The sequence below is a fragment of the Streptomyces sp. NPDC050085 genome (assembly GCF_044460595.1).
Taxonomy (GTDB): Bacteria; Actinomycetota; Actinomycetes; order Streptomycetales; family Streptomycetaceae; genus Streptomyces.
In genome coordinates this window covers 56036-111708 of sequence record NZ_JBITJZ010000008.1, presented here as the reverse complement: position 1 = coordinate 111708, position 55673 = coordinate 56036, and the positions used below count along the sequence as shown (strand labels likewise).

At 69.2% G+C, this 55673-nt stretch carries 54 protein-coding genes, 1 tRNA gene and 1 pseudogene (2 of these 56 running past the window's edge); 32 read left to right on the top strand and 24 right to left on the bottom strand.

Features of this window, described 5'->3' with window-relative positions; all coding sequences use genetic code 11:
- The 5 genes from ACIBUY_RS28110 to ACIBUY_RS28090 all read left to right on the top strand — a co-directional run.
- Nucleotides 1-317: the 3' portion of a peptidase inhibitor family I36 protein gene (locus ACIBUY_RS28110; protein WP_399154108.1), read on the top strand. 88 nt of this gene lie to the left of the window's left edge; 317 of the gene's 405 nt are visible here — the last part of the coding sequence; the start codon falls outside the window, past its left edge; the stop codon is at nucleotides 315-317.
- A 66-nt stretch (nucleotides 318-383) separates the two neighbouring features.
- Nucleotides 384-1289: a hypothetical protein gene (locus ACIBUY_RS28105; protein WP_399154107.1), complete on the top strand. Its 906-nt coding sequence runs from the start codon at nucleotides 384-386 to the stop codon at nucleotides 1287-1289.
- A gap of 825 nt (nucleotides 1290-2114) precedes the next feature.
- Nucleotides 2115-3314, top strand: coding sequence for a hypothetical protein (locus tag ACIBUY_RS28100; protein ID WP_399154106.1), 1200 nt, complete (start codon nucleotides 2115-2117; stop codon nucleotides 3312-3314).
- A complete protein-coding gene (locus ACIBUY_RS28095) occupies nucleotides 3311-4009 on the top strand; it encodes an ABC transporter ATP-binding protein (protein ID WP_399154105.1) in 699 nt (232 codons plus the stop codon). Before ACIBUY_RS28100 ends, ACIBUY_RS28095 begins: the two co-directional genes overlap by 4 nt.
- On the top strand, nucleotides 4006-5259 hold the full coding sequence (locus tag ACIBUY_RS28090) for an ABC transporter permease (protein ID WP_399154104.1): 1254 nt from the start codon (nucleotides 4006-4008) through the stop codon (nucleotides 5257-5259). Before ACIBUY_RS28095 ends, ACIBUY_RS28090 begins: the two co-directional genes overlap by 4 nt.
- Before the next feature lie 892 nt (nucleotides 5260-6151).
- On the opposite strand, the gene ACIBUY_RS28085 is transcribed toward ACIBUY_RS28090, so the two are convergent.
- Nucleotides 6152-6295 (bottom strand): hypothetical protein, encoded by a 144-nt coding sequence (locus ACIBUY_RS28085; protein ID WP_399154103.1) that lies wholly within the window; start codon nucleotides 6293-6295, stop codon nucleotides 6152-6154.
- 208 nt (nucleotides 6296-6503) lie between these two features.
- The gene (locus ACIBUY_RS28080) at nucleotides 6504-6686 is read right to left on the bottom strand and encodes a hypothetical protein (RefSeq protein ID WP_399154223.1); all 183 of its coding nucleotides are present in this window, start codon (nucleotides 6684-6686) and stop codon (nucleotides 6504-6506) included.
- Nucleotides 6687-6961: 275 nt separating this feature from the next.
- On the opposite strand from ACIBUY_RS28080, the gene ACIBUY_RS28075 reads away from it, so the two are divergent.
- On the top strand, nucleotides 6962-7819 hold the full coding sequence (locus ACIBUY_RS28075; protein ID WP_399154102.1) for a helix-turn-helix domain-containing protein: 858 nt from the start codon (nucleotides 6962-6964) through the stop codon (nucleotides 7817-7819).
- Nucleotides 7816-8025 carry a DUF397 domain-containing protein gene (locus ACIBUY_RS28070; protein ID WP_399154101.1) on the top strand — a complete coding sequence of 70 codons (210 nt, stop codon included), beginning with the start codon at nucleotides 7816-7818 and terminating at the stop codon, nucleotides 8023-8025. The genes ACIBUY_RS28075 and ACIBUY_RS28070 overlap by 4 nt, the downstream gene beginning before the upstream one ends.
- A gap of 96 nt (nucleotides 8026-8121) precedes the next feature.
- Here the strand turns inward: ACIBUY_RS28070 and ACIBUY_RS28065 are convergent, their stop codons facing one another.
- The 5 genes and pseudogenes from ACIBUY_RS28065 to ACIBUY_RS28045 form a co-directional block, all read right to left on the bottom strand.
- Nucleotides 8122-8568 (bottom strand): hypothetical protein, encoded by a 447-nt coding sequence (locus ACIBUY_RS28065; RefSeq protein ID WP_399154100.1) that lies wholly within the window; start codon nucleotides 8566-8568, stop codon nucleotides 8122-8124.
- A gap of 384 nt (nucleotides 8569-8952) precedes the next feature.
- Nucleotides 8953-9879 (bottom strand): annotated as a pseudogene (locus tag ACIBUY_RS28060) (fructose PTS transporter subunit IIA); the annotation flags it as partial.
- Between the two features lie 58 nt (nucleotides 9880-9937).
- Nucleotides 9938-10885, bottom strand: coding sequence for a 1-phosphofructokinase (pfkB, locus tag ACIBUY_RS28055; protein WP_365576774.1), 948 nt, complete (start codon nucleotides 10883-10885; stop codon nucleotides 9938-9940).
- A gap of 116 nt (nucleotides 10886-11001) precedes the next feature.
- Entirely contained in the window at nucleotides 11002-11763 is a 762-nt protein-coding gene (locus ACIBUY_RS28050) for a DeoR/GlpR family DNA-binding transcription regulator (RefSeq protein WP_399154099.1), read from the bottom strand.
- 185 nt (nucleotides 11764-11948) lie between these two features.
- Nucleotides 11949-12713 (bottom strand): glucose 1-dehydrogenase, encoded by a 765-nt coding sequence (locus ACIBUY_RS28045; RefSeq protein WP_399154098.1) that lies wholly within the window; start codon nucleotides 12711-12713, stop codon nucleotides 11949-11951.
- Between the two features lie 181 nt (nucleotides 12714-12894).
- Here ACIBUY_RS28045 and ACIBUY_RS28040 point away from each other — a divergent pair, with 181 nt between their 5' ends.
- On the top strand, nucleotides 12895-14169 hold the full coding sequence (locus ACIBUY_RS28040; RefSeq protein ID WP_399154097.1) for an ABC transporter substrate-binding protein: 1275 nt from the start codon (nucleotides 12895-12897) through the stop codon (nucleotides 14167-14169).
- A 16-nt stretch (nucleotides 14170-14185) separates the two neighbouring features.
- Here the strand turns inward: ACIBUY_RS28040 and ACIBUY_RS28035 are convergent, their stop codons facing one another.
- Nucleotides 14186-15712, bottom strand: a complete 1527-nt coding sequence (locus ACIBUY_RS28035) for an MFS transporter (RefSeq protein WP_365576731.1) — start codon at nucleotides 15710-15712, stop codon at nucleotides 14186-14188.
- 63 nt (nucleotides 15713-15775) lie between these two features.
- Between ACIBUY_RS28035 and ACIBUY_RS28030 the strand changes: the two genes are divergently transcribed.
- On the top strand, nucleotides 15776-16753 hold the full coding sequence (locus ACIBUY_RS28030) for a YafY family protein (RefSeq protein WP_365576733.1): 978 nt from the start codon (nucleotides 15776-15778) through the stop codon (nucleotides 16751-16753).
- 162 nt (nucleotides 16754-16915) lie between these two features.
- On the opposite strand, the gene ACIBUY_RS28025 is transcribed toward ACIBUY_RS28030, so the two are convergent.
- Nucleotides 16916-17938, bottom strand: coding sequence for a sigma-70 family RNA polymerase sigma factor (locus ACIBUY_RS28025; protein ID WP_365576735.1), 1023 nt, complete (start codon nucleotides 17936-17938; stop codon nucleotides 16916-16918).
- A 176-nt stretch (nucleotides 17939-18114) separates the two neighbouring features.
- Between ACIBUY_RS28025 and ACIBUY_RS28020 the strand changes: the two genes are divergently transcribed.
- Nucleotides 18115-18654 (top strand): GNAT family N-acetyltransferase, encoded by a 540-nt coding sequence (locus tag ACIBUY_RS28020; protein WP_399154096.1) that lies wholly within the window; start codon nucleotides 18115-18117, stop codon nucleotides 18652-18654.
- A gap of 48 nt (nucleotides 18655-18702) precedes the next feature.
- Nucleotides 18703-19764, top strand: coding sequence for a questin oxidase family protein (locus tag ACIBUY_RS28015; protein WP_399154095.1), 1062 nt, complete (start codon nucleotides 18703-18705; stop codon nucleotides 19762-19764).
- A 25-nt stretch (nucleotides 19765-19789) separates the two neighbouring features.
- On the opposite strand, the gene ACIBUY_RS28010 is transcribed toward ACIBUY_RS28015, so the two are convergent.
- The gene (locus ACIBUY_RS28010; protein ID WP_365576776.1) at nucleotides 19790-20557 is read right to left on the bottom strand and encodes a class III extradiol ring-cleavage dioxygenase; all 768 of its coding nucleotides are present in this window, start codon (nucleotides 20555-20557) and stop codon (nucleotides 19790-19792) included.
- A gap of 143 nt (nucleotides 20558-20700) precedes the next feature.
- Here ACIBUY_RS28010 and ACIBUY_RS28005 point away from each other — a divergent pair, with 143 nt between their 5' ends.
- Nucleotides 20701-21228 (top strand): MarR family transcriptional regulator, encoded by a 528-nt coding sequence (locus tag ACIBUY_RS28005; RefSeq protein ID WP_365576741.1) that lies wholly within the window; start codon nucleotides 20701-20703, stop codon nucleotides 21226-21228.
- A 21-nt stretch (nucleotides 21229-21249) separates the two neighbouring features.
- On the opposite strand, the gene ACIBUY_RS28000 is transcribed toward ACIBUY_RS28005, so the two are convergent.
- Nucleotides 21250-22776, bottom strand: a complete 1527-nt coding sequence (locus ACIBUY_RS28000; RefSeq protein ID WP_365576743.1) for an MFS transporter — start codon at nucleotides 22774-22776, stop codon at nucleotides 21250-21252.
- 97 nt (nucleotides 22777-22873) lie between these two features.
- The gene (locus tag ACIBUY_RS27995) at nucleotides 22874-23533 is read right to left on the bottom strand and encodes a TetR/AcrR family transcriptional regulator (RefSeq protein WP_399154094.1); all 660 of its coding nucleotides are present in this window, start codon (nucleotides 23531-23533) and stop codon (nucleotides 22874-22876) included.
- Nucleotides 23534-23835: 302 nt separating this feature from the next.
- Between ACIBUY_RS27995 and ACIBUY_RS27990 the strand changes: the two genes are divergently transcribed.
- The gene (locus ACIBUY_RS27990; protein ID WP_399154093.1) at nucleotides 23836-25113 is read left to right on the top strand and encodes a M6 family metalloprotease domain-containing protein; all 1278 of its coding nucleotides are present in this window, start codon (nucleotides 23836-23838) and stop codon (nucleotides 25111-25113) included.
- Between the two features lie 178 nt (nucleotides 25114-25291).
- On the opposite strand, the gene ACIBUY_RS27985 is transcribed toward ACIBUY_RS27990, so the two are convergent.
- Nucleotides 25292-26962 carry a class I adenylate-forming enzyme family protein gene (locus ACIBUY_RS27985; protein ID WP_399154092.1) on the bottom strand — a complete coding sequence of 557 codons (1671 nt, stop codon included), beginning with the start codon at nucleotides 26960-26962 and terminating at the stop codon, nucleotides 25292-25294.
- Between the two features lie 172 nt (nucleotides 26963-27134).
- On the opposite strand from ACIBUY_RS27985, the gene ACIBUY_RS27980 reads away from it, so the two are divergent.
- Both ACIBUY_RS27980 and ACIBUY_RS27975 read left to right on the top strand, forming a co-directional pair.
- Nucleotides 27135-28343 carry an MFS transporter gene (locus tag ACIBUY_RS27980; RefSeq protein WP_399154091.1) on the top strand — a complete coding sequence of 403 codons (1209 nt, stop codon included), beginning with the start codon at nucleotides 27135-27137 and terminating at the stop codon, nucleotides 28341-28343.
- Between the two features lie 152 nt (nucleotides 28344-28495).
- The gene (locus ACIBUY_RS27975; protein ID WP_399154090.1) at nucleotides 28496-28819 is read left to right on the top strand and encodes an ArsR/SmtB family transcription factor; all 324 of its coding nucleotides are present in this window, start codon (nucleotides 28496-28498) and stop codon (nucleotides 28817-28819) included.
- Here the strand turns inward: ACIBUY_RS27975 and ACIBUY_RS27970 are convergent.
- Entirely contained in the window at nucleotides 28783-30021 is a 1239-nt protein-coding gene (locus ACIBUY_RS27970) for an IS701 family transposase (RefSeq protein ID WP_399154089.1), read from the bottom strand. The two genes, ACIBUY_RS27975 and ACIBUY_RS27970, sit on opposite strands and share 37 nt — an antisense overlap.
- Before the next feature lie 119 nt (nucleotides 30022-30140).
- On the opposite strand from ACIBUY_RS27970, the gene ACIBUY_RS27965 reads away from it, so the two are divergent.
- Together ACIBUY_RS27965 and ACIBUY_RS27960 are read left to right on the top strand one after the other, a co-directional pair.
- A complete protein-coding gene (locus ACIBUY_RS27965; RefSeq protein ID WP_399154088.1) occupies nucleotides 30141-30797 on the top strand; it encodes a TetR/AcrR family transcriptional regulator in 657 nt (218 codons plus the stop codon).
- A 45-nt stretch (nucleotides 30798-30842) separates the two neighbouring features.
- A tRNA-Arg gene (locus ACIBUY_RS27960) sits at nucleotides 30843-30918 on the top strand.
- Nucleotides 30919-30981: 63 nt separating this feature from the next.
- On the opposite strand, the gene ACIBUY_RS27955 is transcribed toward ACIBUY_RS27960, so the two are convergent.
- The 4 genes from ACIBUY_RS27955 to ACIBUY_RS27940 all read right to left on the bottom strand — a co-directional run bounded on the left by ACIBUY_RS27955 (nucleotide 30982) and on the right by ACIBUY_RS27940 (nucleotide 33496).
- Nucleotides 30982-31476: a hypothetical protein gene (locus tag ACIBUY_RS27955; RefSeq protein ID WP_365577405.1), complete on the bottom strand. Its 495-nt coding sequence runs from the start codon at nucleotides 31474-31476 to the stop codon at nucleotides 30982-30984.
- Nucleotides 31477-31531: 55 nt separating this feature from the next.
- Nucleotides 31532-32431, bottom strand: coding sequence for an ATP-grasp domain-containing protein (locus ACIBUY_RS27950; RefSeq protein WP_399154087.1), 900 nt, complete (start codon nucleotides 32429-32431; stop codon nucleotides 31532-31534).
- A gap of 54 nt (nucleotides 32432-32485) precedes the next feature.
- Nucleotides 32486-32767, bottom strand: coding sequence for a hypothetical protein (locus ACIBUY_RS27945; RefSeq protein ID WP_399154086.1), 282 nt, complete (start codon nucleotides 32765-32767; stop codon nucleotides 32486-32488).
- An 87-nt stretch (nucleotides 32768-32854) separates the two neighbouring features.
- The gene (locus tag ACIBUY_RS27940) at nucleotides 32855-33496 is read right to left on the bottom strand and encodes an HAD family hydrolase (RefSeq protein ID WP_365577410.1); all 642 of its coding nucleotides are present in this window, start codon (nucleotides 33494-33496) and stop codon (nucleotides 32855-32857) included.
- Between the two features lie 330 nt (nucleotides 33497-33826).
- Here ACIBUY_RS27940 and ACIBUY_RS27935 point away from each other — a divergent pair, with 330 nt between their 5' ends.
- Entirely contained in the window at nucleotides 33827-34630 is an 804-nt protein-coding gene (locus ACIBUY_RS27935) for an SAM-dependent methyltransferase (protein WP_399154085.1), read from the top strand.
- Nucleotides 34631-34949: 319 nt separating this feature from the next.
- Nucleotides 34950-35174: a cold shock domain-containing protein gene (locus tag ACIBUY_RS27930; protein ID WP_365577414.1), complete on the top strand. Its 225-nt coding sequence runs from the start codon at nucleotides 34950-34952 to the stop codon at nucleotides 35172-35174.
- 188 nt (nucleotides 35175-35362) lie between these two features.
- Here ACIBUY_RS27930 and ACIBUY_RS27925 read toward each other — a convergent pair whose 3' ends face one another.
- The gene (locus tag ACIBUY_RS27925) at nucleotides 35363-36487 is read right to left on the bottom strand and encodes a serine hydrolase domain-containing protein (RefSeq protein ID WP_399154084.1); all 1125 of its coding nucleotides are present in this window, start codon (nucleotides 36485-36487) and stop codon (nucleotides 35363-35365) included.
- A 127-nt stretch (nucleotides 36488-36614) separates the two neighbouring features.
- On the opposite strand from ACIBUY_RS27925, the gene ACIBUY_RS27920 reads away from it, so the two are divergent.
- Together ACIBUY_RS27920 and ACIBUY_RS27915 are read left to right on the top strand one after the other, a co-directional pair.
- Nucleotides 36615-37232, top strand: a complete 618-nt coding sequence (locus tag ACIBUY_RS27920) for a TetR/AcrR family transcriptional regulator (RefSeq protein ID WP_365577418.1) — start codon at nucleotides 36615-36617, stop codon at nucleotides 37230-37232.
- Nucleotides 37233-37290: 58 nt separating this feature from the next.
- Nucleotides 37291-37851: a GNAT family protein gene (locus ACIBUY_RS27915; RefSeq protein ID WP_365577420.1), complete on the top strand. Its 561-nt coding sequence runs from the start codon at nucleotides 37291-37293 to the stop codon at nucleotides 37849-37851.
- Here the strand turns inward: ACIBUY_RS27915 and ACIBUY_RS27910 are convergent.
- On the bottom strand, nucleotides 37848-38924 hold the full coding sequence (locus ACIBUY_RS27910) for a GNAT family N-acetyltransferase (protein WP_365577422.1): 1077 nt from the start codon (nucleotides 38922-38924) through the stop codon (nucleotides 37848-37850). The genes ACIBUY_RS27915 and ACIBUY_RS27910 overlap by 4 nt on opposite strands.
- Nucleotides 38925-39132: 208 nt before the next feature.
- Here ACIBUY_RS27910 and ACIBUY_RS27905 point away from each other — a divergent pair, with 208 nt between their 5' ends.
- Nucleotides 39133-39480 carry a DoxX family protein gene (locus ACIBUY_RS27905; RefSeq protein ID WP_365577424.1) on the top strand — a complete coding sequence of 116 codons (348 nt, stop codon included), beginning with the start codon at nucleotides 39133-39135 and terminating at the stop codon, nucleotides 39478-39480.
- A 2-nt stretch (nucleotides 39481-39482) separates the two neighbouring features.
- Here the strand turns inward: ACIBUY_RS27905 and ACIBUY_RS27900 are convergent, their stop codons facing one another.
- On the bottom strand, nucleotides 39483-40082 hold the full coding sequence (locus ACIBUY_RS27900) for a GNAT family N-acetyltransferase (RefSeq protein ID WP_365577426.1): 600 nt from the start codon (nucleotides 40080-40082) through the stop codon (nucleotides 39483-39485).
- A 135-nt stretch (nucleotides 40083-40217) separates the two neighbouring features.
- Between ACIBUY_RS27900 and ACIBUY_RS27895 the strand changes: the two genes are divergently transcribed.
- From ACIBUY_RS27895 to ACIBUY_RS27865, 7 genes are all read left to right on the top strand, one after another.
- On the top strand, nucleotides 40218-41153 hold the full coding sequence (locus ACIBUY_RS27895) for a sugar kinase (protein ID WP_399154083.1): 936 nt from the start codon (nucleotides 40218-40220) through the stop codon (nucleotides 41151-41153).
- A 4-nt stretch (nucleotides 41154-41157) separates the two neighbouring features.
- On the top strand, nucleotides 41158-41904 hold the full coding sequence (locus ACIBUY_RS27890; RefSeq protein ID WP_365577430.1) for an IclR family transcriptional regulator: 747 nt from the start codon (nucleotides 41158-41160) through the stop codon (nucleotides 41902-41904).
- Nucleotides 41892-42542 (top strand): bifunctional 4-hydroxy-2-oxoglutarate aldolase/2-dehydro-3-deoxy-phosphogluconate aldolase, encoded by a 651-nt coding sequence (locus ACIBUY_RS27885; RefSeq protein ID WP_399154082.1) that lies wholly within the window; start codon nucleotides 41892-41894, stop codon nucleotides 42540-42542. The genes ACIBUY_RS27890 and ACIBUY_RS27885 overlap by 13 nt, the downstream gene beginning before the upstream one ends.
- Nucleotides 42543-42641: 99 nt before the next feature.
- Nucleotides 42642-42917: a hypothetical protein gene (locus tag ACIBUY_RS27880; protein WP_365577434.1), complete on the top strand. Its 276-nt coding sequence runs from the start codon at nucleotides 42642-42644 to the stop codon at nucleotides 42915-42917.
- A gap of 117 nt (nucleotides 42918-43034) precedes the next feature.
- On the top strand, nucleotides 43035-45305 hold the full coding sequence (locus tag ACIBUY_RS27875; protein WP_399154081.1) for a tetratricopeptide repeat protein: 2271 nt from the start codon (nucleotides 43035-43037) through the stop codon (nucleotides 45303-45305).
- 10 nt (nucleotides 45306-45315) lie between these two features.
- Complete coding sequence (locus ACIBUY_RS27870) at nucleotides 45316-46482, top strand: hypothetical protein (protein ID WP_399154080.1); 1167 nt, start codon at nucleotides 45316-45318, stop codon at nucleotides 46480-46482.
- 41 nt (nucleotides 46483-46523) lie between these two features.
- Entirely contained in the window at nucleotides 46524-47792 is a 1269-nt protein-coding gene (locus tag ACIBUY_RS27865) for an extracellular solute-binding protein (protein ID WP_399154079.1), read from the top strand.
- Nucleotides 47793-47811: 19 nt separating this feature from the next.
- Here the strand turns inward: ACIBUY_RS27865 and ACIBUY_RS27860 are convergent, their stop codons facing one another.
- Both ACIBUY_RS27860 and ACIBUY_RS27855 read right to left on the bottom strand, forming a co-directional pair.
- Nucleotides 47812-49677 (bottom strand): MFS transporter, encoded by a 1866-nt coding sequence (locus tag ACIBUY_RS27860; protein ID WP_399154078.1) that lies wholly within the window; start codon nucleotides 49675-49677, stop codon nucleotides 47812-47814.
- A gap of 146 nt (nucleotides 49678-49823) precedes the next feature.
- The gene (locus ACIBUY_RS27855; RefSeq protein WP_399154077.1) at nucleotides 49824-52487 is read right to left on the bottom strand and encodes a D-alanyl-D-alanine carboxypeptidase; all 2664 of its coding nucleotides are present in this window, start codon (nucleotides 52485-52487) and stop codon (nucleotides 49824-49826) included.
- Between the two features lie 194 nt (nucleotides 52488-52681).
- Here ACIBUY_RS27855 and ACIBUY_RS27850 point away from each other — a divergent pair, with 194 nt between their 5' ends.
- The 3 genes from ACIBUY_RS27850 (at nucleotide 52682) to ACIBUY_RS27840 (ending at nucleotide 55053) form a co-directional block, all read left to right on the top strand.
- Nucleotides 52682-53437 carry a GPP34 family phosphoprotein gene (locus ACIBUY_RS27850; RefSeq protein ID WP_365577448.1) on the top strand — a complete coding sequence of 252 codons (756 nt, stop codon included), beginning with the start codon at nucleotides 52682-52684 and terminating at the stop codon, nucleotides 53435-53437.
- A 274-nt stretch (nucleotides 53438-53711) separates the two neighbouring features.
- Nucleotides 53712-54569 carry a helix-turn-helix transcriptional regulator gene (locus ACIBUY_RS27845; protein ID WP_365577451.1) on the top strand — a complete coding sequence of 286 codons (858 nt, stop codon included), beginning with the start codon at nucleotides 53712-53714 and terminating at the stop codon, nucleotides 54567-54569.
- A gap of 283 nt (nucleotides 54570-54852) precedes the next feature.
- Nucleotides 54853-55053, top strand: a complete 201-nt coding sequence (locus ACIBUY_RS27840; RefSeq protein ID WP_365577454.1) for a DUF397 domain-containing protein — start codon at nucleotides 54853-54855, stop codon at nucleotides 55051-55053.
- Between the two features lie 135 nt (nucleotides 55054-55188).
- On the opposite strand, the gene ACIBUY_RS27835 is transcribed toward ACIBUY_RS27840, so the two are convergent.
- On the bottom strand, nucleotides 55189-55673 hold the 3' portion of the coding sequence (locus ACIBUY_RS27835) for a hypothetical protein (RefSeq protein ID WP_399154076.1). It continues 352 nt past the right edge of the window; the window shows 485 of its 837 coding nt (coding positions 353-837); its start codon lies beyond the right edge, outside the window — the gene reads right to left on this strand; its stop codon occupies nucleotides 55189-55191.

Below are 55673 nucleotides of genomic sequence, written 5' to 3'. Positions count from 1 at the left end.
ACAACGGAGTGTGCGAGAGCGGCGAGATGTGCCTCTGGTACAACTCCTACTACAAGGGGGGCGTCTGGGACAGTTACTGGTCGGATGCGGAATACACAAGCGCCGACGTATTCCATGGCACCGGGGGCCAGATCAACAACAATAGTGCCAGCGTCAGAAATAGGGATGCAACGCACAACACGATCCATTATCAGTACTACAACTGGACAGGTTGGGCCTTCCTGGTACTGATCGCCGGGGATCCGCAAGATCGCTTGACCCTGCCATCTGAGTATAAGAACCAGTTCAGCTCATTCCAGTTTTCAGCGATAGGCTAGTTGAAATGATGGCCGCCCGAAAATACAGGGCGGCCATCTCGCTAATCAATCCCAAAAGGTTACCGCATGCGACAAACCACGAAAATAGCTTCCATCGGAATGATTATCGCAATATTCTCCGCCGCTGGCTGCTCCACAGCCAGCGGCGGGAAGTCCCTCGAATCCAAAAAAGAGCCCTCCGTCTCATCATTTCCTGCAGTCGAGAACCCTAAAGATCTCTCGTTTCCGCTCGACAAGTACCGTCTACTAGCAGACAATACAGGGCGCAGGACAGTTGCATCTGCTACGAAGATCCTGCGAACTGACTGCATGAAACGCTTTGGGTTCGACTTCCACGACGCCGAGACGACAGCGCCACTGGATTTTAGCCACGCCCGGCTTTACGGTGTCGCTGATAAGCGTACGGCAAGCCTCTATGGATATCACAATCCGAACGCCATATCCACGCCGAAGAAGCAAGCATCGGGCCTGACACCTTCGGCTGAGGCCGTGCTGGTTGGAGATGTAAATCAATACAAAGGAATTGACGTTCCCAAAGGCGGCTGCGCGGGCGATACGGCACGCAAACTGCACCGAGGATCTCCCGGCATGAGCAGAGAGAGCTCTCAGCTGCCAGACAGGCTCATTATAGATGCGAGTCAGCGATCACAGACCGATAGCAGGGTAAAGAAGGTATTTGAGCGTTGGAGCACTTGCATGAAGGAGTCCGGATATCAGTACGCTGATCCGGCAACAGTTCTGAGGGATCCCCGATTTGCACAATCGGGGCAACCAAACCAAGAGGAGATCGCGACCGCCCAAGCAGACGTTTCCTGCAAGAAGAAGTACAACGTAATTGGAATATGGTCTGCTGTCGAATCTGCATACCAGCGGCGACTCGTGGAGGAGAACCAGTTGATCCTCAGCAAAATCGAGAGCGACATTTCCGCGCAGATCAAAAATGCGTCGAAGGTGATCGGGGCCGAAGGGTGAAGCATCCACGTGGGCAGCTACTCAAGCACTTTGGTGCGCGATCCCTGGCTATCGCAGGTGTGCTTTGCCTTCTCTGTTTGGTTCCTGCGTGTAGTTCACCCGATGTAGATGGAGATCGCCAAAGTTCGGTGGCTACACAACCACCGGAAAAGGTGGCCGACGTATGGGCGAGACTGCAATCTGCCATGTACGACGGCTGTGGAAATTCTGACTGCTCAGAATATCTAGGTCGAGTACTCACCGACCTTCGAGATCTGCGCAAATCCATGGAGGTGCGTTCTGATTCCTTCGAGACACCCATCAAAATTGTGAAAGAGGTGGATTCTGAAGTCGATTCACGCGGGGAGGCAAACCTGAATAGGTCAAGAGAGGTAATTCTCAAGGCGCTCAAAGACCTTCAGGCATGGATGGCGAATCATCGCAATTCACTCCGCCAGTGATCCCTCATCATCTGGGAAATTCCAAGCCGATAGTTCACACACATAGAAATATCTCGTATGGAAGTATCGTGGATAGTTTCAGAGAGGGGGCTCTATGCCCAAGAACAGGGAAGGCGCTCCGCTCGACGGAACCGCCCGAAATCGTAGGCGAATGATCTGGGGGATGATAGGGGCAATCTTTCTGTCGGCAACAGGTGCAGCTGCGGGACATTTTGTAAAGTCCCCAGCGCAGGCCATAGCGGACTCCTCAGCCCCGCCACCTAGCACAATGACTGCCCCAGTCGAATACCGAGTCCTTAGAGACTCCGTGATACAGCGCGGCAAGGTAGAGGCGGCACAGTCTGTGGATGTTGCCCCAACAGGTGGTGGAGAGGCAGCGATTCCTGTGGTGACGAAGCTGCCAGTCACGGTTGGCCAACAGCTCAAGCCTGGTCAGCTTCTACTGGAAATCTCTGGGCGCCCTGTTTTCATCCTACGAGGCAAGCTTCCGGTATATCGCGATTTGAAGCCCGGGGCTGAAGGTGATGACGTTGCACAACTCCAGTCAGCCCTCAGGGAATTGCACTTCGACGTCGCTGGCGACCGAAGAGGCACCTTTGGTGCTGGTACTAAGTCTGCACTATCTGGGTTCTACAGGAGCATTGGATACGATCCGTTGCCGGCTCAAGCAGATGAAAGCTCAGCGGTTCGAGACGCGGAGGAGGCAGTGACCGCTGCTGAGCGAAATGCTGAGGACGCGCAGAGCGCGTTGGAGGAGAGCAACGCACCAAAATCCCCTTCTCCTACCTCTTCCCCCACTGAACGAGAAACCGCTTCCGCAGACACAAAGGAAAAATCTCCAGCTTCTTCAGGAGGAACTGCAGGGGCGGATCTTCGCAAGCAAGTGTCGCGTGCGCGAGAGGACTTGAAAAAAGCCCAGGAGCAACTGGACCGTGCGCGTACGGAGGCGGGGCCGATGTTGCCTGCCAACGAGGTTGTCTTCGTCAGCAGCTTTCCAGCGCGTGTGGAGAAAGTGAATACACGGGTTGGTTCGAAGATATCTGGCAGTGTGCTGACAGTGTCCGCCGGCCAACTAATGATCACTAGCTATCTACAGGAACCAGAAAAGGGGCTAGTAAGACCCGGGCAGCATGTTGAAATCCTCTCTGAGCTGACAGGTACAGCAGCATCCGGAAAGGTTCTGTCGGTCGCCAACAGCATTACGCAGGACGCCCCATCGAGTGATGGTAGCGAAACGAGCGACCAGCAAGAAGAAGCTAACGGCTATCTAATGTTGATTAAGCCAGAGGAGAATCTTCCTACGCAGTTGGCGGGACAAGATGTGAGGCTCACTATCCGCGCCGCATCAACCCGGGGGAAGTCGCTCATTGTTCCGGTATCAGCGATCTCAGCTGGTGCCGATGGCAGAACCTCGGTGACCCTTCTCGAGGAGGACGGCAAGCGACGGCGCGTTCCAGTCGTTACCGGGACGAATGGCGATGGTTACGTAGAAATCCATCCCTCTGTAGGAGCTCGCCTAGTCAACGGGGATCGAGTTGTAACAGGGGTGCAAGCCGGAACTGCAATGGCGGGCCGTTCGAAATGAGTGCAGGTGACGCACCTACGCCCGTGGTCGAATTGCGGCAAGCGGCGCTCACGTACCCAGGGACACCTCCGGTTCAGGCCCTTCTTCCCTGTGATCTGTCTATCCATCGCGGTGACTTGCTCACAGTCGTGGGACCGTCCGGCGCGGGAAAGTCCACGTTCCTGAATGTACTGGGGCTACTCGATATCCCCACTGCAGGTACCTACCTTCTGGATGGTATAGACGTCGGTGAGCTTCGAGACGGAGAGAGAACGACAATCCGCGGCCGAAAAATCGGTTTCGTATTTCAGTTCTTCCATTTGTTGCCTCATCGGCCGGCTTGGGAGAATGTGGCGCTGGCACTGGCATATCAAGGTATCCCTAGCCGGCAACGTCAATCACTCGCTCACGAGGCTCTGGAAAAGGTTGGCTTAGCTCATCGCCTTCACTCGATGCCTACAAAGTTGTCCGGCGGTGAGCGCCAAAGAGTCGCTATCGCTAGGGCGCTAGTAGGTCGACCATCACTATTGCTCTGCGACGAGCCCACTGGGAACTTGGACACCATGAATGCTGAGGCGATTCTCTGTCTTCTCGATGAGCTGAACCGCTCGGGAGTGACGATTGTGGTAATCACTCACGATTCTTCGGTTGCCAGGCACGGAAGAAGAAGCGTCGGTATCAAAGATGGCGTAATGACTGAGCTGGTTCAGATATGATAGGTCCCTACTCTCGGCTTTCCCTTAGTCAGCCGAAAAAAATCGGACTTTCACGGATATCATGGCGTGATCTACTGGCGGAATCCGTGGCTGGAATTCTGCAGCGCCCCGGACGTTCCGCGCTCACAGCAGTCGGCACTGTGCTTGGAGTTGGCACATTTGTGGCCATCCTCGGATTGACCGCAACAGCATCATCGCAGATCGACGGACGGTTCAATGCTTTGTCAGCAACCGAAGTCAGCGTTGAGGATATATCCCAGGAACAGAACCCGTTTGCGAAGCTGGGATTCCCTGAGGATGCCGATAAACGTGTGGAGCGTCTACATGGCGTAGAGCATGCAGGCGTATTCTGGCCGGTAGATCTCAAAATTGGCCAAAATGCCCGGCCGGCTCCCATCGGAGGTAATAGAGGCCAAAGCGAATTCGATGTTGTTGCTGCATCCTCCGGTGTTCTGAAAGCTGCAGAACCGACAATGCGCCAAGGGCGGATCTTCGATTCATGGCACGACCAGACTAAGCAACGTGTCGCCATCATTGGAGCGAGCGTCGCATCTCGTCTGGGTATTTATACACTGGAAACACAGCCGGCAGTCTTCATCGGCAACACCGCATTCACGGTTATCGGGGTTATCGGCGATGTTCGGCGGGATCCAGATGTCCTGCTGTCTATTGTCGTCCCGAACTCAACAGCTAAAGAAATATGGGGGCCACCTACCAGCAACGCCCAGATGCTTATTTCTACCCGGTTGGGGGCTGCCCAGCAGGTGGCATCGGAGGCGCCCGTCGCCCTGGACCCAGCGCACGCTGAATACTTCAAGGTAACCCCGCCACAAAACCCTAGAAAATTACGCAATGAAGTTAACTCAGACATGAATCAACTCTTCATCTTGCTCGCAATAGTCTGCCTCCTCATCGGCACGCTCGGAATTGCCAATACCACGCTCGTCTCGGTTCTGGAGCGCACCAGCGAAATTGGACTGCGTCGTGCGCTCGGCGCCCGGGGCCGACATATAACGACCCAATTTCTCATGGAGTCCGGTGCACTAGGCGGATTGGGTGGACTACTTGGCACTGCTGTGGGAACGGTCACCGTCGTTCTGGTGGCGGTGGGACGCGACTGGACCCCTATAGTCCACCCTGTGGTCGTTGCGAGCGCCCCCATCATCGGGGCTGCCACCGGCGTTTTCGCCGGTATCTATCCTGCTTGGCGCGCTTCCCGGATTCAGCCCGTGGAGGCATTGCGGAGATGAGCTTTCTTACCGCTGTTCGAATTTCACGACCTTCTTGACGAACGCGAAAGCTTCGCCCGCGGGCACGTCCACTGCATGCTACTCGACGAACTGCGGTCGATATCTGTTCCGAGCCGACGCGTGTACTCATCGCGCCGTAACCTAGTAACGGGAGAACACTGATGCTGTCTAGCATTTCCCTTGCTCGTAGCGTTGTGGCTGGAGTAGCTGCATTTATTGGCCTCGGGATTTTGAGCCCGACGTCAGCGCAAGCCGACAGCCCGACCCTAACTCCTACGTGCGCCAACGCATGCGTTCTAGCGGCGCGAGCAGGCGCTCATACAGACTTCGACAGGATTGTTTTCGATTTGTCAGGCGGGCAGCCCGCAACTCAGGCTACCGAGTCGGAGAGCCCATCTTATGGGCTCCCCAACGGGGAGTCTAAGAACTTGCAGATATCGGGGAAGTCATATCTGTTTCTCGACCTGCGAGGAGCGGATGTATTGGACACTAGCGGCAATCGAATATACGCGAACCCGGACGTTCAGAGCCTCGATCTACCATCGGTCAAGGGTGTACAGCGGATTCCCGACGCGGAAGGGCAGGTCCATTTTGGCCTCTCTCTCGGCGACCATGCGCGATACAGCGTTTTCACCTTGGCTGCGCCCGATCGAATCGTGGTTGATATATACCACTGAGTGCTTCTCATAAGACGATCCCTAAAGGTGCGTTGTCTTCCGTGCTTCTGAATGAGAGGCGCGATCGCCAAGCGGGAAGCCGATACCCCCTACAGCGTCAGGCCCTCTCTGGCTGGTGCCATCAACCAGAGAGGGAGTCTGGCCCCGCCCGTTCGCCGAGCCTTCTCCGTCGGGGGGAGCCGGAGGGTCACGGTCGTCGGCGAACGGACGGGAGTTCAGGGAATCGGCGGGGCAGAGGAAATGGTGACGCCGAGCACGAAACCGACCGCACCGGAAATCGCGGCGATCAGCAGCAGTCCGGCCAGGCGCCCTAACCAGCCCACCGCACGGGAGATCACGCCCGCCACCAGGCCCGCCACGGCCGCGTGATGACCTCCCGGTAGGAGTGGTGCGAGGGGTTTGCGGCACCGTGTGCCAGCACCCACTGTTGCGGATCACCAAAGTCGACGCTCGTGTCCGAGGCCGCTCCACACACCGCACACTGCATCGCATACGTGCTCGCTTCGGCGTCCGGCTCGCGGTCCGGTTCCAGCGTCCACGTCACCGTCGACAGCACCGATCGCACGCTCACCTGCCCCACCTGCCGTTGGCCACAGCCACCTTGGCGCTCATACCTTCGGCAGCAGTGGCCACTCGCAGCGTGCTCGGCGGGGCATCCCACTCCTTGCCGCCCTTCACCGGTCGGAGCTGGGTATAGGGACCCTCGTTGCCCATCACTTCGCCGACTCTGTTCGTCCGCGTGTCCACCATCAGGACCCCGACCTCTGGGCGAGTTGCTTCGGTCACGTCCGCCGCCTCCACGCTGTGCTTGCAGTGCGCCCCGGAACAGGGCAGCGCGAACACCAAGATCACGCGATAGTGACCGTGCGATCACTCCACGCAACCTGCCCATCCAGAATGCTCTCCACACTCAGGCGCGCGCAAGCGGTTCGCTTCAAGTGCACGTGCACTTATGGGAGTTGATGTGTCGCAGGAAGACCGCACGACATACTGTGACCAGCGACGAGTCAGGGGAGGTGGACCGGATGGCCGCAATTCCGACCATGCGCCGGCGGATGCTCGGTGCCGAGCTGCGCAAGCTCCGTGAGCGCCAGGGCCTGACGGGGGACGAGGTCGCCGAGCAACTGAAGTGGCACCCCTCGAAGATCAGCCGAATCGAGGGCGGACGCAGCGGACTTCGACCCCATGAGGTGAAAGACCTCCTCGATCTGTACGAGGTCGAGGACGCGGAGACGCGCACCGGCCTTGAGACCTTGGCCAGGGAAGGTAAGCGCCGGGTCTGGTGGCAGCCCTACAACGACGTACTCACCCCGCGCTATCTCGACTACATCAGCTTCGAGGCCGAAGCGTCATCGGCCCGCAGCTTCGAAACCACGCTGGTACCAGGGCTGTTGCAGACGCCCGACTACGCCCGCGCCGTGATCCGAGCACTGAAGCCCGAGCGCGCCCCGGACGAGGTCAACGCTCTGGTTGACGTGCGGCTTGGCCGCCAGAACTCCGCGCTCAACCGCGAAGATCCCCTTCAGCTCTGGGCCATCATGGACGAGTCCGTTCTACGACGTGAAGTCGGCGGCAGGGACACCATGAACCGGCAACTCAAGCGCATCCTGGACGCGTCGGAACAACCCAACGTGACCTTGCAGATACTGCCGTTCGGCGCCGGTGCCCACGCCGGGATGCTCGGCCCGTTCGTGATCCTCGGCTTCCCCGTGCAAGCCGACCTCGACGTGGTGTATTCAGAGGGACTGGCGAGTAGCGTCTACCTCGAACGAGATGACGACCGGATCGCCTACGGCCGCACCTTCGATCGGCTGATGGCGGCCTCGCTGGACGTAGATCCGTCGCGTGACATGATCGCGAGCCTAGTAAGGGAACAGACGTGAAGCACATCAACGGGCCCCACGTGGACCTCAGCCGCGCGACCTGGCGCAAGAGCAGCTACAGCGGCGACCAGGGCAACTGCGTGGAGATCGCCGACGGCTTCCACGACATCGTCCCGGTGCGCGACAGCAAGACTCCCACGGGTCCCTCACTGCTCTTCTCGCGCACCACATGGGCCGCGTTCACCACCGCGGTGAAGCCCGAGTAGCCACCCACCAGCACGAGGAAATGCCCCCGGGGTCGACCCACCGGGGGCATTCGCGTTCTCTCCGTAACTCAGCACACTGCGAAGCGTGCTAGCCGATCACGTGCAGCCCCACGCGGCCACCGCAACGCCCCCGACGAACATCGCAGTCCCAGCCGTGCTGGCCGACGAGAACACCGTCCAACCAAGACCGACTGCGCACTTCGCCACCTGCTGCCTCTGCTTACTCGTCAGCGCCGGTCCGCCCACGTACACGTAGTTCTTGCCCTTGTACGAGACGCAGCCCATGGAGGAAGAGCAGTAACCCGAGTGCTGGCGATACAGCTTCTTACCGCAGCCACTTCCCGGGTTGCAGTACTTCTTCTTGTTGTTGGTATCGACCTTCACGCACTTCTTGGGAGCACAGACCTTCTTGGTAGCAGCCTCGGCGGGGGTCGAGAGCGCCAGCGTCATCGCGAACAGGGCGAAGATCGAACCGAGCGCCAGCAGCCACTTCCGCCTCCCCTTGGCGGACGGTGCGCCAACAGCATGCACATTGGAACCCACGAGTACCTCCCGACGAGCGTCACCAGGCCCTCAAGGCAACTTGGGGCCGAATGCGTCAGATATTCGCATATGAGGCATGGGTAAATAAAGAGATCTTCAAGTCAAAGAGGACTAACTAGACTTAAGTTGACGCAAGGCATCAACTTCCGCCCCCTGAGCGGTAGTCCCATCCCAGTCGAGACGCGAAGCGGCCCCCATCGAAGGAACTCGACAGGGGCCGGACGCGAGAGTGTCACTCGGGGAGTTCGATACCCAAACTCTCCGCCAGGTCGCGGAGCGCTTCATCGGAGAGAGTCGGAGCCTTGGCCGCCTGTGCGGCCACCCAGCGTTCCAGGATTTCGTCCATCGGGCGTCTGACCTCCACTTTCTCGAAGTGTCTTGACACATATAACTGACGCCCGACATCAGCCACTTGCGCAGCTTCGTCCCGTAACCGTCCTCGGCGTCGCCCGCATTGTCCACAGGTGTGGATGACGCGGCGGGTGCGGAGACGTCGCCGCGGGCCGCCTTTTCGCGGACCTCGGTGATGAGTTCCGCGGGGCGGTTGATGCCCGCCTTCACGCCCACGTCGACCGTGGGCTTTCCGGCGAAGCGGGACTTTTCGCGGACCGGGACGTCGTGCGCGAAGATCACGCCGTCCGCCGCCTCGATGACGGCCGGGTCGAGGCGGGTGAAGCCCGCCGATCCCTGTGTCTCGACCACGAGTTCTACGCCGTCGGTGGCGCGGGCCGTGTTCTCCAGGGACTCGGCCGCCATGTAGGTGTGGGCGATGCCGGTGGGGCAGGAGGTGACGGCGACGATCTTGAACGTGTCCTCGGGCGCCGGGACCTCCTGCGGCGCCTCCGGCTCGGGGGCCGGCTGGGCCGGGTCGTCGCCGCGTATCAGCGCCGCCGCCTGCTCCGCGTCCCGCGCCGCGCGCAGGGCCGCCTTGAAGTCCTCGTCCATCAGCTGGCGGGCCAGCGAGGACAGGATCGTGAGGTGGGCGTCGTCCGCGCCCGCCGGGGCCGCGATCAGGAAGACCAGGTCGGCGGGGCCGTCGGGGGCGCCGAAGTCGATGCCGTGTGCCGCGCGGCCGAACGCCAGGGTGGGCTCGGTGACGTGGGCGCTGCGGCAGTGCGGGATGCCGATGCCGCCGTCGAGGCCGGTCGGCATCTGGGCCTCCCGCGCGGCGACGTCGGCCAGGAAGCCGTCCAGGTCGGTGACCCGGCCGAGGGTGACCATGCGTGCGGCCAGGGAGCGGGCCGCCGCTTCCTTGGTTTCGGCGGACAGGTCGAGGTCGACCAGGTCCGCGGTGATCATCTGGGTGGTCATCGCGGGCTCCTTTGCCTAAGCGACTGGTGGGGGGCTTGCCGGACGGTGAGTGCGCGGGTCATGCCACCGGCTCCTTCAGCGGGCGGTCCAGCGGGATCTGCGTCGTCAGCGTCACCGCGTCCGGGCGCAGGTCCGCCGGGGTCGGCATGGCGCTGCCCGGGAGTTGGACCGCTGCCGCGCCGTGCGCGACCGCCGAGGCCAGTGCCTCGGGGCCGGTGCCGCCCGCGATCAGGAACCCGGCCAGGGACGAGTCACCGGCGCCGACGTTGCTGCGTACCGCGTCGACCGGGGCCGAGGCGAAGTACGTACCCGTCGCGTCGACCAGGAGCTGGCCGTCCGCGCCGAGCGAGGCGAGGACGGCGGCCGCGCCCAACTCCCGCAGTTCTTCGGCCGCCTTGACCGCGTCGCCGATCGTGGCCAGCGGGCGGCCCACGGCCTCGGCGAGTTCCTCGGCGTTGGGCTTGACGACGTCGGGGCGCATCCGCAGGGCCGCGAGCAGTGCCGGGCCCGAGGTGTCGAGGGCGATCCGGGCCCCGGCCGCGTGCGCCCGGGACACCAACTCGGCGTACCAGGAAGGGGCGAGGCCGCGCGGGAGGCTGCCGCAGCAGGCGATCCAGTCGGCGCCCGCCGACCTCTCCCCCACGGTCGACAGGAGCAACTCGGCTTCTGTGTCCGACAGTTCGGGGCCGGGCGCGTTGATCTTCGTCAGCGTGCCGTCCGGTTCGGCGAGCGCGATGTTCGAGCGGGTCTGGCCCGCGACCGGGACGGGGGCGACGGCGATGCCCTGGCCGTCGAGGAGTTCGGCGACGAGGGCGCCGGGGGCGCCGCCCAGCGGGAGGACCGCGAGGGTGGGGGCGCCGGCGGCGGCGACGGCGCGCGAGACGTTGACGCCCTTGCCGCCCGGGTCCATGCGCTCGCCGTCGGCGCGCACGACCTCACCGCGGTCGAGGGCGGGGACCTCGTAGGTGCGGTCGAGGGAGGGGTTGGGGGTGACGGTGAGGATCATGCCGCTGTCCAGTGCTGTGGGGGGAGTACCGGTGTTCAAGCTGGTCGTGCTGGTCGTGCTGGTCGTGCTGGTCGTGCTGGTCGTGCTGGTCGTGCTGCTCATGCCGTTCGTGCTGCTCACGCGCGGACGACCTCCGTGCCGGCCGCCTCGATCGCGGCCGCGTCCTCGGGGTCGAGGCCGGTGTCCGTGATCAGCAGGTCCACGTCGGTGAGGTCGCCGAAGCGGGCGAAGTGCTCCTGGCCGTGCTTGCCGGAGTCGGCGAGCAGGACGACCCGGCGGGCCGCGGCGACGGCGGCGCGCTTGACCGCGGCCTCGGCGAGGTCGGGGGTGGTCAGTCCGGACTCGGCGCCGAATCCGTTGGCCGCGAGGAAGACGACGTCGGCGCGGATCTCGGCGTAGGCGCGCAGGGCCCAGGCGTCGACGGCGGCGCGGGTGCGGTGGCGGACGCGGCCGCCGACGAGGTGGAGCTGTATGCCGGGGTGGTCGGCGAGGCGGGCCGCGGTGGGCAACGAGTGCGTGACGACGGTGAGTTCGGACTCCAGCGGCAGGGACGCGGCGAGGCGGGCCACCGTCGAGCCCGCATCGAGGACGACGCTGCCCTCGGCCGGCAGCTCGGCGAGCGCGGCGTGCGCGATGCGGTCCTTCTCGTCGGCCGCGGTCGATTCGCGCTCGGCGAGATCGGGCTCGAAGTCGAGCCGTCCGGCGGGGATGGCGCCGCCGTGCACCCGCCGCAGGAGTCCGGCCCGGTCCAGGGCCTTGAGGTCGCGGCGGATGGTCTCGGCGGTGACCTGGAAGACCTCGGCGAGGGACAGCACGTCGACCCGGCCGCCGTCGCGGGCGAGGCGGAGGATCTCCTGCTGACGCTCGGGTCCGTACATGCCCGTTTACCTCTGCTCTCATGCCCGAATCTGTTGCTCTGCCGTCGACAGTACGGCCGCATTTCAGGAAAGTAAACAGAGTCGGGCACCCAGCGGACACAAATGGGCATTGGTCCCGGCGTCGGGCATGACGAAGGGCCCGGCCTCCGGGGAGGAGGACCGGGCCCCGCGTCGAACGCCGAGGACTACTGGCCCATCACGTACTTCACCGTCGGACCCGTGGTCCAGCCGCCGTCCACCGCCAGTTCGGCGCCGGTCACGTACGAGGAGTCGTCGGACAGCAGGAACACCACGGCCTTCGCGATCTCGTCGGCCTCGCCGACCCGGCCCATCGGGGTGTTCGGGTAGCCGCCCTCACCCTGCTGGATACCGAGTTGGGACGTCATCGGGGTGTACGTCATGCCCGGGTGCACGGAGTTCACGCGGATCCGCGCCGTGCCCTGCTCCACCGCGGCGATCTTGGTCAGGCCGCGTACGGCCCACTTCGAGGCGCCGTACGACGAGGTGAGCGCGAGGCCCATCAGGCCCGCGGCCGAGGAGATGTTGACGATGGAGCCGCCGCCGACCTCCTTCATCGCCGGGACGACGCTCTTCATGCCCGCGAAGACGCCGACGAGGTTGACCTCGATGACCTGGCGGAAGCGCTCCACGCTCTCGGTCTCGAAGGGCGCGCCGGTGGAGATGCCCGCGTTGTTGACGAGGCCGTCGACCGAGCCGAACTCGGCGGTGGCGTACGCGACCGCGGCCTGCCACTCGGCCTCCGACGTCACGTCGAGGTGGACGTAGCGCGCCCGCTCGCCGAGCTCCGCGGCGAGCGCCTTGCCCTCCTCGTCCAGTACGTCGCCGATGACGACGCCCGCTCCGGCGGCCGTGGCGATGCGGGCGATCTCGGCACCGATGCCGCGGGCGCCGCCCGTGATCAGGACCGTCTTGCCGGTGAGGTCGTTCATGAGGGGGCTCCACTCCATCGGGGATTCAGGGGATTCAGGGGATTCAAGCGGGATTCCGGCGCGGACTTCGTCGGGGATTCCGGCGCGGATTCGTCGCGGATATCGGCGGCCACAACTGCCGCACGGGCATGGTATGACTGTGTGGCACAATTTGCCATCAAGTCATCAACTGAAAAACGATGTGAGCGGGGCGACAGCGGTGCGGCGGCGACGGTTCCTTCTTCAGACGGCGGGCCTGACCGGGGCGGGGGCCCTGGCACTGAACGGCTGCGGCTCCGGCTCCGGCGACGGCACCGTCACGCTGAACCTGCTGGTCGCGAGCTACGACAAGAGCGTCGGCGCCTCCATCGGCGACCAGTGGGACGACGTCGCGAAGGCCTTTGAGAAGAAGCACCCGGACATCCGGATCGCGATCGAGCGCGTCCCGTTCCTCAAGATCGACGCGACGCTCGCCCGCCGCGTGAAGGACGGCCGCGCCCCCGACATCGCCCAGGGCAACGTCTTCGCGCCGTACGCCGAGAGCGGCGACCTCTACCGGGTCGAGGAGCTCTTCGCCATCCCGACCCAGGCGGACTTCATCGCGTCGTTCGCCGACGCGGGCAAGGTCGAGTACGTCCAGTACGGCGTCCCGATCCTGGCCAGCACGCCGCGCCTGTTCTACGACAAGGCGCTGTTCCAGCGGGCCGGGCTGACCGGGCCGCCCACGTCCTGGGCCGAACTCCGTGACGCGGCAAAGGCGTTGAGGAACACCGGCGTCCCCACGCCGTACGCGCTGCAGTTCGGCCCCGAGTCCGCGGAGGACGAGCTGCTCACCTGGCTGCTCGCGGGCGGCGGCGGCTACTCGGACGTCGGCGGCTACGACTTCGCGTCCGCGGAGAACGAGGCCGCGCTGACCTGGCTGCGGGACGAGCTCGTCGCCCCCGGCCTCGCGGGCGCCGACCCCTCGAAGCTCACCAGGACCCAGGCGTACGCCGACTTCCTCGCGGGCAAGGTCGGCATGCTCATCGCGCACCCGGTCCTGCTGGCCGCCGCGGACAAGGCCCGCATGTCGTACGCGCACGCCGCCTTCCCCAGCAGGGACGGGGCGGATCCGGCGCCGCCGGTGGGCCTGAACGACTGGATGATGGCGTTCACGAAGGGCGGCCACGTCGAGGCGGCGGGGGCGTTCCTCACGTTCCTGTTCAGCCGCGCCTCGGCCGGGACGTACGGGGCCGGGCAGACCACGCTGCCGGTGACCGTGTCGGGCTCGGAGCAACTGCGGGACGACGCCTCGCAGCGGGAGCTGTGGGCGTTCGTCGATCAGATGCCGGACGCGGAGTTCCATCCGGTGGGGCTCGGGTCGTGGCCGACCGTGCGTTCTGCCGTGCGTGAGCGGATCGGTCGGGCTGTGCTGCCCGGGGGCCGGCCCGCGGATGTGCTGCAGGCGCTGGACCAGGTTGCCCGGTCCAGCGCCTGAGGCTCAACTACCCGGTTCAGCCGACCAGTTCGGCCTTCCGCTCGCCCTCGTCCGAGTCCTTGTCCGCGTCCTTGTCCGCGTCCGCGACGGCCATCTCCTCGACCCCTGCTGCCGGGTTGCGCGGCAGCGCGAACATCAGGACGAAGATGCCGACCAGGATGGCGGCGGCCCACAGCAGCGAGTTGGTGAAGCCGTCGATGAAGGCCGCGTTGCCCTCGCCCGCCTTCAGCTTGTCCTCGACCACGTTGAAGAAGACCACCGAGACGAGGCTCAGACCGAGCGCGTTGCCCATCTGCATCACGGTGTTGATGAGGCCGGACGCCGAGCCCGCGTGCTCACGCGGCACCTCGGAGAGCACCGCGTCGGTCAGCGGGGCGACGATCAGGCCCATGCCCAGGCCCATCACGACCAGCGGCAGCGCCATCTGCCAGGAGGCGATGTCGAGGCCGTAGTGCTTGGACTCGTACACGTAGATCAGGACACCGGCGGCCATCAGGAGCGCGCCCGCCTGCAGCACCTTGCGGCCGAAGAGCGGGACGAGCTTCTGTACGGAGATGCCGGCCGCGACCGAGACCGCGATCGAGAACGGAACGCCCGTCAGACCCGCCCGCAGCGCGCTCCAGCCGAGGCCGATCTGCATGTAGAGGGTCCAGGTCAGGAAGAAGATGCCCATGACCAGGCCGAAGACGGTCTGCACGGCGATGCCCGCCGCGAAGCTCTTGACCTTGAAGAGGGAGAGCTCGATGAGCGGGGAGCCGTCGCGCCGGGTCTTCGCCTTCTCGTACGCGATGAGGACCGCGACGATCACGACGGACGCCGCCATCATGAGGAAGCCCCAGACCGGCCAGCCGTTCTCCCGGCCCTGCGTGAGCGGGTAGACCAGCGCCAGCATGGCGAGCGTGACGAGGACGACGCCGACGAGGTCGAGCTTGAGGGCCTTGGGCGCCTTGGACTCGGCGATGACGCGCGAGCCGAGGATCAGGGCCGCGATGCCGACGGGCAGGTTGATCAGGAAGATCGGGCGCCATTCGAGACCCGCGATGTTCCACTCGGTGAGCAGCGCGCCGAGCAGCGGTCCGGTGACCGCGCCGAGGCCGACTATCGCGCCGAACAGGCCGAAGACCTTGCCGCGCTCGTGCGCCGGGAACGTCGCGTGCACGATCGACAGGACCTGCGGCACCATCATCGCGGCCATGCCGCCCTGCAGGAAGCGCGAGGCGACCAGCATCTCGGGGTTGGCGGCGAAGCCGCACAGTGCCGAGGCGATCGTGAATCCGCCGATGCCGAGCAGGAAGAGCCGCTTGCGGCCGAAGATGTCACCGAGCCGCCCGCCCGTGATGAGCAGGGCCGCGAAGGCGAGGGCGTAGCCGGCGGTTATCCACTGGATCTGGCCGGTGGTGGCGCCTTCGTCGTGCTGGATGGTGGGCAGGGCGACATTGACGATCGTGACGTCGACGAGGTCCATGAACGCCGCCGTCATCACGATGGCGAGCGCGAACCAGCGTCGGCTGTCTGTGTTCTCCGGTGCTGCGGTTGTGGTCATGGGAAGAACCGTAGGGGGAATGTAGGTCAGTACGCGTCCTAATTAGGCGGCATTCTGGAACGCATGACGACGACGAGTACGGACACCCCCGCACGGTTGCTCCAACTCCTGTCCCTGCTGCAGACCCCGCGCGAATGGCCCGGCGGCGAGCTCGCCGACCGGCTGCACGTCTCCCGCCGCACCGTGCGCAGGGACATCGACCGGCTGCGCGACCTCGGCTATCCCGTGCAGGCCACGATGGGCGCCGACGGCGGCTACCGGCTCGTCGCGGGCAAGGCGCTGCCGCCGCTCGTCCTCGACGACGAGGAGGCCGTCGCGATCGCGGTGGGCCTGCGGGCCGGGGCGGGCCACGCCGTGGAGGGCGTCGAGGAGGCCTCGGTGCGGGCTCTGGCCAAGCTGGAGCAGGTCCTCCCCTCGCGCCTTCGCCACCGGGTCTCGACCCTGCAGGCGGCGACGATTCCGCTGACGTTCGGGGACGGTGCGACCATCGCGCCCGAGACGCTCACCGTCATCGCGTCCGCCGCGGCCGGCAGCGAGCGGCTCCGCTTCCACTACCGCGCCGCCGACGGCTCGGAGACGCGCCGCCTGGTGGAACCGGCCCGGCTCGTCTCGACGGGGCGCCGCTGGTACCTCGTCGCGTACGACATCGACCGCGAGGACTGGCGTACGTTCCGGGTCGACCGGGTGTCGGAGCCGTTCGCCACGGGTGCGCGGTTCGCTCCGCGGGAGGTGCCCGAGGGGGATGCGGCGGAGTTCGTGCGGCGGGCGGTGGCTTCGCGGGGCGGCGGTTCGTACGAGGTCGACGTGGAGTTCTCGGCGCCGGTCGAGGCCGTCGCGGAGAAGGTGCCCGAGTCGGTGGGGCGGCCCGAGTCGATGCCGGGGGGCGGGTGCCGGCTGCGGATCACTTCGTCGGTGCCGGTCGAATGGGTGGCCGTCCGGCTGGCGATGACGGGGTTCGACTTCTCGGTGCGGGGGCCTGAGGAACTGGCTGTTGCGGTACGGGAGTTGGGGGGCCGGATGGTGAGAGCTGCGGGGGCGTGACCCGGCTCATGGGGCTGCCGCCCAGTGCCCGTCGCCGACTGCGGGCCGTGGTCCTGCTGCGCGCGGGGAACTGCGCGCTCAGCCACGACGAAAGCCGCGGACGCCCCGCCCGGCGAACCAGGCAGACGCGTCCGCGGCCTTTCTCACGCCCCGGGCGGAGCCTTACGCGGCCGCGTCGAAACCCGTATCCCGGGCCAGCTTCTTCAGCTCAAGAAGCGCGTGCTTCTCGATCTGGCGGATCCGCTCGCGGGTCAGACCGTGCTCCTTGCCGACCTCCGTCAGCGTCCGCTCACGCCCGTCCTCGATGCCGTACCGCATCTTGATGATGGACGCCGTGCGCTGGTCGAGGCGGCCGATGAGGTCGTCGAGCTCCTCGGAGCGCAGCAGGGTGAGGACGGACTGCTCGGGCGAGACCGCCGAGGTGTCCTCGAGGAGGTCGCCGAACTGGGTGTCGCCGTCGTCGTCCACCGACATGTTGAGCGAGACCGGGTCGCGGGCCCAGTCCAGGACGTCGATGACGCGCTCCGGCGTCGTCTTGTCGAGCTGGGCGGCGATCTCCGCGGGCTCCGGATCCCGCCCGTTCTCCCGGTTGAACTCGCGCTGGACCCGGCGGATGCGGCCCAGCTCCTCGACCAGGTGGACGGGGAGGCGGATGGTGCGGGACTGGTCGGCGATGGAGCGGGTGATGGCCTGGCGGATCCACCACGTCGCGTACGTGGAGAACTTGAAGCCCTTGCGGTAGTCGAACTTCTCGACGGCGCGCACCAGGCCCGCGTTCCCCTCCTGGATCAGGTCGAGCAGGGGGAGGCCGGCCCGCGGATAGCGGCGGGCGACCGCCACCACCAGGCGCAGGTTCGACTTGATGAAGATGTCCTTGGCCTTCTCGGACTCCGCGACAAGGGCCTCGAGCTCCTCGCGGGACGCCTTGCCCGCGGCCTCGCTGGCCGGGAGATCACCGAGCTCACCGTCGAGGATCTGCTGGGCGTACACGCCCGCCTCGATGGTCTGGGAAAGCTCGACTTCCTTGGCGGCGTCGAGCAGCGGTGTGCGCGCGATCTCGTCGAGGTACATGCCGACCAGGTCGCGGTCGGCGATCTCCCCGCCCACGGCGCGAACACTGCGTGCCGCATCAGTCTTGCCGGCGGACGCGGCGGACTGACGACGGGCTACGGCACGGGTTGCCATGCGTGCTCCCTTGCGATGGTAGGTCGGCTGGGCCGGACGGCTCGTACACCCTCTCGGGTGCCCTGCATCCGATGGAAACAACGACTGGAATCCGGACAGAATTCCCAAGCCGACCCATCTTTTTTGTGATCATGCAGTACCCTGTCGCGCCACACGGCGTGAAAAGGGGAGACGGGATGTCATCGGAACCCACAGAGGTGCAGGTCAGGCCGGGAGTCGAGGGCGACCTCGAAGCGCTCACGCATCTCTACAACCACTACGTACGTGAGACGCCGATCACATTCGACACAGCGGTCTTCACTCCGGAAGAGCGACGTCCTTGGCTGCTCTCCCACCCTGAAGACGGCCCCCACCGTCTGTTGGTTGCCCAGGAGCAGCGAGAGGGGACTTTCGGCCCGCTGCTCGGGTACGCCACGTCCAGCCCCTTCCGGCAGAAGGCCGCGTACGCCACCTCGGTCGAGGTGACCGTGTACGTCGCCCCGGACGCGGGCGGCCGCGGCATCGGCACCCTCCTTTACAAGGCGCTCTTCGAGGCGCTCGCCGAGGAGGACCTGCACCGCGCCTACGCGGGCATCACCCAGCCCAACGAGGCCTCCGTGCGCCTGCACACCCGCTTCGGCTTCAGTCATGTGGGCACGTACCGGGAAGTGGGCCGCAAGTTCGGCGCCTACTACGACGTCGCCTGGTACGAGAAGGAGCTCGGCCCTGCGGACTAGGTCCCAAGGCCGTTACGCGGCGCACGGGCCGGTGCCTACTCTCCGGGCATGACCACGACCTCGGGTTCCACCTCGCGCGACACCACGGGCACGCTGGACGAAGCACTGGAGCGGCTGCACACAACAGGGCCCGAGCGGCTCGGGCGGCTCACCAATCACGCCCCGATGGCCGTCGAGGCCCTCGCCGCGCGCGGACAGGCCGGGGCCGTGCACCGCTGGCTCGACCTGTACGCGCCCAAGCTGGAGGAGTTCCCGGCCTCCCTGGAGCCCGTCACCGGCGCCAACTGGCAGGCGGCGCTGGGCGATCCGCGCCGCGCCGCCGACTGGATCGCGTACTTCACGCGCGAGACCGCGGAGCGGCCGTGGCGCGACGTGCTCGCCGAGTGGTGGCCGCGGCTGCTGCCCGGCATGTACGGCGGCTCGACGCACCCCGTGATCCGCGTCGGCCACGCCGTGCGCACCCTGCTGGCCGGCGAGGAGACGGACCCGCGCGTGGCGGAGCTGGCGCACGGGCTCGGCTACTGGGCCGCCCGGCACCACACCGTCAGCGTCACCCTCACCGGCGCCGCGGCGCTGCCCGGCACCACCGCCGGTCCGGCGGCCGCCCTGGCCCTGGACGCGGTGACCCCGATCGCGGAGCGGGACAGTGGCGGCTTCCCGACGCGGCTCGCCCGGGTCACGGCCCTGCCCCGGTGGGCCGACGCGGTGAGCGACCCCGACACGGCCAGGCTGCGGCTGACCGAGCTGGTCGCGGCGGCCACGCACCGGTACGCCACCCACGGCCACGGCGAGGAGACCATGCTGGTCCACGCGGCGACCGCACCCAACGCCGTACTGCGCACCCTGCCCGCGCTGCCGCGCACCCTGTGGGTGCCGAGCCTCGCCGCCGCCTGGACGGCCTCGGCCGCGGTGACCGCGATGTACGCGCCGGACGCACCCGTCGACTACCAGGCGCCGGGCACCTTCACCGCCGAGGAGGTCGTCGAGCGGGCCCTGGCCCACGGCGACGAGCACGTCATCAAGTTCACCGACACCGCCCTGGACGTCGGCGACGAGCGCGCCCTGACCGCCGCGCTGCGGGCCGTCGAGATCAGCGAGCCCCTGGTCTGAGCCCGGGCGGGGCCCCGGACCCGGCTCAGCCGAACTGCACCGACCTCTTCGCAAGGCCCAGCCAGAACCCGTCGATCACCGAGCGCTGCGCATCCAGTTCACCGGCGGCATCCGCCGCTCCCATCGTCACGAACAGCGGGGCGAAGTGCTCGGTGCGCGGGTGGGCCAGGGTGCCCGCCGGGGACTTGTGCGTGAAGTCGAGCAGCGCGTCCACGTCCCCGGCCTCCAGCGCGCGGTGCCCCCAGTCGTCGAACTCCGCCGACCACGCCGGGACGCCGCCGCCGGTGTGCCGCAGCGCGGCCAGGTTGTGCGTGAAGAACCCGGAGCCGACGATCAGCACGCCCTCGTCCCGCAGCGGCGCGAGCCTGCGCCCGATGTCCATCAGCCGCTGCGGGTCGAGCGTCGGCATGGAGACCTGGAGCACCGGGATGTCGGCGTCCGGGTACATCTCGACGAGCGGCACGTACGCCCCGTGGTCGAGCCCGCGGTCCGGCACGTCCTGCACCGGGATACCCGGGGCGCGCAGCAACTTCCGTACGGACTCGGCGAGTTGGGGTGCGCCCGGCGCCGCGTACGTCACCTGGTAGTAGTGCTCGGGGAAGCCCCAGAAGTCGTACACGAGCGGGACGGTCTCGACGGCGCCGAGGGAGAGCGGGGCGTCCTCCCAGTGCGCGGAGATCATCAGGATCGCCTTGGGGCGGGGCAGGTCCGCGGACCAGGCGGCGAGCTGGCCGGTCCACAGGGCGTCGTCGGCCAGCGGCGGGGCGCCGTGGCTGAGGTAGAGCGCAGGCATGCGCTCGGCCACGGAAGCAGATTCAGCGGAAGCGGATTCAGTGGACACGGCGGCGGACCTCCTTGAAGTTTCAAGCTTTAGCTGGCACCAAAGTAACCGGTGTTTGTTTAAGATTCAAGAAGGAGGTCTTTACGATGGAACGCATGGTGACCGAGAACAACGCCGGGCCGAACGCCGGGCCGAACGCCGAGCCTCAGTGGCTGAGCGAGGACGAGCAGCGCACATGGCGGGCGTACCTCCATGCCACCACACTCCTGGAGGACCACCTCGACCGGCAACTGCAGCGCGACGCGAAGATGCCGCACATCTACTTCGGGCTGCTCGTGCAGCTCAGCGAGGCGCCCCGGCGCCGGCTGCGGATGACCGAGCTGGCGATGAGCGCGAAGATCACCCGCTCCCGCCTCTCGCACGCGATCGCGCGCCTGGAGAAGAGCGGGTGGGTGCGGCGCGAGGACTGCCCGTCGGACAAGCGCGGCCAGTTCGCGGTGCTGACACAGGAGGGGCTCGAGGTGCTGCAGCGGACCGCGCCGGGCCATGTGGCCGCCGTCCGCCAGGCCCTGTTCGAGCGGCTCACCCCGCAGCAGCAGAAGTCCCTCGGCGAGATCATGCGGATCGTCGCCGAGGGACTTCAGCCCGAGGAGGCCGGGGCGGACCTCCCCTGGCTCAGGTGAGGCCGGGCCCCGTGACCGGGGTCAGTGCGCGACCACCGGGATCTTGAACTCGTCCTCGACACCGTCGGTGTCGTCGGAACCGGAGGCCGCGGGCGCGCCCGAGCCGGGGACACCCGTGTTGATGAGGGTGAAGGCGATGGTCGCCGAGACGACCAGGATGCCGACCGCCCACCAGATGGCGTGGGTGTAGCCGTTGACCATGGCCTGGGCCTGGAGCAGCTGCTGGTTGGTCGCGCCGGCCGCGTGGTCCGCGATGTACGCGGTGGTGGCCGAGGCCGCGATCGTGTTCAGCAGGGCCGTGCCGATGGCGCCGCCGACCTGCTGCGAGGTGTTGACCATCGCGGAGGCGACACCCGCGTCACGCGGCTCGACGCCGATCGTGGCGAGCGACATGGCGGGCATGAACGCCGTACCCATGCCGAGGCCGAGCAGCAGCTGGGCGGGCAGGATCAGACCGGCGTACGAGGCGTCGACCGAGAGCTGGGTCAGCAGACCCATGCCGAGCCCGGCGACCAGGAAGCCGGGGCCCATCAGCAGGCGCGGCGGCACTCGGGTCATCAGACGGGCGCCGATCTGGGTCGAGCCCGTGATCATGCCCGCGATCATCGGCAGGAACGCGAAGCCGGTCTTGACCGGCGAGAAGCCCTTCACGATCTGCAGGTAGTAGGTCAGGAAGAGGAACAGGCCGAACATCGCGATCACGGCGAGGCCGAGGGACGCGTAGACACCACCGCGGTTGCGGTTCGCGACGACGCGCAGCGGCAGCAGCGGGTGCTTGACCTTCGACTCGGTGAACACGAAGGCGGCGAGCAGGACCACCGCGGCGACGAACAGGCCGATGGTGGAGGCGTCCGACCAGCCGTTGGACTCGGCGCGCGTGAAGCCGTACACGAGCGAGACGAGACCGAGGGTGGACAGGACCACGCCCGGGATGTCGAGCGGCGAGCGGTTGCGCGTGCCGGCCGGCTCACGGATGACGGAGACGGCACCGAGGACGGCGACGGCCGCGAACGGGATGTTCACGAAGAACGTCCAGCGCCAGTTCAGGTACTCGGTGAGGAAGCCGCCGAGGATCAGGCCCACGGCGCCACCGCCACCGGCGATCGCACCGTAGATGCCGAACGCCTTCGCGCGCTCCTTGGCGTCCGTGAACATCACGGCGAGCAGGGAGAGGGCGGCGGGCGCGAGCAGCGCGCCGAACAGGCCCTGCAGGGCGCGGGCGCCGAGCATCATGGCCTCGTTCTGCGCGGCACCGCCGAGCGCCGAGGCGAGGGCGAAGCCGATCAGGCCGGTGACGAAGGTGTTCTTGCGGCCCCACAGGTCGGCGATGCGACCGCCGAACAGCAGCAGACCACCAAAGGCGAGCGCGTAGGCCGTGATGACCCACTGCCGGTTGCCGTCGGAGATGCCGAGGTCCGTCTGGGCGGAGGGCAGGGCGATGTTCACGATGGTGGCGTCGAGGACCACCATCAGCTGGGCGAGCGCGATGAAGGCGAGTGCCTTCCAGCGCCTTGAGTCGGGCGCCGTTTCCGGCAAGGGGGTACCCACAGCAGGACTCCAAGTCGTGAATAAGCGTGAGAAATCGGTTCTGTGCTGATCTGTGGTGGCAGATCGGTGGTGCTGCGTAGATGAGGTGGGCCGGACCTCAGTCCTGGCGGAGGTCCTCCAAGGTCGCGGCCTCACCCGGGAGTTCCGAGCGGGCGGGTGTCATCAGGCCGTCGAGGAACAGCTGCAGATGGCGGTGGACGAACCGGTCGAAGTTCAGGCACGCGGTGCCGGGCAGCGGCCGGGTGAGCTGGGACAGGGCGACCATCAGGTCCCCGACGCCGACATCGGTGCGCAGCTGGCCCGCGCCGCGGGCCCGTCCGATGAGGTCCTCGATGGCGACGGTGAGCCGGTCGAGGGCGGCGACGACGTCCGGGTGGTCCTTGTCGAAGGCGGCGTGCAGCGTCGGGCACAGGGCGCCGATGCGCTCGTCGGCGGCGGCGTGCACGAAGGTGCTCAGGGCGTCGAAGGCGGTGGCCTCGCCGGCTTCCTCGGCGGCGAGTGCCTTCTCGGCGTGCTCGGTGACGTGGTCGGTGACCGTGAGGACCACGTGGTGCATCAGCTCACCGCGGTCCTTGAAGTTCCGGTACAGCGTGGCGTTGCCGACCCCTGCACGGCGCGCGGTCTCGTCGAGCGGGAGCTCCGTCCCGTACTCCACGAGCAGCTCGCGTGCGGCGGCGACGATCCGCTCCCGGTTGCGCACGGCGTCGGCCCGCGGGCGCGGGGCTCGGCGCAGCGGCTGTTCGGTTGCGGTGGCCACGGCGGTCTCCTTCGGTCGGTCTGTCGGCTGTGCCGGTCTGTCGGCTGAGCCGGTCTGTCAGTTGTGTCGGTCCGGGTGTCTCGCGAACCGGGCGCCTCGCGAACCGGGGAGCAAGTCCCCGCTTCATCCGGACACAGGGCTAAACGGGGAACCCGTCCCCGCTTATTTCCCGCACATCATGTGACCTGACTCACACCCCCCTGGCCGCAGAAACCCACGATCGGCGCACCCAGCGCGCGACCTGCGCCGCCTCGACACAGGGTGATCGAAACGGAGCCGAGCGTGAGGCGGAGGCGGATCGGATGCGGCAGCGGATACGCAGGAGCCGGCGCGGTGCGCTGCTCGCCGGGGCCACCGCGGTGGCCCTCGCGCTGACCATGACCGCGAGCACCGGCCGGCTGCTCGACAGCTCGCCCACCGCGGCGGGCCCGGTGGCGCTGGCCAGGGCGACCTCGCTCGGCCCCTGCATGATCCGCGGCGCGATGGGCGTCCAGATGTCGGAGGGCGTGCCCACCACCCCCGGCTACGCCCGTTCCACCGGCACCGTCCGCGCCCTCAACCTGATGATCGACTTCCCGGACGCGCCCGGTGAGGGCACGGCGATGAGCCGGCTCGGGGAGTTCTTCCCCAAGACCCAGGACTGGTTCCGCACCGGCTCCTACGGCCGCCTCGACTACGTCCCCGAGGCCCCCGTCAAACACTGGCTGCGCATGCCGAAGCCGTTCACCGCGTACGGGATAGAGCGCGGCGCACCCTTCGACCCCGGCTACCGCGAACTCGTCGACGACATCGTGGCCGCGGCCGACCCGGACGTGGACTTCCGCCAGTACGACCTGCTCAACATCCTGGTCACCCCGAACGCGGGGCCCTCCGCCCTGGACACGGTCCTGTCGGTGACGTTCGCGGGCAACCACGACGCCCCCGTCGCGGACGGCGTGCCGCTGTCCAACGCCTCCTTCGTGTACTCGCGCCAGGACGACGGGTCGGGTTCGTACGCCGAGACCGGGTACCGGGTGCTCCCCCACGAGAACGGGCACGTCTTCGGGCTGCCGGACCTCTACACCCAGGACGGCGGCGGGGCCGTCGGACACTGGGACATCATGAGCGAGGACTGGGGCGTCGGGAACGACCTGCTCGGCTGGCACAAGTGGAAGCTCGGCTGGCTCGACGACTCCCAGATCGGCTGCGCCGCCACCCCTGGCACCACGGAGCACCTGCTGTCACCGCTGTCCCGGCCCGAGGGCGGCGGCACGAAGATGGCCTTCGTCCCGCTCACGGAGAAGAGCGGGTACGCGATCGAGGTGCGCACCCGCGAGGGCAACGACGAGGCGGTGTGCCGACCCGGGGTGCTGATCTACAAGGTCGACGCGGACGTGGACACGGGGCACGGGCCCGTGACGGTGGAGGACGCGACGCCGGACAGCGGGGGCTGCACGCGGCGGCCCAACGTCCACGCGGAGCTGTCCGACGCGCCCTATCGACCCGGTGAGGTGTTCCGGGACCGAAAATCCGGGGTCCGGATCTCTGTCGCGGGGGCGGATGCCTCCGGCGATTACCGGGTGTACGTCACTCGGCGGTAGCGCGTTCGCGTCTGCCGGGTGCGGTGCGTTCGCGGCTGCGGGCCGGAGGGGCTTCTCGCGCAGTTCCCCGCGCCCCTGGATGGCCTGCGGCCATCAGGGGCGCGGGGAACTGCGCGACCAGCCACGACGGCGCAGCAGTCGGCGACGGGGTGGCGAAGTTACGGCGATGGGTGCGGCCTCAGCCGAAACGTCGCCGCACCTCTCTCTTCAGGACCTTCCCCGTCGCGTTGCGGGGCAACTCCCCCTCCTGCAGAAGGACATGCTCCGGCACCTTGAACCCCGCCAGCGACTTCCCCACGAAGGCTCGGAGCGTATCCGGGTCCACGGCGGAGCCCTGGCGGAGGCGGATCAGGGCTGCGACCTCCTCGCCGAGGACCGGGTGCGGGACGCCGACGACGGCCGCCTCCAGGACGTCGGGGTGGTCGTGCAGAGCGGCCTCGACCTCGACGCAGTAGACGTTCTCGCCACCCCTGACGACCATGTCCTTGATGCGGTCGACGACGCTGACCCGGCCTTCGGACAACACCGCGAGGTCACCCGTGCGGAACCAGCCGTCCGGGGTGAACGCCGCCTCGGTCGCCGCCGGGTCCTCCCAGTAGCCCCGGATGACGCACTGGCCGCGCAGCCACAGCTCGCCGACCGCCCCGTCGGGCAGGGCCTCGCCGCCGGGTCCGGCGATCCGGGCCTCGACGGCGGGCGCCGGTTTGCCCACGCTGCCGGGCCAACTGCGGTACTGGGCACCGAAGTTGGCGGTGACGCCGCCGAGGGTCTCAGTCAGGCCGTAGCCGTTGCGGGGTTCGATGCGCTCGCCGTGGCGGGCGGTGAGCCGGGCCACCAGGTCCGGCGGGGCGGCCGCACCACCCGTGTTGAACATCGTGAGGGTCGGCAGGTCGTCGCCCAACTCCTCGGCGCGGGCCAGGAGTTGCAGCGCCGTGGTGGGGACGCCGCCGAACGAGCCGACGCCGTGTTCGCGGATCGCGGCGAGCGCCTTGTCCGCGTCCCACTTGCGCAGCAGCACCAGCGTGCCGCCCACCGCCATGGCCGCGTAGAACCCGGTGAAGGCGGCCACGTGGAAGAAGGGGAAGGTCATCAGGCCCGGCAGGACCGGCGCCTGGCCCGGCACCAGGCCGCGGCCGAGGGCCGAAAGGGCCGCGAAATAGCGGGGGTTGGTGATCGCCCCGATGTGTGCGTGGTGGGTGGCGACGGCGCCCTTGGGGCGGCCGGTCGTCCCTGACGTGTAGAGGATCGTGGCGTCGTGGCCGGGCAGGACGTCCACGTCGGGCGGGCCGAGCAGGGGATCCGCGGCGGGCAGGTCGGCGTACCGCTCGACGCGCTCCCCCGCGACGGCCCGGCCCTCCTCGTGGCAGACCAGCGTCCAGGGCCTCTCGGCGGTGCTCGCCAGCCAGGGCGCGACGCGGTCGTAGCGCTCGCCGTCCACGACCAGCACCCCGGGGCGGCAGTCGTCGAGGGCGTACGCGCACTCGGCCGCGGTCCACCACGCGTTCAGCGGCACCGCCACCAGACCCGCCAACTGGGCGGCCCAGAAGGCGATCTGCCACTCGGGGTGGTTGCGCATCGCGATGACGGCGCGGTCGCCGGGCCGCAGACCGTACCCGTCCTCGGGGTCGAGGAAGCGGCGGGCGAGTGCGCTCGCCGCCGCGAAGAACTCCCCGTAGGTCAGCCGTCCGGTCTCGGTCAGGAGGAAGGGGGTGTCGCCGTACGCCCAGGTCGTCTCGGCGAACTCCCGCAGCGTGCGCGGCCCTTCGGCGTACGCGAGGCGTCCGTCGTCGCCTCGTACGACGGCGAACGGGGCGCCCGGGGCGGTGAGCAGCGCTTCCAGGGATTCCATTTCCGGACGGTACGTCCGCGCACCCGGCGCGCGTCAAGGAACCGGACTTCAAAGACTCTCTTCGGCTTCTCCGTGGCGTCCGGGAGTTGGGCGTACGGTCATCGACATCAAAGTTCGACATTCGTAGAACATCGAAATCTGCTCCCTACACACCCCAATCCCTGGAGCTGTCATGCCTGTTCAGACACCGGCCGCGGCAACAGCCCCCGCCGTCGCGGCGGAACGCCTGGCGACCAAGGACGTGCTGACCATCGCGGGGATGTTCCTCGCCGTCTTCTGCATCGGTGCCGACTCGTTCATCATCTCCCCGATCCTGCGGCCCATCAGCGAGGCGCTGGGCTCCTCGCTCGCCGCGGCGGGCCTGGGCGTCACCACGTACGCCATCTGCTACGCCGTCGGCGCACCGCTGCTCGGCCCGCTGGCGGACCGCTGCTCCCGCAAGCGCATGCTGCTCACCGGCATGACGGTGTTCGTCGCGGCCACCGTGTTCAGCGCCTTCGTGTCCGACCTGGTCACCTTCTGCGTGGCCCGCGGCCTGGCCGGCGTCGGCGCCGCGATGGTCACCCCGAACGTGATGGCCCTGATCGCCACCACCTACAAGCCCCCGCTGCTGCCGAAGGTCATCGGCATCGTGATGTCCGCGCTCTCCCTGGCCATCGTGATCGGCGTGCCGATCGGCTCGTACCTCGCGCAGGCGGCCGGCTGGCGCTCCAGCTTCTCCTTCGTCGCGGTGCTCGGCCTGGTGGCCGCGCTCATCCTGACCTCGGTGCTGCCGAACACCCCGGTCGCCCCCGGCCCCAAGAAGTCCTACGCCGCCGCCTACGGGGCCGTGCTCCGCTCGCGCACCGCCGTCTTCGCCCTCATCACGACCCTGGCCTGGATGACCGGCTTCTACGGCGTCTACACCTACCTCGGCACCTACCTCGGCGACTCGCTGGCCGTCTCGACCGCCACCGTCGGCTCCCTGCTCCTCGCCTACGGCGCGGGCAACTTCATCGCCAGCTTCCTGGCCGGCTGGACCGTCGCCAAGCTGGGCGCACGCAAGACGGTCCTGGTCAACGGCGTCCTCTCGGCCGCCATCGTGCTCGCCCTGACCACGGCCGAGCCCGCCGAGTGGGCCGTGCTCGTCCTGCTCGTCCTGTGGGCCTTCACGCAGGGCTTCGCCGTCACCGCGATGACCACCGTCTCCGCCGGTGCGGTCCCCGGGTCCCGTGCCACCGTGATGTCCCTGAACAGCTCCTGCATCTACCTCGGCCTCACCCTCGGCTCCGCGATCTTCGGCGCGCTGTTCTCCCACGCCTCGTTCGGCGCCCTCGGCATCGCGGCCGTCGTCGCGACCGCGATCGCCGTCGTCGCCAACGCCGCGGCCACCCGTGCCTAGGGCCCGTCCTCCGGGGCAGGAGGCACTCGGTCGTCGCCGCACGTCCCTGTGCGACCCTCGTCCCAACGCGGAGCAGGCGCTCACCGTCATTCACCGCTTCCGCTCGGGCCCAACACCGCGGCCGTGACGACCAGTTGACGAGGAGGACAGGCGTGCGAGGCGAACTCTTCCACCCCGCCAGGGAGGACATCTCCCTGGACAAGGTGCTGCACGCGCTCAGCGACCCGATCCGTCGGGACATCGCTCGCACCCTGCACACGGAGGGGCCACGTGTGTGCGGTCAACTCAGCTACCCCCTCGCGAAGTCCACTCTCTCGCACCACCTGAAGGTGCTGCGCGAGTCCGGCCTCATGCAGACCGAGATCCGCGGGACCTCCCGCGTCATCTCGCTGCGCCGGGACGACATCGATGCCCGCTTCCCCATGCTGCTCGACGCGGTTCAGGTGACGGCGGCGCCGGCGGAAGCCCTCGTATGAGGTGAGCCGACTCCGCGGTCCGTATGAGGTGAGCCGGCTCCGCGGTCCATATGAGGTGAGCCGGCTCCGCGGTCCGTATGAGGTGGGCCGGTTCCGCGGTCCGCCATCAGCCGCACGGCGTGCGCCGTCGACGCCAGCGTGAGGTGGCGGTGCCAGCCGCCGAAGGAACGGCCCACGAAGTCCCGGGCCCCCGTCTGCTCCACACCCCGCTGCGCGTCCAGCGCCACCCGGCGCGTCAGCTTCGTCAGGTGCAGCAGCGCGGCCGGGGACACGTCGGTGAGATGCGTGATCCACACCTGGGCCGGGGTCGCCCGGTCCGCGCGCCACTCGCCGAGCAGCACGAGGGAACGGTCGAGGCCCGGCGCGGCCCCCGGGATCCGCACGCGCACCGCGGCGACCTGCGACGTGGACAGCTCGAGCGGCAGCGCCGGGTCCAGCCACTCGACGCCGCGCCGCGCGCTCCCGACCGCCCCGAGGATCCGGCCGGCCGGCCGCACCGTCGACCTGGCCGACTGCAGGGCGACGTCGTCCACGACGAGCGGGGTCGTCGGCGAGATCCGCGCGAGCGCCGGCATCCCGGCGGCGGCGAGCCGGTGCATCGCGCGCCAGTCCCGGTGGCCCCGCAGATCCATGAGGACCGGCCGCGGCGTCGTACCCCACATCCGCGCCGGGTCGGCCACGACGTCGGCGGCGCACTCCTCGGGGGACGCGTAGCCCACGGTGCGCGGGATGTCCGCGCGGATCCGCAGGGCGTCGTCGCTCAGCCAGTGCTGCGGCAGGTACAGCTTCCAGTTCACCGGAACGCTCACGTCCGGGTTCGCGAGCCAGGCGCCGAACGCCCGCTGGCCCGTGGCCGTCTGACCGGCCTGCGCGTCGAAGAACCGGTCGACCCCGACGGTGTGTTCACCGGCCTTCGGGATCGTCACCGCCTGCACCACCCACGCCTGCGGCGGACCGACCCGGCCGACCCACCCCGCGAGGGCGGCGCGCATCGTGTCCCAGCTCCAGGTCGAACCGCTGATGAAGTGGTGCAGCCGCTGCTCCTCGTCGGGCAGCCCCAGGCACGCGGCGATGTTCCGGATCGACTTGCGCCCGTCCGCGGACAGCAGCCCCCGCACGTACCTCTCCGCACGCTCCCGCTGATCCCGCCGGCTCAGCGAGCCGAGGACCTCCTCCAGGAACTGCTCCTGTTGCCCGCGCACGGCGGATCTATGACTGCCGTTCATATTTAGACTCTGGATCAAGATTGTTCGAAAGTCTAGATAAACATGTACCCTGGTCCATGTTCCGCATCGGCCACACGAAAGCGAGGCTGGCATCCATGGGCGTGGACCTGCCGGGGACGACGACGTCACCGGGCCGTCGCGAGCGCAACAAGCAGCGCGTCAGAGAACGCCTGTACAGCTCGGCCATGACCCTCTTCGCCGAGCGCGGCTACGACCAGACGTCGGTCGGCGAGATCGCAGAGCACGCGGATGTGGCGCGCGGGACCTTCTTCAACTACTTCCAACGCAAGGAAGACCTGATCAGCGCCTGGGGCGAGCGGCGCCGGGCCGCGCTGGAGGAGTCGTTGGCGCTGGCCCCGCCCACCGCCGAATCGGACACGCGCAGCCAACTCGACCACTGCATGGCCACCCTCGGCCGGATCAACGAGAGCGAGGGCGGCCTCGTCATCCCCATGCTCACGGCCTGGGTGAAAGCGGGACACCCGCTGGTCGAGGAACCGTACGTCGCCAGGACCTTCGCCAAGATCATCGAGCGGGGTCAGGCGAAGGGCGAGATCGACGCCGCGGTGGACGCGTCGCGCATCGGCTTCATGCTGCGGGACATCTACCTGGGCACCCTGTTCCGCTGGAGCCAGACCGCCGAAGACGACCCGGCGTTCTCCCTCGGAGACGACCTCCGCGCCTCCCTGGCGGTCCTGCTCACAGGCATCACCACCGGCCCTCACTCCGCCCTGCCCAGGCAGGACGCCTGACCCCGCCCCCATCCGCTACGCTGTCCGAGGCTGCTAGCCGCCTACGCCTTCGTAGCTCAGGGGATAGAGCACCGCTCTCCTAAAGCGGGTGTCGCAGGTTCGAATCCTGCCGGGGGCACCATGCTCGCAGCGGACGGCCCCCGGAGTCCGACTCCGGGGGCCGTCCTGTCTGGCGTCGGGCCGACTAGTCGCTGAAGCAGCCGAAGTCCTCGTCGTCCCGGTCGTCGTACGCGCTGCGCGACTCCGCTTTCCCCGAGTTGAAGACGATGCGCCCGGCGCCGAGCTGCCGGGGCCGGAAGGTGAGGAAGCCTGCGACGAGATCGTCCGACGCCATGTTGGTGCGCAGCGCGTAGGTGGTGGTGGGGTCCAGCTTTTCCGACAGGGGGAGCCTCGTCGTGAAACCGTGCGGGGCACTTCCGAGAAGTACTCGACGCACCGCGAGCCCGTGGGAAGCCTTGATGTGCCACAGCAGTTCGCCCGGATCATCAGCAGTGCCGTCGTCATTCCACCGATACAGGCCGACCTCGTCGATGCCGTCGGGCTTGGCCCCCGGACACTCACGCCAACCGATCACCGGACCAGAGCTGCCGTGCTCGACGAACAGAGGGTCGAACTTCGCACCGCAGGCAGTCAGCAGCAGTGCGAGAGCGGCGACTCCTGTTGCTCTTCCCCACTTCACCCGGCGGGGGGTACGAGGGAACCGGCGGGAGCCGACAGCAGTGAGCGTCATTCGGTCACCCCAGTAGTCGCGTGATCAAGCGGGCCGGGTCGGTTTCCGCGGGCAGGTCGCTGACCTGGGCGTCGCCCAGCTCGATCACGCGCCAGGTGCCGTCGGTCCTGCGGGCGAGGTCCGTGGTCACGAAGCGGCAGTCGAGCGCCCCGACCCGCTGCCGAAGGCCGTCGAGGGCGGGGTCCGGCAGCAGGTCAGGGGTGTCGGGGTGGGCCGTGGTCAGCACGTGCTCCCCGTCCAGCCACCACACCCGCGCCTCGCCCACGGTCCGGTCGAACGGTTCGAAGGCGCGCAGCACGATCCCGCCGGCCAGGTCGGCGCCCTGGAGCTCGACGAAGCGGGACACCACTCGGTGCACCGCTGCCGTGTCGGTGAGGTCGGGGATGTAGCAGGCCTGGTTCCAGTCGTGCTTACGGGACTTGACGAAGTCCTTCACCACTCCGGGACCTGCGGGCAGGGTCGCCGCGAGCGCGGCCAGCTCGGCGGCGCCCGGGGGCTCGTCCGGGGCGCAGGGCGCGTAGCCGCTGAGCGGGGTGAGATCCGCGAACGTGCCGTACCAGCCCGGGAGTTCGTGTGCCGTGCGGTACATCGCGCCCGTGCTGCACAGGTGGGCGCCGCGCCGGTCCAGTGCGGACTCCAGGTCCGCGTACCGCGCCGCGGGGATCATCCATCCGCGGTACCAGACAGGGCCGATCCCCCGAGGGACGCGGCGCACGGCCTCCTCCGCGCGGCCCGCGAGCAACGCGTCGTGGTCCAGCAGCGCCACCGCCGCACCCGCCCGGCGCGCCGCACGGGCCTGCGGAGCGAAGTGCGGGTCACAACTCGCCGTCCGCAGAGGGTCGTTGCAGAGGAGGAGAGCCGTGGGAGTCGTGGGAGTGGCGGGAGTCGTGGGAGTGGCGAGCACTTGTTCACCGTAGCCGGATCCCCATTGCGTGCGCCGTCCCCAATCCCCTTGCCCTCAGCCGGATCCGTCGGACAGGAAGCCCTCACGCCCATAGGCAACAGAATCGGGCTCCAAGGTCCAGCCGCCGGCCGAGTTCGACAGCTTCACGAACGTCGTGCACTTGCCGGTCGGCAGGATCGGCTCATCGCAGTACGCGCAGAACCGTCCGCCCTCGCTGCTCGCAGGACCGACATGGTCGATGAGCTGGGTGTAGACCGTCAGCACGGTGCAACAGGCGCAGGCCCGGGGGAAGATCCGGCGACCGGTCTCCGTGTCGTCGCGCTCGCCGAGATCCACACTCGCTCGTGCTGTCAGCGATCTCCCGCACCACACGCAGGCCCGAGCCCCTCCCTTCAACCAGCAGGTGGGACAACCCCGTTGGCGTCAGCGCGTGACGATCTCCACGAGGTCCATGAGGGAGTTGACGCGGTAGTCGGCCGCCGCGATCACTTCTGGGTCCTCCGCCCACAGATGGCCCCACGGCCCGCGCCGAAGGTGCGCCGTGCGCAACCCGGCCGCGCGGGCAGGGAACACGTCGTTGTGTGGATGGTCACCCACGTAGAGGATCTCCTGAGCAGGTACGTCGGCTTCAGCGACGAGCCGCTCGAAGAACTCTGGTGACGGCTTGGCGACGCCCCACTCCCCGGACGTCGCGATCTCGTCCGCGGGCAGGTCCAGCTCGCGCAGCAACTCGGCCGCGCGGGCGGTCTGATTGCCCGCGACGATGACGCGGACGCTCGCCTCGCAAAGTGCAGCGAGCGCAGGCCGGACGTCCTCGTACACGTCCGACTCGTCGAGGTACTCGCCGCGACCGGCCGCCTCCCTGGCCTGGTACGCGGAGGCGATGTCGATGCTCGGCCGGATCAGGCGCAGCGCCTCGGCGTTGTCCTGGCCGCGCGCGACGACAGCGCCGACGAGCGCTGACATCGTGTGCCGGGGCACGTGCAACCAATCGGCCCACGCTGCCCAGTAGCGGTCGTCCCGTACGAGGGTTTCGCCTACGTCGAATGCGATGGTGCGGATCACACGTCGACCCTAGTTGCATGAACCCGTGGGACACGGACGCCCCGCTCGGGGCCGTTGGCAACGTGCCGGCGTCGCCACGCCTAGTCGTCCGGGCACTGCGTCGTGCCATCCATGCCATCCGTTCCGTCCGCCCCGTCCGTCCCGTCCATCCCGCCCTTGCCGTTCTGCCCCGTGAACCCCAAGAGCTGCGCGGCCCTGGCGAGGGCGTGACCGTGAGGCGTTCTTCCCGAACCGTAACTCGCCGAAAGCACACAGAAGTTGATGTGCGAAGCTGGCGCCGATCTGTTGATGGAGCGGAGCGCCTTGGGGTGGCGCCGGAGGGAGTGCAGTGTGACGCAGGACGACGGTGGCGGCGGGGCGATCGACACCAGCAAGCCGCATCCCGCACGCATCTACGACTACCTGCTCGGCGGCAAGGACAACTACCCGCTGGACCGGGAGGCCGGTGACGCGCTCGTGGCGGCGGCGCCCGAGGTCCTGGTCAGCGTGCGGGCCAACCGTGCCTTCATGGAGCGCGCCGTCCGGTTCGCCGTCGGCAGTGGCGTACGGCAGATCCTCGACATCGGCACGGGGCTGCCCACCGCACCGAACGTGCACGACGTCGCGCGGGAGGTGGCGTCGGACGTGCGGGTCGCGTACGTCGACAACGATCCGATCGTGAAGGCGCACGGTGACGCGCTGCTCAGCCGTTCCGGGGCGACCAGCATCACGCTCGGGGACCTGCGTGACCCGCGGGCCGTCCTGGAGCACCCCGGTGTCCGCCGGGTCATCGACTTCGACGAGCCGGTCGTGCTGCTGCTCGTCGCGGTCCTGCACTTCGTCACCGAGAGCGAGGAGCCCGAGCGCATCGTCGCCGAGCTCAGGGAGGCGCTTCCCGTCGGAAGTCACCTGGTCCTCTCCCACGTCACGGGCGACTTCGCCGACGCGCGCAAGGACGTCGCCGCGGCCGTCTACAACCAGGCCACCGCCACGATGAACCTGCGGTCCCGCGCCGAGGTGGAGCGGTTCTTCGGCGACTTCGAGCTGGTCGAACCCGGCCTGGTCCAGGTGCCGTTCTGGCGCCCCGACGCCGAGCCGTCCGCCCGGGCCAAGGAGATCGGCTTCTACGGCGGTGTGGCCCGCAAGGTGTCCTGACGGTCCGCGACGGCCTTGCCCGCGCACTGGCGGCGGCCGTCCCTCGCCGTCCACGGGTTCGTACGGGCAGTACGTCGAATCCGTAGCCACCTTCAGGACCTCACAGGGAATCACGGTTGTCCACAGGCACCGCGTACGTCGAAGGCCCCGACCGATGTTCCTGGTCGGGGCCTTCAACATGCGCGGTGGGTATGGGATTTGAACCCACGGTGCCTCGCGCCACGACGCGTGCAGCGTTGAACAGACGCAGACAAGACCGACACGCACCGGGTGCAGCAGCCAGACGCGTCTGCGCAGCGGAAGCCGTAAGGTTCCGCCCATGGTGACTGCGACCGTCCGCGAGTGGGACGACGAGCAAGGGTGGGGCGTTCTCGACTCCCCTGAGACCCCCGGCGGTTGCTTCGGCCACTACTCCGACATCCAGGCGACCGGCTTCCGCACGCTGTCAGCAGGACAGCAGGTCGACCTCACGTGGGAAGCCCCCGGCTTCAAGCAGGACGGGTACGACTACCGCGCGGTGAGTATCGTGCCTCGGCCCGCCTGACATCTACGGCGGGCATCAACGACGGGCATACGTCGGTCTCCATCAGTGCGCAGGGTCACCGTCCTCTCCACGGCAACACCCAGGAGCTCCTCAAGCGGGTGTCGCAGGTTCGCATCGTGCCGGTGGCACAGGAGCGCTGATCCGCCGATTCGGCCTCGGACCTGTCGTCCAGGGGCGTTCGCGTGTTCTCAGCCGTCGCAGAAGACCTCCGTGACGAGCCTCTGCTTCACCGTCTCGAACGCCCCGGACATGGCGGCGAGGTCGAGCTCGGCGTCCCCGGTGGTCAGCGAGCCGGTCAGGGTCCTGCTGCCGTCGGGCGTGCTGTACATCAGCGCCGCCCAGCCCCAGAAGCCGCCGTTGTGGTGGAGGACGGTGCCGCCGGCCGTCTCCTCCACGAACACCCCCAGGCCGTAACCCACCTTGGGGTGCGGCGTGCGCATCTCGGCCAGCAGCCCGGCCGGCAGGAGCTTGCCGCCGTTGAGCGCGGAGAAGAACGTGTGCAGGTCCTGGGCGGTCGAGATCATGTCACCGGCGGCGGAGATCCAGGAGGGGTTGAAGTCGGTGGTGTCGACCACCTTCCACTGACCGGAGTCCTCATATCCGTAGTAGCCGTGCGCGTGCGGCTCGGGGATCTCCGGCGAGGCTTCGGGCACCACCGTGCCGGTCAGTCCGAGCGGGCCCAGGATCAGCCGCTGCATCTCCTCGGGGTAGGAGCGGCCGGTGGCCTTCTGGACCAGCAGCCTGGCCAGTACGTAATTGGTGTTGGAGTAGTTCCAGTCCGTGCCCGGCTCGAACCGCGGCGGCTTGGACAGCGCCGGCCGTACCAGCTCCTCCGGCCGGTAGGTGCGGAACCGGTTGCTGTCCACCCACTCCTTGCCAAGGCCGGGGACCCCGCCCGGCGCGAACGACCCGTCGTCGTAGTACTCGCCGGTGAAGTTGAACACCCCGCTCGTGTGCTGCAGCAGCATCCGCACCGTGATCCGCCGGTCGAGGCCGAGCTCGGGCAGGTAGTCGTCCGCCGGGGTGTCCAGCCCGATCACGCCCTCGGCCACCAGTTGCAGCACCAGGGTCGCGGTGAAGGTCTTGGTGACGCTGCCGATCCGGAAGTGCCCGTCGACCGACGGCTCGGCGCTCTCGCCCAGCTTCCGCACCCCGGCGCTGCCGGCCCACGCGCCCCGCTCGTCGTGCACGTGCAACTGCACCCCGGCGACGACGCCGGATTCGACGATCTCCTCGATGGCCTTCTGCAGCTCCGGGCGATCCTGTCCGGTCCTCGGGGTGACCTCGTCCTGGTCGATCGGGGTCATGGCCATGGCTGTGTGCTCCTTCGAACCAAGGGAGACACGACACGTGCCGTGTCGTGTAATTGCGCCCAGCCTGCAGCGCCCGCGCTGTGACTGTCAACAACACGGCACGTTCCGTTTCCCGTAACCTGGGCGCATGACAGGCTCACCGAACCCGGACAGGCGAAGCCAGCGGAGCCGCCAGGCGATCCTGGACGCGTCGCTCGAACTCTGCGGCGAGATCGGCTACGGGCGTCTCACCATCGAAGGAATCGCCGCGCGGGCCGGCGTGAGCAAGAAGACGATCTATCGCTGGTGGCCGTCCAGGGCATCCGTGGTCGTGGAAGCGCTCAACGAGGCGATCGATCCGGCCCTGACCCACCCCGACACCGGCGACCTGGCCGAGGACATGCACCGCCAGATCACGGCGCTCATCGACCTGCTCACCCCGCCCGAACGATCACCGCTGAGCGCCCTGATCGCCGAAGGCCTGCAGCACCCCGACGTCGCCGACGAGGTCCGGGACCGCCTCGTCCAGCCGCGCATCGACAGCTTCAACGCGCGCATCCAAAAGGCGCAACAGCGGGGCGAACTCCCGCCCGGCACCGACCCCGCCGTGGCACTGGACCTCTTCTACGGCCCGATCTACCACCGGACCGTCCTCCGCCTCGGGATCCCGGACCCGACGGAACTGCGCGTACTCGTCCGCCACGCGATCCGCGCACTCACCTGCCCGGACCCGGACGCCCAGGACGAGGTCGCCTCCGGTCGCTGAAACGGCGCGGGTCCCCCTTCCCTTGCCGTCCGCCGGGCCCCTCGGATAGGAAGCCCTCATGCTCATAGGCAACAAGATCGGGCTGCGGGCCCGGCGCGAGGACGACATTCCTGCCCTGCAGGCCGAGTTGTACGACGACGTGGTCACCCACTCGCGGGCCCAGGCCGTGCCGTGGCGGCCGATCGCGTCGGGCACGACGCACCCGCTACTCGCGGTGAACGACTCGGAGCAGGGCCATGTCGCCTTCTCCGTCGTCGAGTTGGACGGGGGTGCGCTCGTCGGCACCGCGACGCTGTGGGGCATCGACAACCACAGCCGGGCCGCGCACATCGGCCTCGGGCTGCTGTCGTCCGCCCGCGGCAAGGGGTACGGCACCGATGTGGTCGGGGCGCTGTGCCACTACGGGTTCGTCGTACGCGGCCTGAACCGGCTGCAGATCGAGACGCTGGCGGACAACACCGCGATGCTGGGTTCGGCGGAGCGCAACGGGTTCGTCCGCGAGGGCGTCCTGCGCAACTCGGCCTGGGTGATGGGCGAGTTCCTGGACGAGGTGGTGCTCGGTCTCCTCGCCCAGGACTGGAAGCCGGGACCCACGGCCCAGGACGCGCCCAGGCCCTAACCTCGCAGCGAGCCCACCGTCTTCAGCAGGCGGTCCGCCCGCTCCCGCAGCGCGGGGTGCGCGAGGACCGTGTTCCGCAGGCCGCGCACCGGGCGCCGCCACAGGCGGTGGGCCGCGGCGACCGGGTGGGGGCGGGTCGCGAAGCCTTCGCAGACGCGCAGTTCGCGGGTCTTGAGCCAGTCCTTGTACTCCTTCTCGCCGCGCCCCCAGTCCATGAGCCGGATGCCCCGGCGGCCCGCGGCCTCGACCATGCGCAGGTGCATCAGCAGGCCGGGCGAGTAGTAGCTGAACTCGGGGTCGTACGCGGTGAACCAGGCCGCGAAGACCGTACGGGACGTCGGTCCGAAATGGGCCGCGACCGGGCGGTCGCCCGCGTAGACGACGGAGAGGACGCCGGTGAAGTGGTCCTCGCGGACGTCGAAGAGGTGGTCGACGAGGTCGACGATCCAGGGGCGGGCGAAGCGGTCCATGCGGCCCGTCCTGCGGTACTGGGCCGACTTCCACGTCATGAGCTGACGCAGCACCTCGGGGTCGCGCTCGTCGTAGACGAAGCGCATCTCCCCCACGTTGCGGGTCAGGCGGCGCTCCTTCTTCAGGGTCGTCTTCGCCTGGCCCGGATAGGTCGCCTTCAGCCACTCCTCGTACGACTCGTGGCCGGGGTCCTTCAGGTCGAGCACCGGTGAGGCGAACGTGCCGGTGACGTAGCGGCCGAAGGGCTTCTGCTCCTCGACGAGGTGGTCGAACTCGAAGACCGACAGGCCGCAGGCGCGCAGCAGCTCCTGCGGGTCCCAGCGCACCCCGGGTCTGTGCACCAGCGCCTGGCAGTCGGACAGGCCGAGGCCGATGGCGCGGCCCACGCCCAACGGGCCCCTCTCGTACGGGAAGAAGCCGACCGGTTCGCCCCCGTCGTGCAGCACCGCCACGTGCGCGCGGCCGCGGTGTCTGCTCACGCCGACCGCGAACTCCGGTGCCAGGAACGGATTCTGGTAGTCCGGCGACTCGTCCATCGTCTCGTGCCAGGCCTCGCGGAGCGCGGTGCTCAGCTCCTCGGGTCTGCAGGTCGTGATCTTCACCTGAGGATGCCCCCCTGTTCCCCCATGGGGCTCAAAGGTCGCGAAACAGTACGCACGCTGTCAAGAGTGCTTCGGGCAGGATCAGTTCCAGAAGTTTTTCCCGCGACGTGTCACATTCCGGCGGGCTCGCGTTTCAACCAGGCAGCGGATCAAAACCGCACCCGAAAACGCCAGTTGAGGGGCTCCGGCCCCCGTTGAGGAGAGTCCGATGTCCGCGGTCCACACTGCCCACACCATCGTCACCGTCGTCGCCGCCCTGATGGCCGGTTTCTCCGCGTACTCCGTCTTCGCCCGCGCCGAGTGGGTCGTCAAGCCGATGGCCGACTACGGGGTGCCCACCTCATGGATGACCTTCCTCGGCACGGCCAAGGCGGCGGGCGCCGTCGGCCTGCTGGTCGGTCTGGCCGTGCCGCCCATCGGCGTCGCCGCCGCGATCGGTCTCATCCTGTACTTCACCGGGGCCGTCATCACGGTGGTGCGGGCGCGCTGGTTCTCGCACGTGCCGTTCCCGCTGGTGTACGTGGCCCCGGTCGTCGCCGCTCTGGTCCTGTCCTGAACTCACGAACCCTGGAGATCCCGCACACCCTGGATACGGACGTGGACGTGCATGTCGTGCCAGCCGTCCGTGTGCAGCGCCGAGCTGCGACGGATGCCCTCCAGCGGGTACCCGGCCTTGAGCGCGACCCGGCACGACGGCTCGTTGCGCGTGGAGTGTTGCAGGTCGAGCCGGTGGAAGCCCAGCTCCAGGGCCCAGTCCGTCATCGCGGTCAGGGCCCTGGGGGCGACGCCCCGGCCGCGGGCCGCGGGGAGCATCCAGTAGCCGATCTCGCCGTAGCCGTCCATGAGGTCGAGGTCGCGCAGCCCCATCCGGCCGAGCGGCGTCCCGTCGTCGGCCCGGGTCACGAACCACTGGGCCGCCTTCTCCTCGCGCCACTCCGCGTGCGTGCCCTCGATCCAGTCGAGCGCCTCCTGCGGGGACTCCATGGAGCGGACGTGCCAGTAGCGCAGCGTCGGATCCTGGAAGGCCTCGTGGACGGTGCGGGCGTCGCCGGGCTCGAACGGCCGCAGGAGCAGTTCGCCGTCAGCCGTGTGCAGGGTGGGCTGGGGCGTGGCGGCAAGGGTGCCGGGCGTGATGGTGGGCGAGGTCTCTATCGGCATGATCCGCATCATTCAGGGATCGCCGGGCCCGCGCATCCATAAATCCGGGGCTGTTGCACCATGTGCACACTCGTTGCACAGGCGCTGTTACGGTCGCACGGCCGCTCGACACCGGCCGAAAGGACAGGACCCGCCATGGACACGCAGGCCGCACAGGCCCGCCCCGAGGTGATCTGCGTCGGCGAGACGATGGCCCAGGTCACGCCCGCCGACGGGGAGCGGCTCGAGCACAGTCGCGCGGTGCGCCTCGCCGTCGCGGGCGCCGAGTCGACCGTCGCGCAGCACCTCGCCGACCTCGGGCACCGCACCGCCTGGGCGAGCCGGGTCGGCGACGACCCCTTCGGGCGGCGGATCACGGCGGCGGTCGCGGCCCGCGGGGTGGACGTCACCGGCGCGGTCACGGACCCCGACGCCCCGACCGGCGTCTACTTCAAGGACCCGGGGCCCGACGGCACGCGCGTGCACTACTACCGGGCGGGCTCCGCGGCCTCCCGGATGGGCCCGGCGGACGCCGACCGCATCGACCTGACGGGCGTACGCCTGCTGCATCTGAGCGGGATCACCCCGGCCCTGTCCGCGGGGTGCGCACAGCTGGTGCGGCACCTGATGGAGCGGGCGGCCGCGACCGGCACGCTGGTCTCCTTCGACGTCAACTACCGTCCCTCGCTGTGGAGTTCGGGCACGGAGGCGGCCGGCGCACTGCGCGATCTCGCCGCGCGTGCCGACATCGTGCTCGTCGGGCGGGACGAGGGCGAGTCCCTGTGGGGCGCCGCCACCGCCGACGAGCTGCATGCGTTTCTCGCGCCCCGCGGCACCCTCGTCGTCAAGGACGGGGCGGTCGGCGTCACCGAATTCGCCGACGGGACAAGGGAGTTCGTGCCCGCGCCCGCCATGGAAGTGGTGGAGGCGGTCGGCGCGGGGGACGCGTTCGCGGCCGGCTGGCTGAGCGGGCTGCTGCGCGGCGCACCCGCCGCCGAACGGCTCGCCCTGGGACACCGCCTCGCCGGCCGCACCCTGCGCAGCATCGAGGACTACGTCCCCGCCGACTCCCTTTGTACAGAGGGGAATTGAGAGCATGTCGCAGACAGTGAGGCGGGCCATCGACATCCTCGAGTTCGTCGCCCGGCGTCCGCGCACCCAGTCCCAGGTCGGCGAGCACCTGGGCGTGCACCGCTCGACCGCGCTGCGCATCCTGGAGTCGCTGACCGACGGCGGGCTCGCGCGACGGCTGCCCGACGGGCGCTACGCGGTCGGGCACCGGCTCGCGGGACTCGCCCAACTCGCCCTGGAACAGTTCGGGTTGAGGGACATCGCGGGCGAGCACCTGCGCGCCCTCGGCGAGCGCTGCGGGCACACCGTGCACCTGGCCGCGCTCGAGGGCGGCCGGATCGTGTACGCCGACAAGGTCGACCCGGTGGACGGGGTGCGCCTGTACGCGGAGATCGGCCGGCCCGTGCGTCTGCACACCGCCGCTGTCGCCAAGGCGATCCTCGCGCACCTGCCGCGCGACGAGGCCGAACTCCTGCTCTCCGACTGTGACTTCACCGCGTACACCGCCACGACCGTGACCGATCCGGCCGCCTACCGGAAGGCGCTCGACCGGGTCCGGAAGCGCGGCTGGGCCGTCGACGACGGCGAGTACGAGGACTACGTGAACTGCGTCGCCGCCCCCGTGCGCGACGGCGGCGGCGAGGTCGTCGCCGCCGTGTCCGTGACCGCGCTCAAGGCGAAGGCTGACCTCGCCGCCCTCACCACCCGCGTGCTGCCCGATCTGCTGACCACCGCCGAGACGATCTCCAAGGAGCTGGGATGGCGCCCGTAGGACCCGCGAGCCGGCAGGCACTCACCTTCGACGAGCTGTTCGCCGGGGCGCCCGTCATGGCGATCCTGCGCGGCATGCCCGTCGAGCGCACCCTCGAACTCGCCGTCCGCGCCTGGGACCTGGGCATCGACTGCATCGAGGTGCCGGTGCAGTCCGAGGAGGCCGCGCGGGTGCTCGCCGCCGTCGTGGCCGCCGGGGCCGAGCGCGGCAGGGCCGTCGGCGCGGGCACGGTCACCAGCGCCGAGCGCCTCGCGTGGGCGGTCGGGGCGGGCGCCGCGTTCACCGTGGCCCCGGGACTCGACGAGGCCGTGGCGCGGGCCAGCGTCGCGGCGGGGCTCCCCCATCTGCCCGGGGTGGCGACGCCGACGGAGGTGCAGGCCGCGCGGGCGCTCGGGCTCACCTGGCTGAAGGCGTTCCCGGCGAGCGTGCTCGGCGTGGACTGGTTCCGGGCGATGCGGGGCCCGTTCCCGGAGGTGCCGCTCGTCGCGACCGGGGGCATCGACGCGGGCAACGCCGCCGCGTACCTGGCGGCCGGGGCCCGCGTCGTCGCCGTCGGATCGGCCCTGGAAGACCCGGCTCAACTCCCCCGTTTGGCCGAGCTGTTGGCACCGGCCACGGTTGAAAAGCCCGATGAGTGACAAATGCGCCGAACCGGTGAAGCAGCGCGACCCCTGCCCCACCTGCCCTGTTACGGGTGTCGGCAGGAATGACCTGCCCCATCCGAAAGGGACACCGAAGTGAAGATCGCGAAGGCTGCTGCTGGAATCGCTGGAATCGCCCTTGCTCTCGGGGCCGCTTCGCCCGCCCTCGCAGACGCCCCGGTCGTGTCGGGCGGCAGTGACGAACTGCTCAACTCCAACACGGTGACCAAGACCACGGCGAAGAACCCGCTCCACTCGCTCAACGCCAAGGTCGTCATCGACGCCGTCAGCAAGGCCGCGGACAAGCTGGCCACCAAGAACGACCTGGCGTCCAAGACCAACGCGCTGCAGGGCGCCCAGGTCGGCCGCTGACGTTCCGGCCCCCACGGCACAGCACGGCGCCCCCTGCCCCACCGGCAGGGGGCGCCGTGCTGTGCACCCGCCCCGGGTCTGTCGGACACCGGCCCCCCGCACCTACCCTGGGTCGGCATGGAGGGGGACTCCTCGGGGCCGCTGATCGTCATGCCGCCGCCCGACGCGCCGCGGGACGCCGATGTCGGCCTGCCCGGGGAAGGCGTCGACGTCACCGCCCTGCCGGAGATCCGGCCCCGCGCTCCGGCGGGCCCCGACCCGGTCGACTCCCGGCCGGGACTCGTCCCCGGCGAGCTGCTCTCCGGGCAGTACCGGGTGGTGCGGCGGCTCGGGCTCGGCGGAATGGGGGACGTGTACCTCGCCCGCGACGAGAAGGTCGACGAGCGCGAGGTCGCCGTCAAGACGCTGCGCCCGGGGCAAGTGGCCTTCGCGGCACGGGCGCTGGAGGAGGAGCGGCAGGCGTTCGCCGACCTCAACCACGAGGGCATCATCCCCGTCTTCAACTACGGCACCCACGAGCGGGTCGGCGACTTCCTCGTCCTGCCCTACGTCGACGGGCTCAACCTGGACGAGGTACGGGCCCTGGCCAGGATCGACCCGGACCGGTTCGGCGGGTCCCGCTTCCACGAGTTCGTGCTCGCGTACGGCGTACGGATCCTGTCGGCGCTCGAGCACCTGCACGCGCGGCCCGGTTCCGACGCGCTCGTGTACGGGGATCTGAAGCCGCAGAACGTGATGCACGACGGCGCCGCCATCAAGGTCGTCGACGTCGGATCGATCCGGCCCGCGGGGGCGCCGGGGCTGACCACGTACGGCTTCCGCGCCCCGAACGTGCCGCTCAGGCCGAACGAGGTGACCGGCGCGTCCGGCCCGCAGGACGACCTGTTCAGCCTCGGCGAGACCCTGCGCGTCCTGTGCGGGCTCGGCGACGGCCACCGCGACCTGGGCCCACTCGGCGCGCTCGACCGGCTGCGCGCGGGCGACACCTTCGCGGCCCGCGCCGCCGCCGGGACCACGACCCCCGCACCGGACGGCCTCGGGCTGCTCTCGCTGGCCCGGGTGCTGCGCCGCGCCACCCGCTCCACCCCGGCCGACCGGTTCGCCGACGCCCGCGAGATGGAGGACCAACTGCGAGGCGTGTGGCGGGAGTTGCGCTCCCTGCGCACCCGGGCCGAGACCTTCGAGCCGTCCCCGCTGTTCCTGCAGTCGCCGTACGCCCTCGACGGCGGCCTGGGCGAGGCCCCCGCCGTGCCGCGCTGGGCCGTGCCGCCCGACGAGAACCCGCCGGGCCCGCTGCACGAGGCGCCCGGCACCGCCGACGCCGCGGCCCGCCTGCCGGTCCCCCGGCCCGACCCGCACGACGCGCACCACGCCGCGCTCAGCCGGCTCGCCGACGCCGACCCGGCGGCCCTGCTCCAGCACACCGCCGACTGGCGCGACTCGCCCGAAGTGCACCTGCTGCGCTGCCGGTTGAGGCTGCGCGTCGCCCTGCGCACCGAGCTCGACGACGCCGGTCTCAAGCTCGCCGAGCAGGAGCTGCGGGCCGCGGCCGACAGCATCGGCCGGGAGCGCTCCCGGCACGACTGGCGCATCGACTGGCACCTGGGCCTCATCTCGCTCGCCCGCGACGACGTCACCTCGGCCCGCGACCACTTCGACCAGGTCTACGGCGCGATCCCCGGCGAGTACGCGCCCAAGCTCGCCCTCGGCCTCTGCGCCGAGCGGCTCGGCCACCACCACGAGGCGCTCACCTTCTACGAGGCGGTGCGGCTGCGCAATCCGTCCCTCGGCAGCGCCGCGTTCGGCGCCGCGCGGACCCGGCTCGCCCTCGGTGAGCCGCGCGCCTGCGCCGCGGCCATCGAGGCGCTCGACGCGGTTCCGCAGCACTCCAGGCACCGCACCGCCGCCCGCACCGCGACGGTCCGGATCGCCGTCGAGTACGCGGCCTGCACCGACACCCTGAGCACCGTCCTGGTCCGCCTCGCCCGCCTGTTCAACGAGCACGGGCTCACCGACGAGCGGGCCAGGGTGCGGATGAAGGCCGAGGTGTGGGAGGCGGCCCAGCGGCTCGCCGCGGGCGGCATCGTGGACGCGGCGGCCCTCGGACAACTGGCCCGCGAGACGGCGGCCCGCGACGACGAGGCGCGCGACGCCGGTGCCCGCCTCGAATTCCCTTCCTCCGAGCGGGCGTTGGGCCGTGACCTGTCGGGCTTCTACCTCCTCCTCGCCCACCAGGCGGCCCGCGACACCGACCTGCCGCACGCCGACGGGATCGCCGAACGCCTGCTTGACCGCGCCTACTTGGTCCGCCCCATGGCCCTGCGCCACCACCGCGAGCGCCGCCCGCTGCCCGCACTGCTGCGCCCGCTGTTCAGGCGCGGCGGATGAGGCGGGCCGGATGAGTCGGCCGCGACCGTTACCCGCCTGGGTGCCCGCCCTGCGCCGCGTGCTGTGGCCGCCCGCTGCGCGCACCCACGGCCACCCGCGCAACCGGAGCTACCTGCGCGACCGGCTGATCGCCCTGCCGCTGCTCGCCGTCGTCGGCTTCGCCGCACTCGGCTGGGCCTACACCGACGTACGCGACGACTCGACGTACATCCGCACCCAACTCGCCCCGGCGCTCGGCGACTTGGCCGACGCGCGCATCTCCCTCCTGATCGCCCAGCGCGAGGCCGAGGTCAGCCTGGACGCGGGCGACGCCGTCGGCCTGTCGGGGCTCGGCCCGCGCTACGCCGCCCGTACCGGCGCCGCCGCGCAGGACATCGCCCGGCTCTCGCGCGGCGGCGCGTTCGGCGAGGCCCAGCGCCAGGAGCTCGACGTCGTCTCCGGACTGATCGACGGCTACGAGGAGTGGATCGCCTGGGCCAGGACGAACGTCGCCACCCCGGCGCTGCGCAAGGCCGGACTCGCGTACGCGCAGAGCATGCTGTGCTCCGGCGCGAGTGCCGCACCGGCCACCGACCGGGACGCGCCCTACCCGCCCTGCGAGGCCGAGCGCGGGACCGACGCCACGACCGTCGTCGACCGCATCGCCGCCCTCGAACGCGATCTGCACGACCGCCTCGCGGAGCGCGCCGCGCTCGGCCCCGACGTCCTCGCGGCCACCGCCCTGGCCCTGCTGTCCTTCACGCTCCTCGCGGTGGGCCTGTGGCGCACGCACTTCTTCCTGCGCCGCCGGATGCGGATCAGGGCGAGCGTGCCGCTGCTGGCCGCCGCGCTGCCGCTGCTCCTGGTGCCGTGGGCGGTGGCCGACGGCGTACGGGCGTGGGTGGCGCAGCGGGACGCCGTCCCGTACGCCGACGTCCTCGCCGAGCAGGCCTCGCCCCGCACGGAGGTCGCGTTGGACGAGGACCCCCTGGCGACGCCCGCCCCGGCGGCGATCCACCCGGCGACCGCGCGCATGGAACACACGGTGGGCCAGGGCGAGTTGGGCGGCATCGGGGCGGTCGCCGGATGGGTGGCGCCCGCCGGTCTGCTGGCCGCCGGGGTCACCGGCGGCGCCCTGTACGCGTACCGCCGCGAGTACCTGGCGGTCGGCCGCGGCGGCGCAGGGAGCCGGCCATGAGGAGAGCGACGAGAACAGCCGCGAGGAGAGTCTCAAGAAGGGTGGTGCAACTCCTGCTTGCCGCCTGCCTGTTGGCCCTCGCCGCGCTCAGCGGCGGCTGCTCGTCCGGCAGCGGAAGCGCCGTCGTGGTGCTCGGCCCGTGGACGGGACCCGAGGGCGCCGCGTTCGAGAGCGTGCTGCGCGAGCTGTCCCGCGGCTCGGGCCACCGCTACGTCTACAAGGGCACCCGCTCGCTGCGCGAGACCCTCGTCGCCCAGCTCGCCGCCGACGCGCCGCCCGACGTCGCCATCCTCAACAGCATCGGCGAACTCACCGAGTACGCCATCCAGAACAAGCTGGAGCCGCTCGACCCGTCCACCGCCGAGCGCGCCTACCCGCCCTGGTCCCCCACCCTCAAGGTCGACGGGCGGCGCCGCACGTACTGGGTGCCGCTGAAGGTCGACCTGAAGAGCCTGATGTGGAGCCGCGCCGGATCCTCCGACGCCGACCCCCGCTGGTGCGTCGGCATGGCGGCGCAGGCCACGTCCGGCTGGCCGGGCACCGACTGGGTCGAGGACATCCTGCTGCACCAGGCGGGCCCCGCCGTCTACACCCGGTGGGCCACGGGCCGCCTCGACTGGGCCACGTCCCCCGAAGTGCGGCGGGCGTTCACCACCTGGGCGCGGCTGCTGAAGACGGGCGGCCCGAGCGACACGGAGCGCGCCCTGACGATGTCGTTCTGGGGCACGCCCGACCCGAGGCACCCGGACGGCGACCCGCGCGGGCTGCTCGGCGGTTCGCTGCCGGGCTGCACCCACGAGCACCAGGCGTCGTTCGTACGGTTCGTGTACGCGTCCCGCGGCGACGTCCGCGTCGAGCCGGCGGCCCGCTACCTGTCGGGCTCGGCCGCGTACAAGAACACCTTCGAGGTCTCGGGCGACATGGCCGCCGTGCTCACCGACAACCCCGGTGCCCAGGAGCTGGTGCAGCGGCTCACCAGCGAGAGCGGCCGCGAGCAGTGGACGCGGGCGGCGCGCCCGCACCTGCGCCCGTTCTTCCCCGACCGCACCGATCCGCAGCCCGACGACAACGCGACGGCGCGGGAGATCGCGTCGTACCTCGTCGACGACGCGAACACGCTCTGCTTCGACGCGTCGGACGTGATGCCGCCGGTGCTGCGGGACGCGTTCTACCGAGCGGTGCTCGAGTACGTCCGGTCGCCGTACGCCGCGACGCTGGACAAGCTCCTCGCGCAGCTGGAGACCGTGCGGACGCGGATCGCGGGCACACAGGAGCCGGCGGGCGTGCGCCTGCAGGGCGACATCTGCTGACGCCGCCCGGACCCCGCTGCTACTTCAGCTCGTCCGGGCAGGGCGTACCGCGGGACCACTTGTAGGGCGCCGCCAGGTGGTACGTGCCGGCGCGGGGTGCGAGGAGCTCGGTCCACTGGTCGCCGGACGCGTCCTCCGGGGTCTCCAGGAGACACCCGTGCACGTTGGCGAACTCCTTGGGCAGGCTGTCGTCGTCCTCCCGCGCCCGCTTCGACGCGTCCGTCTCCTTCGGGGCGTCGAGCGACTTGCCGTCCGCGTCGACGACCGACAGCCACGGCGAGTACGGGACGCGAATCAGGATCCGGCCCGGCTTGCTGACCTCGATGGTCAGCTCGGCCTGCTCGGCGGCGTCGACCGTCGCGTTCGGCTCGGCCATCGGCGTCGGATCGGTCACGGCGAACAGCTGCCAGTTGGCGTCGCCCCACACCTGCTTGAGGTAGGGCAGGCCGCGCTGCAGCAGCTGCCGTTCGCGCTGGCCGCCGTCGCCGTCCGGCTCGCCCTTGGGGAGCACGACGTAGTGCACGGCCCAGCGCTTGAGCCACTCGTGATAGTTCGCCGAGTTGAGCGTGTCGTCGTAGAAGAGCGGGTTGCGCTTCATGTCGGCCTGCCGGGTCCAGCCGCGCGCCAGGTTCACGTACGGGGCGAGCGCGGAGGCCTCCCGGTGCGAGCGGGCGGGCACGACCTCGACGCGGCCCCGCTCGGCCTTGTTCTCCTGGAGCTGGTTGACGAGCGGCGCGAGTTCGCGGGCCCAGGAGGCGGCCGGGGTGGTGTGGATGACGTCGTCGACGGACTTGACGCCGACCCAGAGGTTCATCCCGGCGAACGCGACGACGATGACGTACCACTTGCGCGTGCGCGGCGCCGTGAACGGCAGGGCGGCCAGCAGCGCGACGCCCGCGAACAGCATCGGGAGCCGGCTGATGTTCGTGCCGATCTGCGAGCTGATCAGCCACACCAGGACCACGGCCAGGGTGTAGACGGCGGCGGTGATCCGCACCGTCTTCCACTCCTTGGGCACGAGGACGTAGACCAGTACGCCGTAGACGACCGGCAACAGCGCCGACCAGAACGACATCGGCTGCGTCCCGGAGAACGGGAACAGCAGCGCGGACAGGCCGACCACCGCCGCGGGCGCGAGACCGAGCGCGTACGCACCGGGCCGCCGCTTCTGCAGGAACAGCGCGACGGCGACGAGCCCCACGAACAGTCCGGCCACCGGCGAGCAGGCCGTCGCGAGCCCGGCGAGCGGCGCGGCGGCGGCCGCCTTCGCCCAGCGCTTGCGGCGCCAGCGGTAGGGCCAGCAGAACACGGCCCCGACCGCGGCGAGCCCGAACGCCATCCCGAGGCCGAAGGTGACGCGCCCCGACACCGCGTTGCACAGCAGCGCGAAGACCCCGGAGAACGCCAGCCACATCGGCTTGGACACGGCCCGGGAGCGGACCAGGATCAGGGCGAGGAGTCCCGCCGACGCGGTGCCCGCGATCATCATCGTCGTACGGACACCGAGGATCGACATCAGATACGGCGAGACCACGCTGTACGAGACCGGGTGCATGCCGCCGTACCAGGCGAGGTTGTACGCGGAGTCGGGGTGCCGGCCGACGAACTCGGCCCAGGCGTCCTGCGCCGCGAGGTCGCCGCCACTGTTCGCGAACGTGAAGAACCAGATGATGTGCAGCACCGCGGCGACCGCGGTGACGACGAACACGGGGTGCCGCTCGGCCCGCTCCGACCACGAGGAACCGGACGGTTCGCCCCGGCCGGGACCCGCGGGCGCCGGCTCCTGGTCCGCGCCGTGCGCGGGCTGGGCGGGTACTCGTATTCGTACGCGACCCGCACCCGGCTCCGCGTCGTCGTCGGCGCGCGTCGGCTCCGCTGTGGCCACTGCTGACACTCCCGTACGTACGTCTCAAGCGACCGAGGGGACGTCCCGGTCCTGCCCCGGTGGTCTCGCGACGCTAGCACGGCGCGTTCGAACAGTCGCCGCGGGAGGCCGGGGTGACCGACCTCCCGCGCGCGGCTCCTGCCGGGTCAGCCGACCCGGGTGATCTTCGGCCCGAAGCCGGGCTCGGCGAGGTCCTGCTGCAGGGCGACGGGGATCTCCACCGCGTCGTTCTTGCCGTCGCCGACGCTCAGCACGCCGACCACGGTGCCCGCCTTCGCCGAGTGCGGGATCTCCTGGCCCTTCTGGGCGTCGAGCTGCAGCTTCACGGTCAGGCCCGACCAGCCGACGGCGGAGACGTCCTTCGTGGCGACGACCGGGGTCGTGCCGCCGAGCCCGTCGTCGACCTGTCCGACGACGTCGCCCTTCTTCACGACCTTCTTCGCGGTCAGCGCGTCCTGGCCCGACTCGATCAGCTTCTTGGTGACCGAGGTGACCAGGTCGATGTTGGCGACGCCCTGGCTGCCGTACTGGCCGAGGACCGCGCCGATGATCGTCTGGGTCTTGCCGTCGACGGTCTTCTCCGCGGCGAACAGGATGTTGCCGCCCGCCGCGGTGGTCGTGCCGGTCTTGATGCCGACGGCGACGGTCGGGACGAGGCCGAGGAAGTTCTTCTGCTCGTCGCCGTTGAGGTCCGTGTACTTGTTCTGCCGGGAGATCTCCTTGAAGACCGGGTCCTCCATGGCGGCGCGCCCCAGCTTCACCAGGTCCTCGGCGGTGGACACGGTCGTCTTGTCGAGCCCGCTGGGGTCGGTGTAGGTGGTGTTCTTCATCCCCAGCTCCTTGGCGGTCTTGTTCATCTTCTCGACGAACGCGTCCTCGGAGCTGCTGTTGGTGTCCCAGCGGGCGAGCAGCTTGGCGACGTTGTTGGCCGACGGCAGCATGACCGCCTGCAGCGCCTCGTACTCGCTGAGCTGCTGGCCCTCGGTGACCTTCACGACGGACTCGTTCTCCGCCTTGCCGGTCTCGTAGTGCTTCTGCGCGGCGGCGTCGACCGGGATCTTCGGGCCCTTGTCGCCGCCCTGCTTCAGCGGGTGGTCCTTGAGGATCAGATAGACCGTCATGACCTTGGCGATGCTCGCGATCGGTACGGGCTTCTGGTCGCCGGACGTACCGAACGTGCCGATGCCGTTCACGTCCATCGCGGCCTGGCCGTCGGCGGGCCACGGCACGGTGGGCTTGCCGCCGTCGAAGGAGACGGTCTCCTGCGCGGTGAGCTTCAGCGACGGGGTCGGCAGCGGGCGCACGATCTGTACGACTGCAAACACGACGGCCAGGAGCAGGACCAGTGGCGTCCAGATCTTGATCCGGCGCACCGTGGTGCGGACCCGGGTCTCCGGGGGCGGCGGGGTGTTGGTCAGCTCGGCCAGCAGATCGAGCGGCGGCTTCGGCGGCAGCGGCTGCTGGGTGGTCCGCTCGGGCTCGACGGGTCGCTCCGCGGGTCGAGCGGATTGAGCGGGTCGAGCGGGTCGAGCGGGTTCAGCAGTCTTGGGCTTGGGCTGCTCCGCGTCGTCGAGCGGCTTCAGCGGTACGAACTTGCTGGTGCGCTCGGCCGGCGCCTCGGGCACGTCCTTCGCGGCCGGGAACTTCAGCATGGTGGTGGGCTGGTCGACCGGGGGCGCGACGGCCTTGAAGGCGGTGGTGGCCTGATCGACGGGCCCGGAGGAACTGCCCTTGGGCTGCTCGGACTTGGGCTTGGCGCCGGGGGTCGAGGGCTCGGCGTCCGCGTCGGCCTTCGGCTCGGTGTCCAACCCTGTGTCGGTGTCGGAATCGTTGTCCGCAGGCGTGGCCTCGGCCTCGGCGGCATCCTCCGGTTCGGCATCCGCCACCGGCTCGGCGACAGCATCAGTCTCGGCCACCGGCCCGGCATCAACCTCGGCGGCACCCTCCGGCTCGGCACCGGCCTTCGACTCGGCATCCGCAACCGGCTCCGACCCTGGCTCGGACGTCACGGCGTCGGCATCGGCGTCGGCAACCTCGTCCTCCGGCCCGGCGCTCGACTCCGCATCCGCATCAGCCACCGGCTCCGCACCAGCGGCCTGAGCCCCGGAGTCGGACGCCTCGGCGTCAGCCACCGGCTCGGCGACAGCATCAGTCTCGGCCACCGGCCCGGCATCAACCTCGGCGGCATCCTCCGGCTCGGCACCGGCCTTCGGCTCGGCATCCGCCACCGGCTCCGACCCGGGCTCGGACGTCACGGCGTCGGCATCGGCATCGGCATCGGCATCGGCGTCGGCGTCGGCGTCGGCAACCTCGTCCTCCGGCCCAGCGCTCGACTCCGCATCCGCATCCGCATCCGCATCAGCCACCGGCTCAGCGTCAGCCCCGGCCCCGTCCTCCGGCTCGGCATCAGCCACCGGCTCCGCACCAGCGGCCTGAGCCCCGGAGTCGGACGCCTCGGCGTCAGCCACCGGCTCGGCGACAGCATCGGCCTCAGCGTCGGCCACCGGCCCAGCGTCAACCCCGGCCGCATCCTCCCGCTCGGCCCCAGCGGCAGCATCCGGCTCGGCGGAGCCGCTCGCCACCCACGCCGCCACCGCAGCCCGCAGCCGCGCGTCGTCGCCCGGCTCCGCCGGGGAACCGGAAGACGCCGCGGCGACGTCCCGGACCGAGAACACCGCCGTCGCCTGGTCCACGCCAGGCGCCGGCTTCGGCGTCTCCCGGGCCACCGCGAGACGCGGGTCCCGTTCGTCCGGGGTCGGGCCGCCCGACGCCTTCTGCTCTTCGCCCGACCTGTCGGGGGTCCCCGCCACCGATGCCTCCTCGACCGCTAACCGCTAACCGTTGGCCCTGTCCGAACCATGTACCAGTGTCCTGTGTGGGGGCTTAACCCCCGTGGTAGACGAGAACGACATACCTACTGGTTCCCGCCCAAAGCCCCCACGCACTCTCGACAGACCAATGTGAGAGGGGTCACCCTGTCATTCATCCACGCGGGGAGGCATGGATGGGCAGGAGCCGCAGAACACTTCCGGAGGAGCTTCTGCTGCTGGCGCTGGACCCGGCCACGGGTACCACCGCACAGCCGCAGTCGCTCGACCTAGGTCTGGCCGGAGCACAGCTAGTAGAGCTGGCGCTGGCCGGACGGATAGCCCCAGACGGGGATCGTATCGCCGTGGTGGCACCACGGCCGACCGGAGATCCGACTCTGGACTGCGCGTTGGAGTTGCTGCGAAGGCGCGGCGCTCCTGTGCGGGCGGTCCACTGGATTGGCGGGCCGCGTCTAGGGCTGCGCCAGACCTATCTCTCGCATCTGGAGCGGTGCGGCATGGTGCATGCCGTGGCGGGTCAGATGTGCGGGGTACTGCCGACGACTCGCTATCAGGCGACGGACACGGCGATCAGCCGGGAGATCAGGTCCCGGCTGGATTCAGCGATCCGTACCGGCGTTCCGCCGGACCCACGGACCGCGGCGCTCGCCGCACTGGCCCACGCGGTCGGACTCGGCAAGCACCTGTACCCGGGCAACGAGGGACGATCGTCCCGCTCCCGGTTGCGGGACCTGATCAGGCACGACCCGATGGGCGGCCTCGTGGCGCACGCCGTGATGGACGTTCAGAACGGGGTGGCCGCTCAGCCACGCCGTTCGCCCGCCACCGCGGCGGGCCGGGCGGCACCGGAACCCTCACGGGGCGTTCCGATGCAGCCGCACCAGCAGCACCAGCCGCACCGCGGTTCCATGGCTCGCGCCGTGGCCCACTAGGCGGCAGCCCCACAGGCACCACCCGCAACAGCGCCGCACCGCAGTCCCCATGACCCGGTTCGGGAGCCGCTGTACCGCGCGGGGCGATGCACCGGACGTCCGTACATCAACGGGTACCCCGGCCATCGCCCCGCGCGGTCGCGTTTGCGCTGCGTAGCCCGCAGATATATCCGCTGTTTCCCAGCGGCGGCCCCTGCGGAGTGGCAATCTGCTGAACAGCAGATACGCAACGTACACAGAACGAAAAAGGCACGTAGCCGGAGGTGCACGTCCCGTGGCGTCCAACGTCAATCCCACTGTCAGGCGACGCCGGTTGGGCCAGGAGCTGCGCCGGCTCCGCGAGCTCAAGGGCATGACGGCCGAGGAGGTCGCCGAGCGCCTGCTGGTGTCGCAGTCGAAGATCAGCCGCCTGGAGAACGGGCGGCGCAGCATCAGCCAGCGCGACGTGCGCGACCTGTGCGGGGTGTACGAGGTCGAGGACGTACGGATCGTCGACTCGCTGATGCAGATGGCCAAGGACTCGCGCCAGCAGGGCTGGTGGCACTCCTTCGGCGACATCCCGTACAGCGTCTACATCGGCCTGGAGACCGACGCCGCGAGCCTTCGCGTGTACGACCCCCAGGTCGTCCCCGGTCTGCTGCAGACCCGCGGTTACGCGGAGGCGCTGATCAACGGCGCGCTGCCGGAGACCACTTCGCAGGACATCGAGAAGCGCGTCCAGGTCCGGATGCGCCGCCAGGAGCGCATCCAGGCGCCGGACAACCCGCTGCGCCTGTGGACGGTGCTCGACGAGGCCGCCCTGCGCCGCACGGTCGGCGGCAAGAACGTGATGCGCGAGCAGCTGGAGCACCTGGTCGAGCAGTCCCAACTGCCGCACGTCACGGTGCAGGTGATCCCGTTCGAGATGGGTGCGCACCCCGGGCTCAACGGGCAGTACGCGATTCTGGAGTTCCCCGATGCGGCGGATTCCAGCGTGGTCTACATCGAGGGCGTCACCAGTGACCTTTACCTGGAGAAAGCCAATGATGTACAGAAGTACAGCGTCATGTACGAGCATCTGCGCGCACAGGCACTGAATGTGGAGCAATCCCGACAGTTCATCTCGGAGATCGCCAAGGAGTACGCGCGCTGAACTCCGGACGGGGTGGGCACGGAAGGCTGGATTCCGCTCAGTCGTTCCCCCGTTTTCGTGCCCCCGAGGCAAAGGTGCCGCACGGTACACCTTCACCTCGGGGGAATGGAAGACCCCTATGGAATATGCCATCCGGTTGGGTGAATGGCCGCTTCATGCACCCCAGTTGGCGAGTAGCGTCGATCACGCCATCAAGACAACATCGTTGGCGAGAACCGCACTGGACCTCCAGGGCGGGGATGTAATTCGACCACTGGCTCACACTGGCTAAACCGGAGCAAACATGGCAATTCAGCAAGGCGCCACGGAATCCTGGATCAAGTCCTCGTATTCCACGGGGAACGGCGCATGCGTAGAGGTCAAGTCGCCCGAACTGCGCGCGATCGCGGTGCGGGACTCGAAGGTCGTTCAGGGACCGTCGATCGACTTCGCCCCCGAGACCTGGAATGCGTTCGTGCACAAGGTCAGCACGGGCTCCTTCTGAGCACATCACGGCACAACAACCACATATGCGTCACATGCACCACTCAGCACCACAGTAGGAGCCCTCTCGACTGGCCCGCCGTCCCGGCCGAGGGGGCTCGGCCTTGTCCGGAGCCCCGTCCAACCCCCGCCCGGATCAGCGCAATTGATCCACGTAGCGATCAGTGCCCGGCACCGTCGGAACGAACGGCGCCATGAGTTCCACCCGCGCCCCGAGCCCCGCCCCCGCGACCTGTTCGCCGAGCCCCGCGAAGTGCTCGTCCCAGCAGGCGCGCGGGTCCTCCTCCAGGAACCAGAGCAGCGTCAGCCGGGTGTCGACGCCCTCGACCTGTTTCACGTACGTCATGCGGTCGCCCGGCAGCGGCGTCGGCCGGAAGATCGTGACCATCGCGGCCGGCGAACCGGCGAGCGCCTTCGGCAGGTGCCGCGAGCGCAGCCACTCCAGCAACTCGGTGCGCTGCTCGGCCGGTTCGACGTCGATGACCTCGACCACGAGGCCCGCGTACGGGTGGTCGAGCGCGTGGTAGTCGCGTGGCCCTGCGGCACCGTCGCGGTAGACCGTCGCCTCGTGGTCCTGGAAGGCGGTGAAGACGTGCGTGCGGTCCTGGTAGACGCGCCCGT

Coding starts and splice junctions, on each gene's coding strand:
- ACIBUY_RS28105 (WP_399154107.1), top strand. CDS start 384: ATGCGACAAACCACGAAAATAGCTTCCATCGGAATGATTATCGCAATA.
- ACIBUY_RS28095 (WP_399154105.1), top strand. CDS start 3,311: ATGAGTGCAGGTGACGCACCTACGCCCGTGGTCGAATTGCGGCAAGCG.
- ACIBUY_RS28090 (WP_399154104.1), top strand. CDS start 4,006: ATGATAGGTCCCTACTCTCGGCTTTCCCTTAGTCAGCCGAAAAAAATC.
- ACIBUY_RS28080 (WP_399154223.1), bottom strand. CDS start 6,686: ATGGTGGACACGCGGACGAACAGAGTCGGCGAAGTGATGGGCAACGAG.
- ACIBUY_RS28075 (WP_399154102.1), top strand. CDS start 6,962: ATGGCCGCAATTCCGACCATGCGCCGGCGGATGCTCGGTGCCGAGCTG.
- pfkB (WP_365576774.1), bottom strand. CDS start 10,885: ATGATCCTCACCGTCACCCCCAACCCCTCCCTCGACCGCACCTACGAG.
- ACIBUY_RS28050 (WP_399154099.1), bottom strand. CDS start 11,763: ATGTACGGACCCGAGCGTCAGCAGGAGATCCTCCGCCTCGCCCGCGAC.
- ACIBUY_RS28045 (WP_399154098.1), bottom strand. CDS start 12,713: ATGAACGACCTCACCGGCAAGACGGTCCTGATCACGGGCGGCGCCCGC.
- ACIBUY_RS28035 (WP_365576731.1), bottom strand. CDS start 15,712: ATGACCACAACCGCAGCACCGGAGAACACAGACAGCCGACGCTGGTTC.
- ACIBUY_RS28030 (WP_365576733.1), top strand. CDS start 15,776: ATGACGACGACGAGTACGGACACCCCCGCACGGTTGCTCCAACTCCTG.
- ACIBUY_RS28025 (WP_365576735.1), bottom strand. CDS start 17,938: ATGGCAACCCGTGCCGTAGCCCGTCGTCAGTCCGCCGCGTCCGCCGGC.
- ACIBUY_RS28020 (WP_399154096.1), top strand. CDS start 18,115: ATGTCATCGGAACCCACAGAGGTGCAGGTCAGGCCGGGAGTCGAGGGC.
- ACIBUY_RS28015 (WP_399154095.1), top strand. CDS start 18,703: ATGACCACGACCTCGGGTTCCACCTCGCGCGACACCACGGGCACGCTG.
- ACIBUY_RS28010 (WP_365576776.1), bottom strand. CDS start 20,557: ATGCCTGCGCTCTACCTCAGCCACGGCGCCCCGCCGCTGGCCGACGAC.
- ACIBUY_RS28005 (WP_365576741.1), top strand. CDS start 20,701: ATGGTGACCGAGAACAACGCCGGGCCGAACGCCGGGCCGAACGCCGAG.
- ACIBUY_RS27990 (WP_399154093.1), top strand. CDS start 23,836: ATGCGGCAGCGGATACGCAGGAGCCGGCGCGGTGCGCTGCTCGCCGGG.
- ACIBUY_RS27985 (WP_399154092.1), bottom strand. CDS start 26,962: ATGGAATCCCTGGAAGCGCTGCTCACCGCCCCGGGCGCCCCGTTCGCC.
- ACIBUY_RS27980 (WP_399154091.1), top strand. CDS start 27,135: ATGCCTGTTCAGACACCGGCCGCGGCAACAGCCCCCGCCGTCGCGGCG.
- ACIBUY_RS27965 (WP_399154088.1), top strand. CDS start 30,141: ATGGGCGTGGACCTGCCGGGGACGACGACGTCACCGGGCCGTCGCGAG.
- ACIBUY_RS27930 (WP_365577414.1), top strand. CDS start 34,950: ATGGTGACTGCGACCGTCCGCGAGTGGGACGACGAGCAAGGGTGGGGC.
- ACIBUY_RS27925 (WP_399154084.1), bottom strand. CDS start 36,487: ATGGCCATGACCCCGATCGACCAGGACGAGGTCACCCCGAGGACCGGA.
- ACIBUY_RS27920 (WP_365577418.1), top strand. CDS start 36,615: ATGACAGGCTCACCGAACCCGGACAGGCGAAGCCAGCGGAGCCGCCAG.
- ACIBUY_RS27915 (WP_365577420.1), top strand. CDS start 37,291: ATGCTCATAGGCAACAAGATCGGGCTGCGGGCCCGGCGCGAGGACGAC.
- ACIBUY_RS27905 (WP_365577424.1), top strand. CDS start 39,133: ATGTCCGCGGTCCACACTGCCCACACCATCGTCACCGTCGTCGCCGCC.
- ACIBUY_RS27900 (WP_365577426.1), bottom strand. CDS start 40,082: ATGCCGATAGAGACCTCGCCCACCATCACGCCCGGCACCCTTGCCGCC.
- ACIBUY_RS27895 (WP_399154083.1), top strand. CDS start 40,218: ATGGACACGCAGGCCGCACAGGCCCGCCCCGAGGTGATCTGCGTCGGC.
- ACIBUY_RS27890 (WP_365577430.1), top strand. CDS start 41,158: ATGTCGCAGACAGTGAGGCGGGCCATCGACATCCTCGAGTTCGTCGCC.
- ACIBUY_RS27885 (WP_399154082.1), top strand. CDS start 41,892: ATGGCGCCCGTAGGACCCGCGAGCCGGCAGGCACTCACCTTCGACGAG.
- ACIBUY_RS27875 (WP_399154081.1), top strand. CDS start 43,035: ATGGAGGGGGACTCCTCGGGGCCGCTGATCGTCATGCCGCCGCCCGAC.
- ACIBUY_RS27870 (WP_399154080.1), top strand. CDS start 45,316: ATGAGTCGGCCGCGACCGTTACCCGCCTGGGTGCCCGCCCTGCGCCGC.
- ACIBUY_RS27850 (WP_365577448.1), top strand. CDS start 52,682: ATGGGCAGGAGCCGCAGAACACTTCCGGAGGAGCTTCTGCTGCTGGCG.
- ACIBUY_RS27840 (WP_365577454.1), top strand. CDS start 54,853: ATGGCAATTCAGCAAGGCGCCACGGAATCCTGGATCAAGTCCTCGTAT.